The sequence below is a fragment of the Kitasatospora terrestris genome, from assembly GCF_039542905.1.
Lineage (GTDB): Bacteria > Actinomycetota > Actinomycetes > Streptomycetales > Streptomycetaceae > Kitasatospora > Kitasatospora terrestris.
Genome location: NZ_BAABIS010000001.1, coordinates 5,531,590 through 5,589,260, shown reverse-complemented (window position 1 = coordinate 5,589,260; position 57,671 = coordinate 5,531,590). Strand labels below are relative to the sequence as shown.

Sequence of the window (57,671 nt, the reverse complement as noted above, 5' to 3'; positions counted from 1 at the left end):
GCTCGGGTGCGGCGATCGGCCTGCTGGCCGGCGGCGTGCTGACCGAGTACCTGGACTGGCGTTGGGTGTTCTTCGTCAACGTCCCGATCGCGATCCTGATCGCCGTCGCGGCGCCGATGTACATCAACGAGTCGGAACGCCGGGAGGGCACCTTCGACCTGCCCGGGGCGCTCACTTCGACGCTCGGCCTGGTCAGCCTGGTGTACGGCTTCATCCACGCCGCCTCGGACGGCTGGAGCGACACCGTGACGCTGGTGGCCTTCGCCGCGGGCGCGCTGCTGCTGGCCGGCTTCGTGGTCATCGAGCAGCGCACCGCACAGCCGATCACCCCGCTCCACCTGTTCCGGGACCGGAACCGGACCGGCGGCCTGATCATGATGCTCTGCCTGGCCGCCGCGATGTTCGGCATCTTCTTCTACGTCACGCTGTTCGTGCAGCGGGTGCTGGGCTACAGCCCGCTGAAGGCCGGTGTCGCCTTCCTCCCGATCAGCGTCGCGATCATCATCGCCGCGCAGCTCGCCTCGGTCTTCCAGGCTCGGCTCGGCCCGAAGCCGTTCATGGCCGGCGGCGCGGTGCTGGTGACGGCGGGCCTCGCCTGGCTGACCCAGACCAGCGCCGACAGCAGCTACGTCGCCGGTGTCCTCGGCCCGACGGTGACCTTCGGCTTCGGCATGGGTCTGATCTTCGTGCCGGTGATGCTGATCGCGGTCGCCGGCGTGGCCGACAACGAGACCGGTGCGGCCTCCGGCCTGCTCAACTCGGTGCAGCAGATCGGCGGCTCGCTGGGCCTGTCGATCCTGACCACGGTGTTCGCCAATGCCGCAGTCTCCGAGGGCAAGTCCCAGGCCGCGGACTTCATGCAGAACGCACCGGCGGAGGCGAAGGCCCACTTCCAGCAGACCGGCCAGTTCCCGCCGGGCAGCACGTGGGCCAACGAGGTGCTGGCGTACGGCATCTCGCAGGCGTTCATCGTGGGCGTGGTCTTCGCGGCGGTCGCCCTGCTGGTGTCGATCTTCGTCATCAAGGCGAAGGCCGGCGACCTCCCGACCGGCAGCGGCGCGGGCGTCGCGCTCTGACGGTTCCGCAGCGCGGATGCGGGCGTGCCCCCCGGCACGCCCGCATCCGCGTCGGCCCGACCCCGGTCCCGCGACCCGGCCCCGGCCCCGCGGCTCAGTCGTCGAGGTTTCGGTAGGCCGAGTCGGAGAAGCCGATCCGGGCGCAGGCGGCGGAGCCGTTGCGGACCGGGTGCTCGCGCAGGATGTCCCGGGCGCGGGCTTCGGCGAGGCTGCTGCCGTACCAGGGGTTGGAATCGGCCTCCAGGTCCTGCTCGATCAGCTGCAGCGCGCAGTCCCGGTAGTCGCCGGGCAGCCGGTCCAACGCGGGGACGGCGTCGGCGGACAGGTCGCGCAGGTAGCCGATGTCGATCCGGTGGGACTGCTCGAAGCGGGCCACGTTCTGCTCGGCGACCAGCGCGTCGGGCCGGATCAGGCCGAAGACCGCAAGCGCCACCGCTCCGCTGAGCACCACCGCCCGGGGCAGCCAGCTGCGGCCGGCGAGCACACCGCCGACCAGGACCAGCAGGAAGACCGTGCCGAGCCAGATCTCCGTCGCGGCGACGGTGATCCGCTGCTCGCTGAGGCCGAAGGCGTCCAGGTAGAGCTTCATCCGGAGCAGGGCGGTGGCGACCACCACCAGGCTGAGCCCGCAGAGAAGGCCGAGCAGGATCTTGACCAGCCGGCGGTCGCCGGGGGTCGTGCGCGGCGCCCAGTAGGTGGCGAGCGCGATCACCCCGAGGGTGAGCACGGCCACCCAGAGCAGTTGCCAGAAGCCCTGCCGCGCGTACTCGGCGGGGGTCATCCCGGTGCGGCGCATGATCTCGCCGTAGCCGCCGACCAGTACCACCAGCTGGACCAGGACGAAGGCGCCGAACAGCAGGTTCATCACCACCAGCGGGATCGCCCACTCCAACCGTCCGCGTTCGCGGCCGGGTGCGGTCGCCAGCCGGTCCCAGCGGCGCGGGGCGGCGGCGGTGTGCGCCGCGCCGAGCGCCAGCAGGACGCCGATGACGAAGAAGACCGCGCGCAGCGGCAGGTCGCCGACGTCGAACGACGGGACCAGGCTCTCCAGGACGTCGGCCATGGTCGAGTCGGCGGCGGCGAAGAGCGAGCCGAAGACCACCAGCAGGACGATCGACGCCCCGACCGCCTTGACGATCGGCAGCACCTTGGCACGGGCCGGGTGACGGACCGTCCGGCCGGCCTTCAGCGCCCAGGCCACGCCGGGGACGATGTGCGCCGCCAGGCCGATCTGGCCGAGCAGGACACCTGGCCAGCGGCGGCCGCCGTGCAGGGTCAGCGAGGCGAGGGCGAGCGCGGCCACCACGGCGAGGAAGCTCTGCAGGCCGTCGTCGCTGACCGCCGGGATCGCCGTCAGGACGAGGGCCGAGACCGCGAAGGCCAGCGTCCACGGCCGGGCCCGCCGCCCGGTGGACAACGCGACGAGCACCGCGCCGACGGTCGCGGCGAGGGCGCACAGCAGCAGGTTGACGCCGAGTCCGTCGCCGAACAGCTGCGCGGCGAGCATGCCCGAGGCGAGCGCCGCGACCAGGACCCGGGGCGCGGGCGGCGCGGCCTCCCGGGCCCGGGTGAGCTTGGACCAGGCCGCCTCGACCGACACGTACGGGCGGTACATGTACGGATTGGGCGCCGGCCCGGGGCCCCGCCCCGGCACCTGCCCGGGCACAGCACCGGCCGGCGGCGGAACGGCTCCCCCACCCGGCACCGACCCCGGCACGGATCCCGACCCCGCGCCCGACCCTGCCCCCGCGCCCGGACCCGCCACCGACCCCGCCACCGCCGCGGCCGACGACCCCGGCGCACCCTGCGCATCCGACTCCGGCGCCGGACCGGCCTGCGGCGACGGCCCTTCAGGTACGGACGGACTCGTCATGAAACCCCCTCAGAACGTGGATCCCGTGACTCTAGAAGGATCACGCCATTTCTGAACAGGTTCAAAATGCCACCGGGGCGGCTTGGTCACAGACCTGTGACACAAGCCGCCCCGGCGTTGGTGGGACGAAGCGGACCTACCGGGTCAGTACGACCCGTACAGCGAGTAGACCAACGTGTCCTTCACCGCCGGACCGAAGACGGCCGGCCAGGTCCCGAACGGCACCCCGGTGTTGCTGTAGGCGCCCGAGGCGGCCGGGCCGGTGCTGAAGTTCATGTTGTTCACCGCGCTGCTGGTGCCGTTGGAGTTGTACACCAGCCAGTAGGTGGTGTTGGCGGCCAGCGTGTAGTCGACCGGCACGGTGTTCCAGGCGTTGCCGGTCAGCGTACCGCTCCCGGTCGAGACCAGCAGGTTGCCGGGCGAGCCGGAGACGTCGCTGTAGACCGCCAGCTGGAACTGGTTGTTGGGCGCGGCGCTGACCGAGCCGACGTGCACGGTGAGCGAGGTCAGCGGTACCGCGCTCGCCCCGGTGGTGATCTTCGATCCGTTGAGGTGGTTGGAGTCGGTGTCGTCGATCAGGGTGCCGATGGCCGTGTTGCCGATGGTCTTCGGCGGCGCGCCACCGGTGGTGAAGGAGACCGCGTAGGGCGCGGCCAGCGTGTTGCCCGCACCGTCCTTCACGCCCTGCGCCGTGGCGGTGTACCCGGTGGTCAGGGCGAGCGCGGCGCTCGGGGTGAAGACCGCGGTGCTGGTCGCCGCGTCGTAGGAGACGGCGCCCGCGACCGGCGTGCCGCCGCTGGTGGTCTTCAGGGTGACCGTGCTGCCGGAGACCGTCGCCGGGTCGAGCGGCTCGCTGAAGGAGAACCGGACGGTGGAGCCGATCGCCACGCCGGTCGCGCCGGCGGCCGGCGAGGTGCCGGTCACGGTGGGCGCGGTGGTGTCCTGCCCGTAGGTGGCGGTGTAGGAGCCGACCGCGCCGTCGAAGAAGGCGTACGCGGTGCCGTGGATGGTCTCGATCCGGTAGGTGACCGGCTGGCCGCCCTTGCTCAGGCCGGCGAGCGTGCCGGAGGCGGAGTTGACCGGGACCATCGCCCGCAGCCCGTTGGTGCCGCCGGTGATGTCGAAGGTCAGCGCGTTGCCGGCCCAGGCGAGCTTGGAGAAGGCGGAGCCGTTGCGCCCGTCCAGCCAGTTGAGCATCTGCCGGCCGGAGACCACCGGTACGCCCTTGGCCTTGGCCGCGGAGATGATCGCGTCCGAGGCGGAGGAGGCCGCGTAGTCGGTGTGGATGTTGGCGTTCAGCGCCGCGTAGTAGCCCTTCGCGCCGTAGGCGGCGTCCAGCAGGGTGTTGATCGTCGACGGGTAGGACTGGCCGGACTCGTCGGTCAGCTGGGTGGTCGCCTGGTACTCGTCGATGACGGTGCCGTCGGCGTCCGCGAACTTCATGATCTGGCCGGTGCCGTTGAAGTAGCCCGGACGGTCCTGCACGAAGTTGGACGGGTAGTAGTAGTAGTCGGCGTCCAGCCGGATCCCGTTGGCCAGCTTGGTCTTCGCCTGGGTCGCCCAGTCGTCCCACTCCACGCAGTGCGTGCGGCTGCTGGACGGCGCCGGCAGCGAACCGTACTTGGCCTTCCAGGCGGCCAGCTGGGTGGCGTAGACGTTCTGCAGGTCGGCCGCGGTGCCCCAGGGCTTGCAGCCGGTGGTGACGTGCACGCCGACCTCGAAGCCCTGGTCGGAGTACGCCTTCGCCTGGGTGTCGGTCATCGGGTCGTCGGTGTAGATGTACGAGGAGCCGCGCACGCACTCCCAGTTGGCCACGTTGCAGCCGGCCGGGGACTGCGCGATGTAGCCGTCCCAGCGGCCCGCGGTGCCGCCGATGCCGTGGTCGTCACCGGTCATGATGACCACCGCCTTGACGTCCCGGGGGAAGTACCAGAAGCGCGGCAGCGGCTTCTTGCCGGAGTCCATCAGGGTGATCAGGTTGGAGAGCAGCCGCTGCTGCTCGTCGGCGATCGGGATCAGCGCCTTGTCCAGGTTGTTCCAGTTCGGCTGGCCGTTGATGCCGAAGAACATCTCGGCCGCCTCGTAGCCGTCCGTGGAGTCGCGCTGCTGCCCGGCCCAGGCGATGTTGCCCTGCCGGGTCTGCACCACGGACCTGGCCAGGTCGAAGGTGAACGCGGCGGCCCGGCCGCTGCCCGCGGTGCGCAGGGTGACCGCCGGGTTGGCGGTGGCGGTGGACGCGTCCGCGTACAGCGAGGCGACCGCGGTGGCGCCGTTGAGGGTGTACCGGTCGGCGGTGCCGTGGAAGCCCATGGTGTCGGCGGTGAGGCCCGCACCCGGCGCGGCCGAGGTGTCGATCTTCAGGTACGCGTCGGCGAGCGTGCCGGTGGTGGCGGTCAGGCCGAGCAGCGGTGCGAGCTGCTTGTCCGGCCGCATCGCGATCAGCCGGCCGCCCCCGGTGGTCCAGTCGCCGAACATGGTGACCTGGGCCGGGGTCAGCGGCATCTCGCCGAGCAGCACCACGTCGTAGGAGGCCAGGGTCGAGGCGCTGACCTGGGAGAGGTCGCTGACCTTGTAGTAGTTCAGGCCCTCGGCCTTGAGGATCTCGGTGTAGTACCGGGTGTAGGGGTTGGCCGGGTCGGCCACCAGCAGGATCGGGCCCTCGCTGCCGGGGCCGCTGCCGGGCGGGGTGGAGCCGCCGGAGTCCGGGGTGTAGGTGGCGTAGATCGAGTAGTTGAGCGAGCCGGTGGAGACCGCGCCGAAGCTGCTCGGCCAGGTGCCGAAGGCGGTGCCGCTGGTGGAGTAGCCGCTGGTGCCGCCGGTGGCGTACTGCAGGTTGTTGACCGCGGAGCCGGTGCCGTTGGAGTTGTAGGCCAGCCAATACGGGGTGTTGGGCGTCAGGGTGGCGGTGAGGGCGACGGTGTTCCAGGCGTTGGCGGTCAGCGTGGCGCTGCCGCTGGCCGCCACCAGGGTGCCCGGCTTCCCGGCGCTGTCGCCGTAGATCGCCACCTGGTACTGGTTGTTGGGGGCCGCGCCGACCGCGCCCACGTGGACGCTGACGCTGGAGACGGTGCCTCCGTTCGCGCCGGTGACGTAGCGCGAGGCGTTCATGTAGTTGGAGTCGCCCGAGTCGGTGGCCGCGCCCACCGCGTTGTTGCCGAGTACCGCGGTCGCGGCGTGGGCGGGTGCCGCCACCAGCCCTGCCGCTGCCAGCAGGCCCACCAGCACGCCTGCGAGCCGTCTTCTTACACGCACGCCAACCCCCCAAGGTCGGATAACCAGTCCACCGGCAGAACTGCCGCTACCGGTCTACCGGCTGGCGCCCCGGACCGTCCCCCGAATCACCACATCCGTGACCCTCCCTTGACAGATGTGACCAGGCCTTGACTCAGCCCTTGACCGAGCCCGCCAACAGGCCGCGGACGAAGTAGCGCTGGAGGGCGAAGAAGACGGCGAGCGGGATGATCAGCGAGAGGAAGGCGCCGGCGGTGAGGAGCTCCCAGCGCTGGCCGGTGGAGCCGGCCATCTGGGCGAGCCGGGCGGTCATCGGGGCCACTTCGGGGGTGCCGCCGGCGAAGGTGAGGGCCACCAGCAGGTCGTTCCAGACCCAGAGGAACTGGAAGATGGCGAAGGAGGCGAGCGCGGGCGCGCACAGCGGCAGCACGATCGAACGGAAGATCTTGAAGTGCGAGGCGCCGTCGACGATGGCCGCCTCCATCAGGTCGCGCGGCAGCTGCGCGATGAAGTTGTGCAGCAGGAAGATCGCCAACGGCAGCGCGAACGCGGTGTGCGCCAGCCAGACCGGCGCGTACGTGCCGCGCAGGTCGAGCGCGGGCAGGATGGTGACCGAGCCGAGGTGGGCGCCGCCGGAGAACAGCTGGAGCAGCGGGATCAGCGCCATCTGCAGCGGCACCACCTGCAGCGCGAAGATCACGAAGAAGACCGCGTCGCTGCCCCTGAACCGCACCCAGGCGAGCGCGTACGCCGCCATCGCGGCGAGCACCAGCGGGAAGACGGTGGCCGGTACGGCGATCGCCACCGAGTTGACCAGGAAGGGCATCAGTCCGGCGCTGTTGCCGAAGCCGCCCTCGAAGAGCACCGCGTGGTAGTTCTCGAAGCCCAGGTTCGGGTGGACGAACACCTCCCACCAGCCGCTGCTCGCGACGTCCGCCTTGGGCCGCAGCGAGGTGACCAGCAGGCCGACGGTGGGGATGGTCCACAGCACGGTGACCGCGATCACCAGGACCGAGGCGAGCGGGCTGCTGAAGGCCTTCCGGACGGCGCCGGGCTGCGCGGTCGTGCGGGTCGTCGGCTGCTTCATCGGACCGTACGCTCCTTGCGCAGCTGGATGATGTTGTACGCCACCAGCGGCAGCACCGCCAGGAAGAGGATCACCGCGAGGGCGCTGCCACGGCCGGTGTTGTACTGCTCGAAGGACTGCGAGTACATCTCGTTGGCCAGCACCTGGGTGCCGAAGTTGCCGCCGGTCATGGTGCGGATGATGTCGAAGGCCTTGAGCGTGGTGATCATGACGGTGGTGAGCACCACCACGATCGTGGTGCGGATCATCGGCACGGTGACCGAGCGGAACAGCCGGATCCCGGTCGCGCCGTCGAGCCGGGCGGCCTCGGTGATCTCGTCCGGGATGGCCTTGATGGCCGCCGAGAGGACCACCATCGCGAAGCCGGTCTGCACCCAGACCATGACCACCATCAGCAGGAAGGTGTTGAGCGGCTGGGAGAGGATCCAGTTCGGCGGGTGCTCCCAGCCGAGGGCGATGACGACCCGGCTGAGCAGGCCGACCTGCGGCTGCGAGGGGTCACGGGCCTCGTAGACGAACTTCCAGATGATCGAGGCGCCGACCAGCGAGACCGCCATCGGCATGAAGATCAGCGACTTGTAGACCGCCTGGCCGCGCATCCGGTCGACCAGCAGGGCGAGCAGCAGGCCGAGGCCGGTGGCGGCGAGCGGGGCGATCAGCAGCCACAGCAGGGTGGTGAGCAGCACCTCCTGGATGTGGGAGGTGGTGAGGGCCCAGCCGAAGTTGGCGCCGCCGAGGAAGCGGGTGGAGTCGTCGTTGTAGAAGCTGAGGTAGACGGTGCGGACCAGCGGCACCACCAGGCCGATGCCGAGCAGCAGGACGGCCGGCCCGAGCATCACGGTGATCGCCAGCGGGCGGGTGAAGCGCCCGCCGGCCCGCCCCGCCGCGAAGAAGATCACCAGCAGGATGCCGACGAAGCCCGCGACGGCGCCGGCGCTGTTGCCGAACTTGATCGTTGCGTCCGTCCACGCCGAGTTGGCGAGCACGAGATCGGTGGGCATGCGAAGGGTCCTTCCTCAGGGCATGGGAGGGGCAGCGCGGGTGGGTGGACCCGCGCTGCCCGATGCCGGCCGCTCACGGCCGGGCCGCGGTTACTGCGGCCAGGCCGCGTCGATGTCGGCCGCCACCTTCGGGATGGCCTGTCCCTCGGCGAACCAGGCGGTCAGCGCCTTCCACTCGGCACCGGAGCCGACCGCGGCCGGCATCAGGTCGGAGCCGTCGAAGCGGAAGGTGGCCGCCGGGTCGGTGAGCGCCTCGGCCGAGAGCTTGTCGATCGGGTCGGTGTACAGGCTCTTGTCCACGCCCTGGTTGGCGGACACCCAGCCCTGGGAGGTCTTGACCCGGCTGCTCGCCCACTCGGAGCTGGAGAGGTAGTTCTGCACGGCCTGCACCTCGGGCCGGTCGGAGAAGGCCGCGAGGAACTCGCCGCCGCCCTCGACCGGGTTGGAGACCTGCGGGTTCACCGCCGGCAGGTGGAAGGCGAAGATGTCGCCGTCCGGGCCGATGTTCGTGCCCTTGGGCCACTGGGCGCGGTAGAACGAGGCCTGCTGGAGCATCGCGCACTTGCCGCTGAGGATCGGCGTGCCGGCGTCCTGGAAGGTGGTGGTGGCGATCGACTTCACGTCGCCGAAGCCGCCGTTCACCCAGGCCGGGTTCTGCATCCAGTCGGCCACCGTCTTCATCGCGGTGGTGATCTTCTCGTCGCTGAACTTGACCTTGTGGCTGACCCACTGGTCGTAGACGTCGCCGCCGTAGCTGCCGAGGACGACCTCCTCCAGCCAGTCGGTGGCCGGCCAGCCGGTCGCGGTGCCGGAGCCGATGCCGCCGCACCACGGCTTGGCGGAGCCCGCCTTGGCGATCTTGTCGCTGAGCGCCATCAGGTCGGCCCAGGTCTTGGGCACCTCGTAGCCGGCCGCCTTGAAGGCCTTCGGCGAGTACCAGACCAGCGACTTCATGTTGGCGCTCATCGGCGCCGCGTAGAAGGTGCCGTTGACCGAGCCGTAGGTCCGCCACACCGGCGACCACTTGTTCTCGTTCTCCGCGGTCTGCTGCGGGGGCTTGACGACCTTGCCGGTCTTCACCATCTGGGCGAGCAGGCCGGGCTGCGGGATGATCGCGAAGTCCGGGGCGTTGCCGCCGCCCACCCGGACCGGCAGCTGCGACTCGAAGTCGTTGGAGCCCTCGTAGGCGATCTTGATGCCCGTACAGGAACTGAACTCGGCCCAGGACTTCTCCAGCGAGTCCGACTCCGGGCTCAGGATGGAGGCGTACATGGTCACCTTGGTGCCGGAGTGGCCCGCGTACGCCTGGTACTTGGCGCAGTCACCCGTCAGCGCGGCCGCCGAGGACCCGCCTCCGCCCGATCCTGAACTGTTGGAACACGCGGCCGTCAACGCCAGTGCGAGTACGGCCGGAACCGCCAGCAGTCGGCGTCGTCCGGGGGTCACGGGGGTGGTCAATGCGGGTCCTCCTTGCCAGGGCACCTATATGCCAGCAGTAAGACGAACAACACACTGCGCTGTACCGGTGAGCATGGATCCGTCAGCCGCGAAGGCTGGCTTGAAGACGTTAACTCACCGGTTACCCCACGCCAAGGCATGCGTTAGACCTTCATCACGCGGCGCCCCAGTTGTGACCCGCCCGTGCTGTCGACACCGGTCACAGCCGTACCGGCAGCTCCTTCAGGCTGTTCACCACGGCCGACGGGTTGGCCCGCAGCTCCTCGTCCGGCACCGCGAGCGCCAGGTCGGGGAAGCGCTCGAACAGCGCGGGCAGCGCGACCGAGGCCTCCAGCCGGGCCAGCGGGGAGCCGGGGCAGACGTGCGGGCCGTGCCCGAAGGACAGGTGCCGCTGCGCGTCCCGGGTGATGTCGAAGACCTCGGCGGTGATGCCGTGCTGCACCGGGTCGCGGCCGATCGCGTTGTAGGAGATCAGCACCGCGTCGCCCTTGGGGATCACCACCCCGCCGGCCTTGATCTCCTCGGTGGCGAAGCGGAACAGGAAGTTGCTGGTCGGCGGCGTCCAGCGGAGCGACTCCTCGACCACCGCCGACCACTCCACCGCGCCCGAGCGGGCGAGCGCCAGCTGGTCGGGGTGGGTGAGCAGGGCCCGGACCGCGTTGGTGATCAGGTTGACGGTGGTCTCGTGGCCGGCCGCGATGATCACCCGCAGGGTGGCGGCGGCCTCGGTGTCGGTCAGCGCGCCGCCCTCGACGTCGGCGGTCAGCAGGGCGCTGGTCAGGTCGTCGCCGGGGGTGGCCCGGCGGGTGGCGACCAGGTCGGCGACGAAGGCGTTCAGCGCCGCGATGGTGGCCTGCACGTCGTGCCGGACGCTGGAGAAGAAGCGCTCGTAGAGCTCCCGGATGTAGGCGTGGTCGTGCTCCGGGACGCCGAGCAGCCAGCCGATCACCGACATCGGCAGCGGGAAGGCGAACGCGCTCTTCAGGTCGACCACCGGGCCGGCCGCGGCGACCGCGTCCAGCAGCCCGGCGGTGACCTCCTCGATCTTCGGGCGCATCAGCTCGACCCGGCGCGGGGTGAACGCCTGGGCCACGATCGCCCGCAGCCGCCGGTGCTCGGGGCCGTCGGTGGTGACCATCGACGGGCCGGGCACGGCCAGGCCGATCAGCGGCCAGTCCTTGGGGACCTCGCCGCGCTGGAAGGCCGCCCAGTGCTGGGCGCTCTTCACCAACCGGGCGTCGGTGAGCAGCTCGCGGGCCTCCGCGTGCCGGGTGACCGCCCAGCCGCGCACGCCCATCAGTTCCACCGGCACCACCGCGCCGGCGGCGCGCAGGGCGGCGCCCTCGGCGGCGTTGTCCCGCGCCAGCGGGTCCATCACGAACGGGACGGTCATCTCGGACTCTCCAGGTCTGTTCGGTCTGCTCAGTCGGCCACGTAGCCGGGGGTGAAGGCCACCGGCAGCGCCACCAGCGCCCGCACCCACGCCGAGGGCCGCCAGACCAACGCGCTGCCGGTGACCGCGAGGCGCAGGTCCGGCAGCCGGTCGAGCAGCACCTCGATCGCGGTGGTGGCGATCACCTCGGCGGCCTCGCGGGCCGGGTAGGGGCAGCCGTGCTCCCCGTAGGAGAAGCTCAGGTAGGCGCGGTTGCCCTCGGCCGGGCGCCCGTCCGGGCGGACGGTCGGGTCGGCGTTGGCCCCGGCGATGCCCAGCAGCACCATGTCGCCGGCGGCGATCTGCTGCCCGCCGAGCCGGGTGTCCCGGGTGGCCCAGCGGCCGGCGAAGATCTGGGTCGGGGTGTCCTCCCAGAGCGCCTCGCCGAGCGCCTGCCCGATCGAGCGGCGGCCGCCGGTCAGCGAGGCGGCGAACCGCTCGTCGGTGAGCATCAGCCGCAGCGCGTTGGCGATCCAGTACGCGCAGGGCTGGTGGCCGGCGATCAGCAGCACCCGCAGGTCCCGCATGACCTCCTCGTCGGTCAGCCCGGCGGAGTGCTCCAGCAGTCGGGAGGTGACGTCCGGGCCGGGGTCCTCGCGCTTGCGGTGGACCAGGCCGAGCATCACGTCCAGCAGCTGCTGGGCGCCGGCCTGGGCGTCCGCGCCGCCGTCCAGCATCGCGACCAGGCCCTTGATCAGGACCGGCGCCTCGTCCTCGTCCAGGCCGAACAGCCGGCACAGCACCAGCAGCGGCAGCCGGTGCGCGTACTCGGCGACCAGCTCCGCCTCGCCGCGGCCGGCGAACTCGTCGATCAGCCGGTCGGCGATCTCCTCGCTGAACTTCTTCAGCTCGTACGGGTCCACCCCGGCCAGCGCGTCGGTGACCGCGGCGGAGCGGCGCTGGTGGTCGGCGCCCTCCGCGTACAGGATCGACGGGACCGGCGCCATCATCGGCTTCAGCGGCCAGTCGGCGGGGATCTCGGGCCACTGGTTCCACCGGGTGGAGTCCCGGCCGAAGACCTTGGGCTGGCTGGTCACCAGCTGCAGCTCGCGGTAGCCGATCACCAGCCAGGCCGGGACGCCTCCGGCCAGCTCCACCGGGGCGACCGGGCCGTGCTCCTCGCGCAGCTCCCGGTAGACGCCGCCCGGGTCGGTCTGGAAGCGCGGGCCGTACAGCGGTGCGGCGCCGGCGTGCGCCGGGCAGCCCGGCGGCGGGGTGGTCGCGGGCTCGGTCACTCGGTCACCTCGGTCAACTCGGTCGGGGAATCGGCGGCGGCCAGGGCCAGGAACTGGATGTGCCGGACGAGTTCGATCAGCACCTGCTTGCTCGACCCGCGGTCCCGGGCGTCGCAGTCCACCAGCGGCACGTGCGCGGGCAGGTCGAGTGCGACCCGCACCTCCGCCAGGTCGTGCGACGGGCCGCCGAAGTTGTTGCGGGCCACCACGAACGGCAGGCCGTGCTGCTCCAGCCGGTCGATCGCGTACCAGGAGTCCTCCAGGCGGCGGGTGTCCACCAGCACCACCGCGCCCAGCGCTCCGCTGAACAGCCGGTCCCACAGGAACCAGAACCGCTCCTGGCCGGGCGCGCCGAACAGGTACAGCACCGAGCGCTCGTCCAGGGTGATCCGGCCGAAGTCGAAGGCGACCGTGGTCGAGCGCTTCTCCCGCACTCCGGTGAGGTCGTCCACGCCCTCGCCGGCCCGGGTCATCGTCTCCTCGGTGTTCAGCGGGCGGATCTCGCTCACCGAACCGACCAGGGTGGTCTTGCCCACGCCGAAGCCGCCGACCACGACGATCTTCAGGCCGTTGTCGGCGGTACGGCGCAGCGGGGCCCGGCCGCCGGGCAGCACGGCGGTGTCAGAGCCGTTGGAGTCCATGCAGTACCTGCTTCAGCGTGTCGAGATCGGGCAGCCGGGCCTTGGTGGGCGCGAACCGGGGATGACGGGCGGTGATCCGGCCGGCCTCCAGCAGGTCGCCCAGCAGGATCTTCACCACGCTGACCGGCAGGGCGAGTTCGGCCGCCACCTCGACCACGGCGGTCGGGGTGGCGCACAGCCGGAGGATCCGCACGTGCTCGGACTGCATGCCGGCCACCGGCTCCTGCTCGGTGACGATCAGCGTGACCAGGTCGAAGGCGTGCTCCGGCGGGCGGCTGCGCCCCCGGGTCACGGTGTACAGCCGGTCCGGGTCCTCGTCCCACCCCGGAAGCGGCCCCCCGGCGCGGGTCATGCTCCCGCCTCGCTTCGCTCGGCGGCCGCTGCCCGCGGGCGGCTCAGCACATGCGTTCGCTCGCTCCGCTCGCTCACCCCACGGCCTCCGTCTCCCGCGGCGGCGCGCTCAGGTACGCGCCGATCTGCTCGATCAGGCCCATCATGTTGTGGCCCACCACGCCCACGTCCGCGTCGTCGTCGGTGACCACCGCGAGGTGCGCGCCCTCGCCGGCCGCCACGATGCACAGGATGCCGCCGTGGAACTCGGTCATCGACTGCCGGACCCCGCCGGTGCCGTCGCCGAACTCGATCGACGCGCCGTGCGCCAGGCTCTGCATGCCGGAGGCGATGGCGGACAGCTGGTCGGCCTGGTCGGCGCCGAGGCCGGAGGTGTGGCAGAGCTTCAGCCCGTCCGCCGACAGCACCAGGGCGTGCCGGGCGCCGGGGGTGCCGGTCAGCAGGTTCTCCAGGAGCCAGTCGAGATCGCGGTCCGTGCTGGTGCTCATTCGGAATCGTCCTTCGGGGAAGCGTCTGTGGTGGTCGGCCCCTGCTGCAGGGCCTTGCGGAACGCGCCGAACCGGGCCGCCGAGGCCGCCGAGGGCAGCGTGTGGACCGGCTGCGCGGCGGGCGCGGGCGGAGCGGTGGTGGTGAGCGTGGACCCGCGGCGACGCTGCGGCAGGCCGTTCTCGGTGGTCGGGGCGGTCGAGTGGGCCGGTACCGGCGGGGCGGCCCCGGGGCGGCGCGGCTCCAGGGCGGGCCGGACGACCGGCACGGGCTCGGCCGCGGCGGCCTGGGCGGCCAGCGCCCGGGCCAGTGCCGGGGTGGGGTGGGTGACCAGCTGCTCGGGGATCAGCACCACCACGCCGGTACCGCCGCGGGCGGACGGGCGGAAGGAGATCGACAGGCCGTGCTTGCGGGCCAGCGAGCCGACCACCGCGAGGCCCAGCCGGGTGCCGGCGGAGAGGGCGGTGAGGTCCAGCGGACTGCCGGAGACGGCCTGCTCGGCGCGGCGCAGCCAGCTCTCGCTCAGGCCCAGGCCGCCGTCCTCGACGGTGATCACCAGGCCGGAGTGCACCTCTTCGACGTAGACGTGCACCTCGGCCGGCGGGGCGGAGAAGTTGGCGGCGTTGTCCAGCAGTTCGGCCAGCGCGTGCATCACGCCCTCGGCGGCGAAGCCGGCCACCGCGGCGGTGGAGGCGTTGTGCAGCCGGACGCGCTGGTACGCGCCGATCCGGCCGAGCGCGCCGCGCAGGATCGACTCCACGCCGATCGGCTTGGTCCAGCGGCGGCCCGAACGGGCGCCGGTGAGCACCGCGATCGAGTCGGCCATCCGACCGACCTGCGCGGTGGAGTGGTCCAGGCCGAGCAGGTCGCCGAGCATCTCCTCGCCGTGCCGGTGCTGCATGTCGCGCAGCTCGGCGTGCATCGCGGTGGCCAGCGCCTGCACCCGGCCGGCCGCGGTGGCGCACACCGCGAGGGCCGCGGCCCGCTGGCGCTCGCCGCGGCCGACCTCCTCGGCGACGGCGCGCAGCAGCGGGGCGTGCGGGTGGCGGCGGTAGGGGGCGAGCGCGGTGTCCACCGAGGAGCCGGACCGCAGCCGCTCCACCAGGGCCGGGACGATCTCGCCCTCCAGCCGTTCCAGTTCGACCCGACGCTCGGCCGCCTCCCGCGACTCGACGCGCAACTCGGCGACCTCGGCCAGGAGTTCGTCGGTCTCGGCGCGGGCCTCCTGCAGCTCGGCCCGGTCCCGTTCGGCCTCGGCCTGGGCGGAGGCCAGCGCGGCGCGCAGGGCCGCGGCCGCGTTGTGGGTGGCGCCCAGGTCGGCGTGGAGCGCGGCGGCCCGGGCCCGGAGCGCGGTCAGCTCGTGCTGCACCGCTCCGAGTTCGGCATCCGAACGGCGGGCCCGGTCCGCGGTCCGGGCGGCGGCGACCACCAGCATGCACCACAGCAGCGCGGCGACCACGGCGGTGGCGGCGACCGGCGGGCGGTGCGGGGCGTCGGTCGCGCCGATCGCGATGGCCGCGCCTCCGATCCCGAGCAGGATCCCCGCGGCCGACCAGAGTGCGGTGGCGCGGTCGGGACGCGTGCGATCTCTCATCACTCTGATCCTCGAAGCAGGGCGTCGGCGGCAGGGCGGTCGACTGCGCGCGAACGCCCGGCGTGCACGACGAGCACACTCCGGGCAATTGATCTGTTCACGCGGTCAGCAGATCATATCCATTCACCTCTTGGACTCAACCGGCGAGTTGACGGTCCGTCTCGCTCAGTGACGCTGCGCATCCCTACTTCTCCACGCCGGGTCCACCGGGCCTTCACGCGGCGGCCGCGGCCAGCGCCGACTCCACCTCCCGCTCGACGTCCGCCAGGTCGAGGCCGTGGTCGCGGATCACCCGCACCGCCAGGCCGTTCCCCTCCCGCAGCAGGCCGAGCAGCAGGTGGCCCACCTCGATCCGCCGGTCGCCCCGGCCGGTCGCCGCCCGGAGTGAGAGCACCATCACCTGCTTCGCCCGCGCGCCGAACCGCGGCCCGCCCCGTTTCGGGCGGCGCCCCCCACCGGTCGGCCCGTCCAGCGCCCCCGGCCCGAACCCCGCCTCCACCGCCTCCCGGACGGCCGCCAGGTCCACTCCGATCGCGGCCAGCGCGGCCCCGTCCACCTCGCCGGGCGGCCCGCCCAGCAGCCGGACCACCGCACGCCGCCCGCTCTCCGCGTCCAGCCCGGCCCGCACCAGCACCGCCGCCGCCGGATCCCCCGGCTGCGCCAGCACCCCGAGCAGCAGGTGCTCGGTGCCGATGTACTCGTGCCGCAGGCTCCGCGCCTCCGCCTCCGCGCCCGTGACCACCCGGCGGGCGCCGTCCGCGAACCGCTCGAACATCTCAGTCGCCTCCCTTCCCGAAGATCCGCGCGTACTTCTTGTGCACCGCCTGGCGGCTCACCCCCAGGCACACCGCGATCTCGTGCCACGACCAGCCCTGGCCGCGCGCGTTGCCGACCTGCAACTCCTCCAGCCGGTCCGCCAGATCGCGCAGCGCCCGGACGGCCCGCAACCCCACCGAGGGGTCGCCGCTGCCCGCGTCCGCGGCGAGCTGCTTCGTCTCGCTCATGGTGTCAACCTAGGTTGACACTTGCGGGATGTCAACCCAGGTTGACACCGGGAACACCGACGGCCCGCCGCCCCACCGGGACGACGGGCCGTCCGTGCCGTGCGCCGACTAGATGATTGATGCCAAGGGCTCGCTGGCACGCATGACATGAAGCGAGGGAGTCCAAAGGTCGGTTGTGACGCCTGACCTGGACTCCCTCGCGACCGCACTCTACGTGAAGACCGACGACCTGCTGAAGGAATCGCCGTACCTGGCGCCGTGGCGCCCCGCTGTCGGCATCGCACCCCGGCTCACGGACGCGGAACTGGTCACCCTCGCGGTGATGCAGGCACTCCTCGGCTTCACCTCCGAACGCCGCTGGATCCGCCACGCCTCGTCCCATCTGCGGCACCTGTTCCCCTACCTGCCCGGGCAGTCCGGCTACAACCGGCGGCTGCGCAAGGCCGCCGACCTGATCGCCCAGGTCAACCGCCTCCTCGCGACGGACACCTCCCTGTGGACCGACACCGTGTGGGTCGTCGACTCCACACCGGTGGAGTGCGGGCGCTCCCGCGAGACCGCAAAGCGCTCGGACCTGGCCGGATGGGCCGAGTACGGCTACTGCGCCAGCCACTCCCGGTACTTCTGGGGCCTGCGCCTGCACCTGGTGTGCACCCTGCAGGGCCTGCCCGTCGCCTTCACGCTCACCGGAGCGAAGGCCGACGAGCGGCAGACCCTGCTCGGCATGCTCCACACCGAACCCGGCCTCGTCGCCGCCCGCCCGGGCCAGACCCTCATCGCCGACCGGCACTACTACGGCCGCGCCTTCGAACACGAACTGGCTGAGTGGGGCGTCCACCTGCTGCGGCCGGCCCGCAGGGGCGAACCCCCGCGAGCCGGATCCGCCCTGTTCAAACCGCTCCGACAGGTCATCGAGTCCGTCAACCAGACCTTCAAGGCCCAACTCGACCTCGAACGCCACCAAGGCCGCACCCCGGGCGGTGTCATGGCCCGCGTCCTACAACGCATCCTCGCCCTGACCTGCGCGATCTGGCACAACGACCGCACCGGCCAGCCCGTCATGCGCTCGCTGACCGCCTATGACCACTAACCCTTCGCATCATTCATCTAGCCGACGTGCTCGGCCAGCGCCTCCAGCGTCCGCCGCCAGGAGTCCGCCGCCGCCTCCGGGTCGTACGCCTCCGGACGCTCGTCGTTGAAGAAACCGTGGCCCACGCCCTCGTACGTCACCTGCTCGTGCGCCGCACCCGCCGCCCGCAGGTTCCCGCCCACCCGGTGCCACTCGTCCAACGGCATCACGAAGTCGTCCGCGCCGAAGAACCCCAGCAGGAACCCGGTGTTGGCGGCGATCTCCGCCGCCCGCGCGGCCGGTGCCACCGGCTCCGCCAGCGGAATGCCGCCGTCCAGCAGCCACCCGCCGTAGAAACTCACCACCAGGTCGAAACGCAGCTCGGTGGCGCCCAGCACCGCGATGTGCCCGCCCAGGCTGAACCCCAGCAGCGCCGTACCGCCGCCGCCCGCGTACCCGGCCGCCACCCGCCGGGCCGCCGCCAGGTCCGCCAGCACCTCCTCCCGGCGCAGCCCCGTCATCAGCCGGCGCCCCTCGGCCCGCCCCTCGTCGTCGTACCCGAACCCCGCCCGGCGGGTGTCCCGCCAGTAGAAGTCCGGCGCCAGCACCGCGAAACCCTCGGCCGCCAGCCTGCCGCAGACGTCCTTCAGATGGTCCGTGACCCCGAAGAACTCCCCGGCCGCCACCACCGCCCCGCGCACCTCGCGCCCCTGCGGCAGCACCAGGTACCCCTCGGCGCCGTCACCCAGCGCCACCCAGCGCTCCGACACGTTCCCCGTCATCGACATCCCCCGACCCGATCGGACAGCAACCCGCCGAGCCTACGCCCGGGTCGACGGTGGCACGGCGGGAACCGACGATGGAGGGACGGGGGCGTCCGAGCGGCAGACAGCGGGAGGCACCGTGGCGCACACCTCAGCCACCGATGTTCTCGTCACCGGCGCGGGCCCGGTCGGCCTCAGCGCCGCGGCCGAACTGCGTCGGCGCGGCATCCGCTGCCGCCTGATCGACCGCCTCCCCGCCCGCCTCCCGTACGCCAAGGCGGTCGGGATCCAGCCCCGCACCATGGAGGTCTGGGACCGGATGGGCCTGGCCACCGCCGCCCTGGAAGCCGCCGTCCCGCTGCGCGGCCAGCTGCTCTACCTCAACGGCCGGGAGCAGGCCCGGATCGACCTCGCCCTGCCGCCCGAGGTCCCGTACGGCTTCTGCGCCATCCCCCAGTACGAGACCGAACGGCTCCTGGAGGAGCACCTCGCCGGCCTCGGCACGCACATCGAACGCAACACCGAGTTGCAGTCCTTCACCCAGGACCCGGACGGCGTCACCGCCCGCCTCACCACCCCCGGCGGCGGCACCGAGGAGCTCCGCGTCCGCTACCTGATCGGCTGCGACGGCGCCCACAGCACCGTCCGCAAGCAGCTCGGCCTCTCCTTCGAGGGCGGCGCCTTCCCCGACGAGTACATGCTCGCCGACGTCGAGACCGACTGGGACGTCCCGTCCGGCTACGCCGTCCGCTCCAGCCACCGCACCGAGGACGGCGCCACCGACGACCTGCTGGTCTGCGTGCCCCTCCCAGGCCGCGGTCGCTACCGGATGTCCATGCTCGTCCCGCCCGAGCTCTCCGCCCCCACCGACGGCGCCGCCGTCGCCCACGGCCTCGAAACCACCCGCCGCCCCGATCTGCACCACATCCAGGCCGTGGTCGACCGCCTCGCCCCCACCCCCGCCACCGTCTCCGACCTGCGCTGGTCCTCCGTCTTCCGGATCAGCCACCGCATCGTCGACCGCTACGCCGACCGCCGCGTCTTCATCGCCGGCGACGCCGCCCACATCCACCCGCCCACCGGCGGCCAAGGCATGAACACCGGCATCCAGGACGCCTGCAACATCGCCTGGAAGCTCGCCCTCGTCCTGCGCGGCGACGCCGGACCGGCCCTGCTCGCCGGCTACGACACCGAACGCCGCCCCATCGGCGAGGAGGTCGTCGGCCGCACCGTCCGCCACGCCGCCCACGGCATCCAGGCCGACCCCGACGACCCGCGGACCCAGATGCTGCGCGAGGCCCAGCTCCTCGTCACCTACCGCGACAGCCCCCTCCCCGGCCTCCAGCCCGGCGACCGCGCCCCCGACTGCCCCGGCCTCACCACCCCCGTCGCCACCTACCCCCTGCGCCTGCTCGACCTCCTCCGCCCCCACCCCGGACACGTCCTCGTCCGCTGGACCGACACCCCCGCCGGCCCGCCCCCCGCCGTCGGCCTCCCCGCCGTGACCGTCACCTCCCGCCCCGCCGCCCCCGGCACGTACCACGACTCCACCGGCGCCTTCGCCCGCCTCTACCGGCCCGAAGGCCCGACCGGCTTCCTCGTCCGCCCCGACACCCACCTCGCCGCCCGCTTCCCCCTCCCCGACACCGACGCCGCGCTGACCGCCTACTTCCGGTCGCTCTCCGGTGCCGCCTGACCGGGTTCCCCTCCCGGCCGCTCCGGTTCTCCGCACGCCTCGCCGATCTCGCGCGGGTCGCTCGCCGTGAGCCGTGAGCCGTTCCACGATCCATCCGGCCTGGTCGGCCACGTCCTCCCCCACGAACGGGACGACCACCTCGAAGCGGAGCGGAGCCCCACCGCCGTGCCGGGGTGAGGGCTCCGGGACGAGGAGGGACAGCCGGTGCAGGTCTCCGGTCACGGCCCGGTCCTCCCGGACGCGCGAAGGGGACCGGCCACCGGCCGGTCCCCTTCACTGGTTCGACTGCGGTACTGGCGGAGAGCACTTATTCCTGACGTGCGCTATTCCTCGGTATCCGGCTCTCGATCGGGGAACGCACGCAGCCTCAGCTCTGGCGCCCGGTGGTCGGCGAGCCACCGCATCCGGTTGTCATCCGCAGTGAACCCGGCGCGTGCCGTCTCGGTCCACTCTTCTCGGTCGAGGACTTCGAGGTACGTGTCTCGGAGCGCTTCCTGCTGAGTCGCCGTGCACCCCGCAGCATCGGGAGGCTCCGTGGTCAGGTGTTGAGTGAGCACCGCGATCGTGAAGTAGCGCTCGATCGTCGGGCTGAGCGAACCCACATGGCGAGCATGAGCTTCTAGAACCGCTCTCGAATGGGGGTAGTGAGCGAGGGTAAGCCCCATTCCCCCGCAGTCGCTCATCAGATGGAGCAGTCGACCGATGTGGTCGACCATCTCGCTGTCGGTACCAAGGTCTGCAAGCGCCTCATGGAGTCTGGCGACTGTGGCGACCTTGCCGGCGAAGTATCCGTTGAGGAAGTCGCCGTCGCAGGCCCTGCGAAGCAGCCATGGTCGGGCAGCCGGGTCGTCGAGTCTGCAGAGAGCTTCAACGACATAGACACGTCCCCAGCCGGTGACTCGCTCGGCAAGCCAGAGCAGGGCCTCCACTCCTCCTGGCCCACTCTCGAAAGCATGCGCCGCCAGTGGCCCGAAGCGGTTGGAGAGCAGTCCGATCGTTTGAATCAACGGGATGTCATCGGCTGTTCCCACAGCAGCGAGCAGGGCCAGTCCCACGGTGACCGAGCATCGGTCGGTGCCATGTCGCACCAGCCAGCGGCCCGTTTGGCGAACGCGCTCTCTGTCCGCCTGCTCGGCTGCAGCGGCGATGTGCTCGTTGGGGTGGATTGGGATGTAGACGTCGTGGAAGGCATCGGCCAACTCATCCGGAAGGGCAGAGGCCCGCGCGAAATGTGCATCGAGGATGAACGCCGCGTCCTTGCCGACCGAGTGCCGGTCCTCAGGTGTTCGCGGGCCTTTCCGGTGACGGTGCGACCCGTCGTCGGGGTACGGCTCCCCGTCGCGATGAAGCGGCTCCCCCGGAGCCAGCTGATGCAGCCGGAGGGCATGGTCGAACAGTGTTGTCGGTGATCCGGGCAGTCCTATCCCGGTCGTCTCGCTCATCGGCGGACGGGGGACTCGATTCTCTTGATCATGTCCCGGAGAATGCCATGACAGCGATCGCTGCGACAAGCCCCCGACGCGGCGGCACGCTGCATCAAACACAACAGCCAGGCGTCACGTGCGCCGAGGGCGGTGGAGCCTCAAGACCGACTCCACCGCCCTGACCAGGCAATCTATGCCTCAGCGGTGCCCAGAATCAGCTGCAGCCGCTGGTGGAGCCGCAGCCCTCGCAGAGGTAGCAGCTGCCGGCGCGGCGCATCTTGGTGCCGCAGGAGAAGCAGAGCGGCGCGTCCGCGTTCAGGCCGAACTGGATCTCGGCGAGCTCGGTCGAGTTGTGGGCCTTGGGGGGCTTCGGGGCCTCGACCACCGGGAGCGGCCTGGCGGCCGCCGGGGCGGCGGGAGCGGCCGGCTTGTCGGCGGCGCGCGGCGCGGACTGGGCGAGGCCCTCCACGTCGACGTCCTCCTCGACGGGCTCGTAGGAGCCGGTCTCCAGGTGCCGGGTCCGCTCCTCGACGGAGTGGATGCCGAGCGCGGAGCGGGTCTCGAACGGCAGGAAGTCGAGCGCCAGGCGGCGGAAGATGTAGTCGACGATCGACTGGGCCATCCGCACGTCCGGGTCGTCGGTCAGACCGGCCGGCTCGAAGCGCATGTTGGTGAACTTGGAGACGTACGTCTCCAGCGGCACGCCGTACTGCAGGCCGACCGAGACGGCGATGGAGAAGGCGTCCATCATGCCCGCGAGGGTCGAGCCCTGCTTGGACATCTTCAGGAAGACCTCGCCGAGGCCGTCGTCCGGGTAGGAGTTGGCGGTCATGTAGCCCTCGGCGCCACCGACCGTGAAGGAGGTGGTGATGCCCGGGCGGCCCTTGGGGAGGCGCTTGCGGGTCGGGCGGTACTCGACGACCTTCTCGACGGCCGGCGCGACCTCGACGGCCTTCTCCTCGACCGCCGGGGTCTTGGTCTTCGCCGAGAGCGGCTGGCCGACCTTGCAGTTGTCGCGGTAGATGGCGAGCGCCTTGACGCCGAGCTTCCACGCCTCGAAGTAGATCTCCTCGACGTCCTCGACGGTGGCGTTCTCCGGCATGTTGACGGTCTTGGAGATGGCGCCGGAGATCCACGGCTGGATCGCCGACATCATCCGCACGTGGCCCATCGGCGAGATGGAGCGCTCGCCCATCGCGCAGTCGAACACCTCGTAGTGCTCGGCCTTCAGACCGGGCGCGTCGATCACGTTGCCGTGCTCGCCGATGTGGGTGACGATCGCCTCGATCTGCTCGTCCTGGTAGCCGAGGCGGCCGAGGGCGCGCGGCACGGTGCCGTTGACGATCTGCATGGAGCCGCCGCCGACGAGCTTCTTGAACTTGACGAGCGCCAGGTCCGGCTCGACGCCGGTGGTGTCGCAGTCCATCATCAGGCCGATGGTGCCGGTCGGGGCGAGCACGGAGGCCTGGGCGTTGCGGAAACCGTTCTGCGCGCCGAGGCGGAGCACGTCGCTCCAGGTCTCGGTGGCGGCGGCCCACACCGGGGCGTCCAGCTCGTCGACCGCGACGGCGGCGGCGTTGGCGTCAGCGTGCTGCCGCATGACCCGCTGGTGCGGGGCGGCGTTGCGGGCGTAGCCGTCGTACGGGCCGACGACGCCGGCGAGCTCGGCGCCGCGGCGGTAGGCGGTGCCGGTCATCAGCGAGGTGATGGCACCGGCCAGGGCGCGGCCGCCCTCGGAGTCGTACGCGTGGCCGGTGGCCATCAGCAGGGCGCCGAGGTTGGCGTAGCCGATGCCGAGCTGGCGGTAGGCGCGGGTGGTCTCGCCGATCTTCTCGGTCGGGAAGTCGGCGAAGCAGATGGAGATGTCCATCGCGGTGATGACCAGCTCGACGACCTTGGCGAAGGTGCCGGCGTCGAAGGAGTCGTCGTCGCGCAGGAACTTCATCAGGTTGAGCGAGGCGAGGTTGCAGCTGGAGTTGTCCAGGTGCATGTACTCGGAGCAGGGGTTGGACGCGTTGATGCGGCCGGACTCCGGGCAGGTGTGCCAGTGGTTGATGGTCGAGTCGTACTGGATGCCGGGGTCGGCGCAGGCCCAGGCGGCCTCGGCCATCTTGCGGAAGAGCTTCTTGGCGTCGACGGTCTCGATGACCTCGCCGGTCATCCGGGCGCGCAGGCCGAACTCGGTGCCGTTCTCGACCGCGGTCATGAACTCGTCGTTGACGCGGACGGAGTTGTTGGCGTTCTGGTACTGGACGGAGGTGATGTCGTCCCCGCCGAGGTCCATGTCGAAGCCCGCGTCGCGCAGGGCGCGGATCTTCTCCTCCTCCTTCACCTTGGTCTCGATGAAGGCCTCGACGTCCGGGTGGTCGACGTCCAGGACGACCATCTTGGCCGCGCGGCGGGTGGCGCCGCCGGACTTGATGGTGCCGGCCGACGCGTCGGCGCCGCGCATGAAGGAGACCGGGCCGGAGGCGTTGCCGCCGGAGGAGAGCAGTTCCTTGGAGGAGCGGATCCGGGAGAGGTTGAGGCCGGCGCCGGAGCCGCCCTTGAAGATCATGCCCTCTTCCTTGTACCAGTCGAGGATCGACTCCATGGAGTCGTCGACGGCCAGGATGAAGCAGGCGGAGACCTGCTGGGGCTGCTTGGTGCCGACGTTGAACCAGACCGGCGAGTTGAAGCTGAACACCTGGTGGAGGAGGGCGTGGGTCAGCTCGTGCTCGAAGATCTCGGCGTCGTCCGCGGTGGCGAAGTAGCCGTGCTTCTCGCCGGCGGCGCGGTAGGTGAGCACCACGCGGTCGATGATCTGCTTCAGGCTCCACTCGCGCTGCGGGGTGCCGACCGCGCCGCGGAAGTACTTCGAGGTGACGATGTTGACCGCGTTGACCGACCAGAAGTCCGGGAACTCGACCCCGCGCTGCTCGAAGTTGATCGAGCCGTCGCGCCAGTTGGTCATGACGACGTCGCGCCGCTCCCAGGTGACCGCGTCGTACGGGTGGACGCCGGGGGTGGTGTAGATGCGCTCCAGCCGCAGGCCGCCCTTGGGCGCCTTGCCGGCGCCCTTGACGGTCTTGTCCGACTTCGAGCTGCGTGCGGAACCGCTCGTCGTCTCAGTCACTGCGTTCTCCTCCTCATGGGCAAACGCCCGAAGCGCCCTGAAAAGTCCGGGCACCGGCTGGTTCTCCTACGGGCGTGCGGGCAGCCGAGAGCCAGGCCGCCGTGCACGGTGTGTTACGGGTGGGCGCGCGCCGTGAAGATCAGCGCGCGGCGGCGGGGATCGGCACCGGGGTGCCCTCCTCCGCGGCGAGGGGCTGCCCGGCGCGGAGTTCCGCGATGGCAGCCTCGAAGTCCTCGAGGTTGTCGAAGGCCCGGTAGACGGACGCGAACCTCAGGTACGCGACGACGTCCAGCTCCTTCAGGGGGCCGAGTATGGCCAGACCGACATCGTGGGTCGACAGTTCGGCGCTGCCGCTGGCGCGGACGCACTCCTCGACCCGCTGACCGAGCTGCGCGAGCGCGTCCTCGGTGACCGGGCGGCCCTGGCAGGCCTTGCGGACACCGGAGATCACCTTTTCGCGGCTGAACGGCTCGGTGACGCCGCTGCGCTTGATCACCATCAGGGTGGCGGTCTCCACCGTGGTGAAGCGTCGGCTGCAGTCGGGGCACTGGCGACGGCGCCGGATCGAGCTTCCGTCGTCGCTCGCGCGACTGTCGACGACCCGGCTGTCCGGGTGCCGGCAGAAGGGGCAGTGCACCTGGGACTCCCTCCCTGCGGCAAGACATCGGACTCGGAACACTCTACCGGACCACAACCTGTAGCCCCGACCGAGGACAGTAGCCACAAGATCTGGTGAGCGACACCCGACGCGCCGGATCGGGTCGAAATTCTCCGAGGGCGCCGAATAGACTGTCCGAGTCGAACATTAGAGCGATGTACACCCGAGACCTTGATCGCGGCGAGCAAACTCGAATAAATTCACTCGAACGTGTGTTTGGCGCAACCTTTCGAAAGGAGGCCCGTTGAGTTGGCAGGGAGAAACAGCACCTGTCGAATCGAGGGCCGCCATGACCGCGATCAACGTCGAAGCCAAAACCGCCATCCCGGTGCAGGAGCGTTCCGCGCGCACCACTGACCAGGAGAGCATGGACCAGACCATGAGCCGAAGCCAGCCGATCGACGACGTCGACCTCGGCGTGTCCACCCCCGTCGTCCGTGCCCTCCCCGGCCGCCCCCCGGGCATCCGCACCGACGAGGCCGGCCTGACGGAGCGCCAGCGCCGGGTCATCGAGGTCATCAGGGACTCCGTCCAGCGGCGCGGCTACCCGCCGTCCATGCGCGAGATCGGCCAGGCCGTCGGGCTCTCCTCCACCTCCTCGGTGGCGCACCAGCTGATGGCGCTGGAGCGCAAGGGCTTCCTGCGGCGCGACCCGCACCGGCCGCGCGCGTACGAGGTCCGCGGCGTCGAGGTCGCCCGGCCGAACACCGCCGAGACCGCCGGCCGCCCCTCCACCTCGTACGTGCCGCTGGTCGGCCGGATCGCCGCCGGTGGGCCGATCCTCGCCGAGCAGACCGTCGAGGACGTCTTCCCGCTCCCCCGTCAGCTGGTCGGCGAGGGCGAGCTGTTCGCGCTCACCGTCAAGGGCGACTCGATGATCGAGGCCGCCATCTGTGACGGAGACTGGGTGACGGTCCGCCGCCAGCCCGTCGCGGAGAACGGCGACATCGTCGCGGCGATGATCGACGGCGAGGCGACCGTCAAGCGCCTCAAGCGCGAGGACGGCAAGATCTGGCTGATGCCGCACAACCCGGCGTACGAGCCCATTCCGGGCGACAACGCGACCATCCTCGGCAAGGTCGTCGCCGTCCTGCGCCGGCTCTGAGACGGAAGACAGGGGCGCGCAGTTCCTCGCGCCCCTGCCCGTCCCTATCGGGGCTTCACGGGCGGCGCGCTCGCGTCGATCGCCGCCAGCGACCGCCGGACCTGGTTGCGGTCCGTCGTGTACCAGAAGTTGGGCATCGACGACCGGAAGAACCCGCCGTACCGCTTGGTCTCCACCCGCGGGTCGAGCACCGCGACCACCCCGCGGTCGTCCGCCGCGCGGACGAGCCGCCCCGCGCCCTGGGCCATCAGCAGCGCGGCGTGCGTCGCGGCGACGGCCATGAAGCCGTTGCCGCCCCGCTGTTCGACGTCCTTCTGGCGGGCGCTCATCAGCGGGTCGTCCGGCCGCGGGAACGGGATCCGGTCCATCACCACCAGCTGGCACGCGGAGCCGGGCACGTCGACGCCCTGCCACAGCGAGAGCGTGCCGAACAGGCAGGTGCTCGCGTCGAAGGCGAACTCGCGGATCAGCTCGCCGAGGGTGTCCTCGCCCTGGAGCAGGATCCGGTTGTCCAGCCGCTCCCTGAGCGCCTCCGCAGCGGCCTGCGCGCCCCGCATGGAGGAGAACAGCCCGAGCGTCCGCCCGCCCGCCGCGCCGATCAGTTCGGTCAGCTCGTCGAGCATGTCCGGCCGTTCGGGGTCGCGGCCGGGGTCGGCGAGGTGCTTGGCGACGTACAGGATGCCCTGCTTGGGGTAGCTGAACGGGGAGCCGACGTCGATGCCGCGCCAGTACGGCGGCGCGTCCTCGCCGACCTCCACCTCGGGCTCGGCCGGACTCCGCACATCGGGCAGCCGGCTCTCGCCGGGCAGGCCGAGCGAGGCGGCGACGCCGTTGAAGTCGCCGCCGAGCTTGAGGGTGGCGGAGGTGAGGACGACCGACCGCTCCTTGTAGAGGTTCTCCCGGAGCAGGCCGGAGACGCTGAGCGGGGCGACCCGCAGCGAGGCGGTGCCCATCCCGAAGCGGTCGCTGCGCTCGACCCAGATGACGTCCCACTCGGACTCGGAGAGCAGCCGGTCGGCGGTCTCGTGCAGGGTCTCCGCGGAGGCCATGGCCTGCTTGCGGACGGCGTCCTCGTCGGTGAGGCCCTTGTCCCGGGTCTCGCCGAGCGAGGTGATCACCTGCCGGCTGGCGTCCCGGATGCCGGCGACCGCGTACGCCAGGTACTCGGGGAGCTCCTCCAGCCGCCCCGCCTGCGCCGTCTCCATCAGGCCGTGGAAGTTCTCGGCGGCGGCCTGCAGCGCGTCGACGGACTTCTCGTTGGCGAGCTTGGCGGCACGCCGCACCGCCCGGTTGACGGCGTTGACGGTGAGTTCGGCGGTGGCGGCGCCGGTGACCCGGTTCACCAGCTCGTGCGCCTCGTCGATGATCAGCAGGCCGTGCTCGGGGAGCACCGGGGCGCCCTCGATGGCGTCGATCGCCAGCATCGCGTGGTTGGTGACCACCACGTCGGCGAGCTTGGCCTTCTCACGGGCCTTCTCGGCGAAGCACTCCTGGCCGTACGCGCAGCGCGACGCGCCGAGGCACTCCTTGGAGGTGACGGCGAGCTGGGCCCAGGCCTTGTCGGAGACGCCGGGCGAGAGGTCGTCGCGGTCGCCGGTCTCGGTCTCGTCGGCCCAGTCGCGCAGCCGCAGCACGTCCTGGCCGAGCTTGCCGGTGGGGCCGCCCATCACCTCGACCGGGTCGAACAGGCCCTCGCCCTCGTCGCTCGGGGTGCCCTCGTTGGCCCGGTGCAGGCACAGGTAGTTGGAGCGGCCCTTGAGCATGGCGTAGAGCGGCCGGCGGCGCAGCACGGGGTGCAGGGCGTCGACGGTGCGCGGCAGGTCGCGCTCGACGAGCTGGCGCTGCAGGGCGAGGGTCGCGGTGGCGACCACCACGCGGTCGCCGTGGGCGAGGGCGGGCACCAGGTAGGCGAGTGACTTGCCGGTGCCGGTGCCGGCCTGGACGAGGAGGTGCTCGTCGTTGTCGACGGCGGCGGCGACCGCCTCGGCCATGGTGATCTGGCCGGGTCGCTCCACGCCGCCGACGGCGGTGACGGCGGCGTGCAGCAGCTCTGGGATGCGCGAGGCGGGTACGGCGGCGGGTGCGTCGTCGTCCGGCGGCGGGGATGCGGAGTCGTTCGTCATGGCACTCCCACCCTACGGCGCGGGGGTGACAATCCCGTGCCGCTGGGTGGGCAGCTCGGCGTGCGGGTGCAGCGGGTTGTCGACCGAGCCGTGCACGGCGGCGTGCGGGCGGTGCGGGCGGTCGCGGTAGCCGTCGAGGAGCAGCCGGTTGCGGTTGAGGCAGAGCCGCTCGATCCGGGGGGGCGAGCAGGTCGAAGAGCTCGAAGCGCTCGGCGAGCTCGGGGAAGCGCAGCTGGTGGGCGAGGACCTCCTCGCGGACCAGCTCCCAGAACTCCGCCTCCGGGACGTCCAGCTGGGCCTCGACCAGCGGCGCGAGGTAGCGGTAGACGCCGATGAACAGCCCGGAGTGGATGAACTGGCAGAGGAAGTCCGGGCCTTCGCGCAGCAGTACGGCGTCGACCTCGGCCGGCAGGTCGGCGAGTTCGGGCAGCGGCTGGTCGCTGATGTTGACGTCGTCGACGAAGTCCTTGACGGCCAGCCGCACCGGGACGTCCCGGTCGTCGAACAGCACGATGGCGTTCTCGCCGTGCGGGGAGAAGACGGTGCCGTAGCGGTACAGGAAGTGCAGCAGCGGCGGCAGCATCGCGGAGAACAGCCGCTTCAGCCACGCCCGGGGCGCCAGGCCGGAGCGGGCGACCAGTTCGGTGACCAGGGCCCGGCCGTCGGAGCCGGTCTGCAGCAGGGCGGCGAGGGTCCGGCCGCGCTCGCCGGGTTCGAGGTGGGCGCCGAGCGGTTCGCGCCAGATCGCGCCGAGCAGTTCCTTGTACTGGTAGGGCGCCTCGGGCAGGTCGCGGTAGATCGGGTGGTCGACGGTGACCGAGGCGATCTCGCCGAGCAGCACGACCCGGCACTCGTCGCGCAGGAAGGCGTCGCGGTCGCGCAGGCCGTGGATCCAGGCGGTGACGGCGGGCGCGGCGAGCGTGCGTTCGACCGGGAGGCCGCGCCAGACCAGGGTGTTGAGGATGGACAGCGGCAGCTTCACGGTGCACCGGTCGGGCCGGGAGAGGTTGAAGAAGCTGCGGATGGACTGCTGGGGCAGCCGCAGGTCGCCGTCGCTGGGCAGCGGGACGATCTCGCCGCTGGCGATCCAGGGGGCGAACAGGCCGACCACGGTCTCGTCCCACTGCCAGGGGTGGACGGGCAGCAGCAGGTAGTCCTCGCCGAGCTGGTCGCGGAAGGCGGGTTCCAGCTCGCGCTCGTACAGGCCGGGGTCGCCGCGGAACTCGGCGAGCCGGCGGTGCACGGCCAGCCAGGGCAGCCGCTGCGGGACGCGGGCCTCGGGGGCCCAGGCGGCCCAGTCGCGGGCGGAGAAGCCGAGCCGGCCCTTGTTGGGGACGATCCACGGGTGGCCGGTCTGCCGGCCCTCCAGGGCGACGTGGTCGAGGTCGGCGAGTTCCGCGGCGGTCAGCGCGGTGGCGTCGTGGTGGGCGTCGGCGATCAGGGTGGCGGTCAGCTCGCGGACCAGGTGGCCGACGGTGTCGCCGCCGAGGCCGAGCGGCTGCGCGGCGTGCTGCGGGAAGCGCAGCGGGTCCGCGTCCCCGTCCAGCGACCCGGGGTCGACCCGCCAGCTGCCGTACGCGCCGCGGTCGGCCCGGAACCGGTAGGCGGCGCCGGGGAGTTCGACCAGCCAGCCGTCCCCGTCCGGGACCGGTTCGATCAGCTCCTCGTAGGCGAACTCGCCGAGCATCTTGGCGAGCAGCGCCCGCCGTGCCCGGCCCCAGTGCTCCGCGGTCAGCTGGGCGGGCAGGTGGAGCGCGGGTTCAGCGGGGTGCTGCTGCGGCACGGACGTGGCCTTCCTGGGGTCTGGGGAGCACCGGCGGAACGGACGCGGGCGGGGCGAAGGTGGTCCAGGCGGTGCGGAGGGGCAGCGGGTGGAGCGGCTTGCCGGCGACGGCGTTGAGGATCACGGCGGCGCGGTGGGCGCCCAGGCCGAGGTCCGGGGTGCCGACACCGTGAGTGTGCAGCTCGGCGTTCTGCACGTACAGACCGCCGGTGACGCCGGGCCGCAGGGCGACCCGGTGGTCCAGGTCGACCCGGTAGCGGCCGTGCTCGTCCCAGTCGACCAGGTCGGCGACCGGGTCGAGCAGGGCCGGGCGGACGGCCCGGTAGCCGGTGGCGAGGACGACGGCGTCGGTGCGCACCAGGTGCCGCCGCCCGGAGTCGACGTGCCGGCAGTGCAGTTCGAGGCCGCCGCACGGTCCGGCGGCGGCCTCGGTGACGGCGGTGCCGGGCAGGATCTCGACCGGGTCGGCGTCGAGCGGGCGGCCGACGGTCCGTTCGTACAGGTGGTCGTGGATCTCGGCGAGGGTCTCGGCGCTGGCGGCCTTGTGCAGCTGCCACTGGGCGGGGACCAGGGCGTCCCGGGTGTCGGCGGGCAGGCCGTGGAAGTACCGGGTGTAGTCGGGGGTGAACTGCTCCAGGCCGAGCTTGGAGTACTCCATCGGGGCGAGCGCCCGGGTGCGGGTGAGCCAGCGCAGCCGGGTGCCGTCGCCGGCGCGCAGCCGCAGCAGGTCGAGGAAGACCTCGGCGCCGGACTGTCCGGACCCGACCACGGTGATGTCCCGGGCACCGGCCAGGGTGTCGCGGCGGTGCAGGTACTCGGCGGAGTGCCAGACGGCGGGGTGGGCGCGCAGCGGGGCGAAGGCCTCGGGGTGGACGGGTTCGGTGCCGACGCCGAGCACCACGTTGCGGGCCCGGTGCTCCTCGGCCGCCGGGCCGCCGGTCACCACCCGGAACAGCTCCTCCTCGGCGTCCCAGTGCAGCGCGGCCACCGGTCGGCCGAAGCGGCAGTTGGGCAGCCGGTCGGCGGCCCAGCGGCAGTAGTGCTCGTACTCGCGGCGGGGCAGCTGGAAGCGCTCGGCGAAGTAGAACGGGAGCAGCCGTTCCTGGTGGCGCAGGTAGTTGAGGAAGGACCACGGGTTGGTCGGGTCGACCAGCGAGACCAGGTCGGCGAGGAAGGGCACCTGCATCCGGGCGCCGTCCACCAGCATGCCGGGGTGCCAGCGGAACTCCGGTCTGGCGTCGAGGAAGAGGGCGTCGACGCCGTCGGCGCGGTCGGCGAGGGCGGCCAGGGACAGGTTGAAAGGGCCGATGCCGACGCCGATCAGGTCGTACGGTTCGGGCTGCGGGAGATCCATCTCGTCCTAGGACTCGTGCGGTGCGCGCGGCCGGACCATCAGGGCGGCGCGTTTGGCGGGCAGGTCGAGCTCGGCGGTCCGGGTGAACCCGGCGTTGCGGAAGGCCCGTAGCGAGGGTGTGTTGCGCAGATCCGGTTCGGCGACCACCCGGGTGCATTCGGGGCGCTGGTCGAGGACCAGGCCGGCCAGCGCGCCGAGCAGCAGGCTGCCCAGGCCCCGGCCGCGGGCGGTGGGCGGGCCGAGCAGCAGGTGGACGCCGATGTCGTGCGGGCGGGCCGGGTAGTGCGCGGCGAGCGGGTCGAGGTCGGCCCGGTAGAGCTCGAAGTAGCCGGTGGGGACGCCGTCGAGCAGGCCCAGGTACGGGATGCTGCGGCCGTCGCTGTCGAGTTGGGCGCGCAGGTGGCGCTCGGTGGTCCCGGGCGGCCCGGCCAGCTCCCACCAGGCGTCCACGGCGGGGTCGTTCATCCAGCCGGTGAGCAGGTCGAGGTCGCCGGGCAGGGTGACCGGGCGGAGCCGGAACTCCCCGGCGGCGGTGGGGACGGTCACCGCCGCGCCGCCGGGGGTCACGCCCCGGCCACCGGGTTGTCGAGGGCCACGTAGACCGACTGCGTCTCCACCGGGCCGACCAGTTCGTCCAGGCCGTGCAGCCGGGTGAGCAGGTTGGCCTTGCAGCGCAGGGTGGGTGCCTGCAGCAGGTGGGCGGGCAGCGTGGAGCCGGTGGCGGCGGCCCGGGGGCCGGCCAGGAACCGGCGCAGCGCGGCGAGCAGCAGTTGCTCGTCGGCGAGCCGCTGCGAGCCGAAGGCGCCGATCAGGCCGAGGACGTGGTTGATGCCGAGGTAGTAGGCGAAGCGCTCGTCGGCGACCGTGTCGGGCACGAAGGTGTCGCTGTGCGCGCCGAGGGCGGGCAGCTGCTGCCGGAGCCGGTCGGCGGCGGACTCCCGGAAGTAGTAGCCCTGGTTGTCGCGGTAGCGGCCGCCGACCGGCCAGCCCTCGGCGTCCAGCACGACCAGGCTGTTCTGCTGGTGGGCCTCCAGCGCGATGCCGGCCCGGCCGTCCAGCCAGAGGATGGGCAGCACGACGGCGTCCAGGTAGCGCAGGAACCATTCGGTGGCGACGGTGGCGACCGGTCGGCCGGTGCGGGCGGCGAGCTCGCCGAGCACGTCGGACAGCTGCGAGGTGAGCCGGCCGATCGGCTGCTCGGCGACCAGCCCGGCGACGCACAGCGCCCGGTCGGCGGGGCCGAAGGGCTGCTGGCGGAGCACGGTGTCCAGTCCCCCGGGTTCGCCGAGGGCCGGGTGGTCGACGCCGATCCAGGCCGGGTCGCGGACGATGTCGAAGCCGGGGTGGGCGGCCTTCCAGCGGGCGCCGAGGCCGGCCTCCAGCAGCCGGTGCACCTCGACGCCGCGGTGGAGCTCCTTGCGCAGGTTCTCCCGGCGGGAGTTGGTGATCCGCAGGGCGAGCGAGAGCTTGAGCATCCACGGGGTGCCGGGGCGGCTGACGGTGCGCACCGAGCTGGTGGGGTGCCAGGGCTCGCCGTGCTGGCCGAGGTCGTGCAGCAGGCCGCTGTCGAGGAGTTCGGCGACGGCGGGGCGCAGCGCGAGTTCGCGGGCCTGCCAGGGGTGCAGCGGGAGGGCGGCGGTGCCGGGCGGCAGCGGGCGGCCGTACAGCTCGGCGGTGAGCTCCTCGGCGGGGCGGCCGGTGGCGGAGTCGGCGGCGAGCAGCGTGCGGTCGACGGCGTACCAGTGCAGCCGGAAGCTGCCGTGCAGTTCCGGGGAGTACGCGGCGGACTGGGCGGGGCCGAGGCCGTCGCGGCTCTTCGGGGTGGGGTGCAGCGGGTGGCCGAGCAGCAGGGCCTGCTCGGCGCGCAGGAAGGGGCTCGGCGGGGTGGCGGACAGGGCGCGCCGGTGGCCGAGGATCTCCGCGGTGCGGCCGACCGAGTCGGCGACCCTGGCGGTCAGGTCGGCGATCTGGCCGGGGTCGGGGTCGTCGGTGGCGGCGCCGGCGATCAGCGCGGCGACGGTGACGGCGTCCACCGGCCGGCCGTGCTGCAGGGCGGCGGTGGTGACGGTGGCCGGGCCGAAGCGGTGCCAGCCGCAGGCGGACCAGTGCAGCACCGGGGCGGTGATCTCGGCGGCGCCGCCGAGCACGGCCACCCGCAGCCGGTCGCCGTCCGGGCGGGCGCCGGTCTCCCGGGCCCAGCAGCGCAGCAGGCTCTCGGTGGCGGCGTGTTCGGCTGCGGCGGCCGGATCGGGGTGCAGCAGCGGGTCGGTGGGGTGTTCGGCGCCCGACCGGGCCAGGGCGGCCGGAGGCACTCCGGTGAGAGTGGTGACCAAAGCCCCTCCTCGGGCCGTGCGATCGTCTGGAGGTAAGGGCTACCTATCCACTGCGGGTGATCACAAGATCAGCTCACTCTTTGTGGTGAAAGACGGTGGATCACTCACCCGGTCGAGTGAAGGGTGCGACCCTGACGGACCGTCGCGGTCACGGTTCGGTGACCGGACGTCAACAGCGCGGAAGCCGGGTGGGGTCGGCACCGGCCCGGATGGGAGACTTCCCCGGGGATTTTCGAACAGCAGGGGGGACGATGGCGACGTTCGGGCGAAGAGCGCGCTGCGCCGCGCTCGCCGCGGCGGTGCTGCTCGGTGCTGCGGCGTGCACGTCGGGGGGCGGTGACTCCCGGCCGAGCTGGGAGGCGCTGCGCGGCTGGCACTTCCAGGACTGGGACGACTGGGCGAAGCGGCACACCTTCTCCAATCCGGTGGCGCAGGACTTCTGGAACGCCGACACGCTCGACCGGGCGGAGCCGCGGCAGCCCGAGCCGGCCCCGCCGCAGCCCTCGCCGTCGCCCACCGCCGAGCCGGCCCCGGTGGTGCGGGCGCTGCCCGCCGAGCGGCCGTACACGCGCTTCCCGGCCGCCGGGAAGATCTTCATGACCGCGCCCAAGGGCGGGGTCGGCCAGTGCTCGGCCACCGTGGTCGCCGACCCCGCGCACCCGGGCAAGTCCGACCTGGTGTGGACGGCCGCGCACTGCGTCCACGAGGGCAGGGGCGGTGACTGGTACCAGAACCTGATCTTCGTGCCGGCCTACAACAGCTCGGGCGCCGCCAGCGGCGGCCACAAGGCGGGCCTCGACGAGACCGCGCCGTACGGCCAGTGGTGGGCCGACAAGGTGATCACCTCGCCGCTGTGGACCACCGAGGGCACCCGGGCCGGCGACGCCGCCAACCAGTACGACTTCGCCGTGATCCGGGTCCGCGACCCGAAGGGCGGCGGGAAGTCGCTGGAGGAGACCATCGGCACGGCCGTGCCGGTCTGGTTCGACGCGCCGCGCGAGCAGCTCGCCGTCTCGGTCTGGGGCTACCCCTCGGTGGCGCCGTTCGACGGCAAGGAGCTGGAGCACTGCGAGGGCGGCCGCCCGGGCAGCCGGTCCTTCGACGCGGCCCGTCCGGCGATGCTGACCATCGGCTGCACCATGACCGCCGGGGCGAGCGGCGGCGGCTGGTTCGCCACCATGCCGGACGGCAGGCAGGCACTGGTCAGCAACACCTCGATCGGCACCGCCGCGCGCACCACCCTGAACGGCCCGTACCTGGAGACCGTCGCCCGGCAGGCCCTCGACTACCTCGCCAAGAAGTGAACAACCGACCTACCACGGGGAATTCGACCATGCGTACCCTGAACAACCGGTCCCGCGCGGCCGCGGCCGCCGCGGTGCTCACCGTGCTGAGCCTGACCGCGACCGCCTGCAACGACGACGACCCGAAGCCGAACGCGGCCCCGCCGGCCGCGTCGTCCGCGTCGTCCGGCGCCGCCAAGCCCGGCATCGACCTCAAGGACCTCCAGGCGCAGATCGCCAAGATGCAGGACTGGTCGGCCGACGACTGGGAGAAGTTCGCCTCCCAGCACGGCTTCAGCCCGGAGACCTTCAAGTCCGTCAAGGACTACTGGGACCTCGGCAAGCTGCAGACCGCCCAGGGCGTCAAGCCCAAGGAGGCCAACGCCGCCCAGGCGAAGACCCCGACCCGGGCCGAGGTGCGGTTCCCGGCGGCGATCCCAGCCAAGCCGGAGAAGCACCCGTACAGCCCGGGCACCGCGGTGGTCGGCAAGATCTTCATGCAGGTCTCGGAGAAGCAGTGGTCGGAGTGCTCCGGCACGGTGGTCGCCGACCCGAAGCACCCGGGCAAGTCCAACCTGGTGTGGACGGCCGCGCACTGCGTCCACGAGGGCAAGGGCGGCGACTTCTTCAAGAAGATCAGCTTCGTGCCCTCGTACAACCGGACCGGCGCCGCCAGCGGCGGCAAGAAGGCCACCTTCGAGCAGGTCGCGCCGTACGGCATGTTCGCCGCCGACGCGATCCGGGTGACGCCGACCTGGACCACCGAGGGCGGCGAGACCGGCGGCCCGGCCAGCCAGTACGACTTCGCGCTGCTGCACGTCCACAACGAGGACGGCGGCGGCAAGTCGCTGGAGGAGACCGTCGGCGGCGCCGTGCCGGTCTGGTTCAACGCCCAGCCCGACACCGTGCCCTCGCTCGCCGCCTACGGCTACCCGGCGGACGCCCCGTTCGACGGCGCGGAGCTGGAGCACTGCGACTCGGCCGTGAAGGCGACCGTGTACGCCTACGACCTGAGCCGCCCGCCGATGCAGTCGATCGGCTGCACCATGACCGGCGGTTCCAGCGGCGGCGGCTGGTTCACCCAGCGCGGCGGCAAGCCCGCGCTGATCGGCAACACCTCGGTCGGCAACTCGACCTCCACCATGCTGGCCTCGCCGACTCTCACCGACACGGCCCGCAAGATGTACGAGGCGTTCGCCGACAAGCTCCCCAAGTGACACGCGGAAGGGCCCGGCCCCCCTCGCGCGAGGGGGGCCGGGCCCTTCCGGGTCGCGGCGGCTCAGCCGGTCGCGACCACCGTGTAGCGCTCCAGCTCGGCGGCCAGTTCCGCGGCCACCTTGGCGTGCAGCAGGGTGCCCTCGGCGGTGTGCTCGGTGGAGAGCAGCTCGCCCTCCTTGTGCACCCGGTTGACCAGGTCGCCGCGGGTGTACGGCACCAGGACGTGCAGCTCGATCGCGGGGCGCGGCAGCTCGTCGTCGATGAGCTTCAGCAGCTCGTCGATGCCCGTGCCGCTGCGGGCCGACACCACGATGGCGTGCGGCTCGCGGCGCAGCAGGCGCTGCAGCACGTGCGGGTCCGCGGCGTCCGCCTTGTTGATCACCACGATCTCGGGCACGTTCTGTGCCTCGACCGAGACGATCACCTCGCGGACCGCGGCGAGCTGGGTCTCCGGCTCGGGGTGCGAGCCGTCCACCACGTGCAGGATCAGGTCGGCGTCGGCGACCTCCTCCATGGTCGAGCGGAACGCCTCGACCAGGTGGTGCGGCAGGTGCCGGACGAACCCGACCGTGTCGGCCAGGGTGTAGACCCGGCCGCTGGGGGTCTGGGCCCGCCGGACCGTCGGGTCCAGGGTGGCGAACAGGGCGTTCTCCACCAGGACGCCGGCGCCGGTGAGCCGGTTGAGCAGGGAGGACTTGCCGGCGTTGGTGTACCCGGCGATGGCCACGGACGGCACCTGGTGGCGCTTGCGCTCCTGGCGCTTGGTGTCGCGGCCCTTCTTCATCTCGGCGATCTCCTTGCGGAGCTTCGCCATCTTCTCGCGGATCCGACGACGGTCGGTCTCGATCTTGGTCTCACCGGGGCCACGGGTGGCCATGCCGCCGCCGGACGAGCCGGAGCCACCACCACCCATCTGCCGGGACAGCGACTGACCCCAGCCTCGCAGGCGCGGCAGCATGTACTGCATCTGCGCGAGCGAGACCTGCGCCTTGCCCTCCCGGGACTTGGCGTGCTGGGCGAAGATGTCCAGGATCAGGGCCGTCCGGTCGACGACCTTGACCTTGACGACGTCCTCCAGCTGGATCAGCTGGCCGGGGGTGAGCTCACCGTCGCAGACGACGGTGTCGGCGCCGGTGGAGGCCACGATGTCGCGCAGCTCCTTGGCCTTGCCGGACCCGATGTAGGTCGCGGCGTCGGGCTTGTCGCGGCGCTGGATCACACCGTCCAGCACCTCGGAACCCGCGGTCTCGGCGAGTGCGGCCAGCTCCGCCATGGAGTTCTCGGCCTCCTCGAGCGTCCCGTCGGTCCACACGCCGACGAGCACCACGCGCTCCAGACGGAGCTGGCGGTACTCGACCTCGGTGACGTCCTGGAGCTCGGTGGAGAGGCCGACGACGCGGCGCAGGGCCGCACGCTCGGACCGGTCGTACTGCTCGCCGTCGTAGTTCTGGTCGAGGTCCTCGTCGATCGCCGCGAGGTCCTCGTCCATCAGGGCTTCCGCCTTGAGGTCGGCGAGTCGGCGCGCGGACTCGCTCGGCTGGGTGCGGCTGTCGAACGTGGAGGTCATCTCATCCTTAGATTGATCGGCTACTGCTCTCCGAAAACGCGGCGGAACGCCCGTGAATTCCCCACGATGGTCCCACGCCCTCCGTGGACGCGTCATCCCCATTTGTCGCGGTGTCCCCGGGCGGCTGCTCCCCCGGCCGGTACACGTCGTACACCCCGGACACCCGCAGTACCGCCCGCATCACCGCGGGCAGCGCCTCGGCGGCGGGCAGCTCCACGGTGTACGAGTGGCGCACCCGCAGCTGGCGGGGCGGCTCCACCTCCGCCGAGAAGATCGACACGCCCTCGCCGGAGATCGCCGCGGTCAGGTCGGCCAGCAGCCGGGGCCGGTTCAGCGCCTCCGCGACCAGGGTCGCCCGGAAGCCCTCGGCCGGGCCCGCGCCGGGGATCCACGCCACCTCCACCGGGCCCCGGCCGGCCGCCAGCATCTCCCGGCCGGCCGCGCAGTCGCTGCGGTGCACCGCCACCGCGCCGCCGCGGATCGCGAAGCCGGTCACCGCGTCCGGCGGCACCGGGGTGCAGCAGCGGGCGAGCCGCACCGCCGCGCCCGGCCGGCCGACCACCTCCACCGGCAGCGTGCCGCGCCCGGCCGGCGGCGGGGCGGCCGGAGCCGGCTGCCCGCCGGACGGCCCGGTGGCCACCGCCGGGGCACCCGCCGGGTGCGCGGCCAGCCACCGCTCGATCGCCAGCCGGGCACCGGGCGTGCGCGCGTACTCCAGCCACTCCGGGGCCGGACCGGTCGGCTCGCCGGTCGACTCGGTGAGCACCGCCAGCATGTCGCCGTCCTTGAGCGAGGTGGACAGCGCGACCAGCCGGCCGTTCACCCGGGCCCCGATGCAGCGGTGGCCGGTCTCCTCGCCGAGCAGGTACGCGGCGTCCACGCAGCTCGCCCCGGCGGGCAGCTGCAGCGTCCCGCCGTCCTCGGTCACCGCGGTGATCTCGCGGTCGTCCGAGAGGTCGGCGGTCAGCGCCGACCAGAACGCGTCCGGGTCCGGGGTCTCCTGCTGCCACTCCAGGAAGCGGCTCAGCCAACCGGGCCGGGCCGGGTCGGTGCGGTCCTCGGGATCGGCCTCGGGCGCGGCCGCGTGCTGGTGCGGGTCGCCCAGCGCGACCACCCCGGTCTCCGCCACCCGGTGCATCCGCCGGGTGCGCACCAGCACCTCCACCACCTCGCCGCCGGGCAGCGCGACCGCCGTGTGCAGTGACTGGTACAGGTTGAACTTGGGCGCCGCCACGAAGTCCTTGAACTCCCCCGGCAGCGGCGTCCAGCAGGTGTGCAGCTCGCCGAGGACCGCGTAGCAGTCCGCGTTCTCCTCCACCACCACCAGCAGCCGGCCGAAGTCCGCCGGCAGCAGGCCCTGCGCCGTCCCGTCCTCGCGGAGCGCCGCCGCGCGCTTCAGCAGCACCCGGTGCAGCGACACGCGGTGCCGCGGCCGCACGGTCACCTCCGCCGCCACGCCCGCCTCGGCCAGCTGCCGCCCCAGCTCGACGGCGAACGGGCGCAGCAGCTCGTCCGGCGCCGCCTCGTGCGCGGCGGCGACCGCGCCGGTGCGGGCGTACTCCTCGGGGTGCAGGGTGGCGAAGACGATGTCCTCCAGCTCCGCCTTCACCACCTGGATGCCCAGGCGCTCCGCCAGCGGGATCAGCACGTCCCGGGTGACCTTGGCGATCCGGACCTGGCTGGCGGGCTTCATGTGACGGATCGTCCGCATGTTGTGCAGCCGGTCCGCCAGCTTGATCACCATGACCCGGACGTCGTCGCCGGTGGCCACCAGCATCTTGCGGAAGGTCTCCGGCTCCGCCGCCGCGCCGAAGTCCACCTTCTCCAGCTTGGTCACGCCGTCGACCAGGTACGCCACCTCGGGGCCGAAGTCCTCGGCGACCTGAGCGAGCGTCACGTCGGTGTCCTCCACGGTGTCGTGGAGGAGCGAGGCGACCAGGGTGGTGGAGTCGGCGCCCAGCTGCGCGAGGATCATCGTCACCGCGAGCGGGTGGGTGATGAACGGCTCGCCGCTCTTGCGCATCTGCCCGCGGTGGCTCTCCTGGGCCAGCCGGTAGGCGCGGCTGAGCAGCGCGAGGTCGGCCTGGGGATGGTGCTGCCGGTGCGCCTGCACGATCGGCTCGATCGCGTCCGGCACCGGCGCCCGGCCGGTGGCCAGCAGCGCCGCCCGGCCCGCCCGGCCCAACGCCGCCCGGCTGAACCGGCCGACCTGCGGCCTCGACGACAGACCCACGCTCAACTCGGGGCGAACGGTCATCTGCACCTCCGGCAGTGAACACCGGAGCGCCTCCCGACCCGGTGGTCCATGCTACCGAGCGCACCACGCCCCGCGACCGCGCGATCGCCTCACGTGTCACCCGAACGAGAACGCCGTCCGAGGTTTGCCCTCCCGACCGGGACTCAGACGATGGTGCCCTCGGCGACGATCACCGCAGGTCCGGTCATCTCCACCCGGCCGTCCGGGAACTCCTCCAGCACGATCCGGCCGCCCGGCACGTCGACCGTGTACGACACCGCCTCGCCCGTCACCGCTGGGTCGATCCCGTCCCGGCGGGCCGTCGCGACCGCGACCGCGCAGGTGCCGGTGCCGCACGAGCGGGTCTCGCCCGAGCCGCGCTCGTGCACCCGCATCGCGACGTGCCGCGGCCCGCGGTCCACCACGAACTCCACGTTGACGCCCTCGGGGTACGCCCCGGCCGGGCTGACCGCGGGCGCGTCGAAGAGGTCGCCCGCGTGCGCGAGGTCGGCGACGAACGCGACCGCGTGCGGGTTGCCCATGTTCACGTTGGTGGCCGGCCAGCGGCGCCCGCCGACCGCGACCTCGATCCCGTCCGGGCCCGGCAGCTTCGCCACGCCCATGTCCACGGTGACCTCGCCCGGCGTGCCGTCCGCCGCGTCCTCGGCGATCCGCACCTTCCGGACCCCGGCCCGGGTGGCCACCGCGAACGCGCCCGGCTTCGCCAGGCCCGCGTGCACCAGGTACCGGGCGAACACCCGCACGCCGTTGCCGCACATCTCGGCGATCGAGCCGTCGGAGTTGCGGTAGTCCATGAACCACTCGGCCGCCTCGGCCATCGCGACGGCCGTGGGGTCCGCCGCCGCGCGCACCACCCGCAGCACCCCGTCGCCGCCGATCCCGGCCCGCCGGTCGCACAGCGCGGCGACCTGCGCGGCGCCCAGCTCCAGCCGCCCGTCGGGGTCGGGCAGGATGACGAAGTCGTTCTCGGTGCCGTGGCCCTTGAGGAAGGGCAGTCCGCTCAGCTCGCTCACACCGCCGATAGTACTGTCGCGCGGCACGCCGGCCCCGGGAGCGTCTCAGCCCCGGAGCTGCACGACCCGCCACAGCGCCAGCGCCACCGCGACGCACGCCACCAGGGTGTAGACCACGATCGCCCGCCAGCCGGCCCGCTCGCCGCTGCCCCGCCGCGGCACGCCCGGCCACTTGTACCCGGCCCGCCGCACGACCATCGCGCCCCAGCCGACCGAGGCGGCCGTCATCAGCAGGCCGAGCATGCCGATCATCGCGGAGGCGGCGTCGCTGCCGAAGGCCAGCGGGAAGGCGAACATCAGCGAGCCGAAGGTGCCGGTGACCGCGAACGGCAGGATCTGCCACCAGCGCAGCCGGCGACGCGGACGGATGTCCCGCTCGTGCACCACGCCGGGGGCGGCCAGGTCGTCGATGACGGGCAGCGCCACCGCGTACGAGGTGGTGGGGACGATGAGCTCGGGCAGGGTCTCCGAGCCGTCGGCCAGGCCGGTCAGCTCATCGGTTTCGGGGCCGGTACCCGTTGACACACGGCCTCCCCTGACGGCTCGACACGAGCGCTTCGGCTCGCGGGCGGTGAGGCCGACCCCGCGTGACCGGCCCCTGGTGGTACCGATGATGGCATGTCCAGGCAGTCGGACAGCCGTCCCCGGGGGTGGTCGGGTGATCCGATGCCAGGACGTGATCCGCCTGTAACCCTCGGTTCCCCGTGCACCTGCGGCTTCCCGTGCAGCTGCCCGGGCGCCGTGGCCGGAAGCCGCCCCCGGGCGCCGCCTCAGCCCGCGGCGACCAGTTCCAGCGAGCGTTCCAGCAGCTCGACCGGGTCGGCGCCCTCCGGACGGGCCAGCCAGTGGATCCGGTCGTCCCGGCGGAACCAGGACTCCTGCCGCCGGGCGAACCGCCGGGTCGCCCGCACCGTCTCCTCGCGCGCCTCGTCCTCGGTGCACTCCCCGGCGAAGTGCGCCAGCACCTGCTGGTAGCCGAGCGCCCGGCTCGCCGTCCTCCCCTCCCGCAGGCCCAGCTTCTCCAACTCCCGGACCTCGTCCAGCAGGCCCGCCTCCCACATCCGGTCGACCCGCAGCCCGATCCGCGCGTCCAGCTCCGGCCGGGGCACCTGGACGCCGATCTGCACCGCCTCGTACACCGCCGTCCGGCTCGGCAGGTTCGCGGTGAACGGCAGGCCGGTGATCTCCATGACCTCCAGCGCCCGGACGATCCGCCGCCCGTTGCTGGGCAGGATCGCCTCCGCCGCCGCCGGGTCGGATCCGGCCAACCGCCGGTGCAGCGCGCCCGGGCCGACCTGCTCCAGCTCCGCCTCCAGCCGCGCCCGGACCGCCGGGTCCGTCCCCGGGAACTCCATCTCGTCGATCGCCGCCCGCACGTACAGGCCCGAACCGCCCACCAGCACCGGCGTGCGGCCTGCCAGCAGCAGCCGGTCGATCTCCGCCCGGGCCAGCCGCTGGTACTCGGCGACGCTGGCCGCCTCGGTGACGTCCCAGATGTCCAGCAGGTGGTGCGGGATCCCGCCGCGCTCGTCCGGGGTGAGCTTCGCCGTACCGATGTCCATGCCGCGGTAGAGCTGCATCGAGTCGGTGTTGATCACCTCGCCGCCGAGGGTCCGGGCGATGGCCACCGCCAGGTCCGACTTGCCGGCGGCGGTGGCGCCGACCACGGAGACGACACGGGGCTGGGGGGCGGGGGAGCTGCTCACGCGTCCAAGTCTCGCAAAACCCGCGCACTACCCGTGTCGGGGAGTCCGACCGGGGGGAGGATCTGATTGCCTACGTGTAGGAATGTCCGATTCTTGAGAGGAGGAGGGGCGTCATGAGCAGCCTGATGGACAACCTCAAGGGCAAGGCCGGCGAGCTGAAGGGCAAGGCCGGCGAGCTGAAGGGCAAGGCCAGCGAACTGGCCGGCAAGCACAACGAGAAGATCGACACCATGGTCGAGAAGACCGGCGCGGCGGTCGACAAGGTCACCAAGCACAAGTACAGCGAGAAGATCGAGAGCGGCACCAGCAAGGCCAAGCACGCGGTCGACGACTTCGCTTCCAAGCCGAAGGACGAGCCCCCGGCGAGCTGACCTCCGGCCGGCCGTCAGCGCCAGGACGCGACGAAGTAGCCGACACCGTAGGGCGCCGCCTCGTACCGCAGCTCACCGCCGAGACCGGCGCCCTCCGCCGCACCCGCCAGCACCTGCCACGGAGCCCGGCCGTCCACCTGCAGCTCGGCGGCGAGCACCGGGTCCAGCGCGGCCAGTGCCTTGGTGTCCGCCGCCGCCAGCGCCGCCGCGACCGCGGCGTCCCAGCCCTCCGCCCGCTCGTCCAGGTAGCCCGGCGCCTTCACCGAACGCCGCGCGCTGCCGTCGCCCAGCACCAGCAGCGCCACCCGGTCCGCCAGCTCCGCCAGGCCCTCGCCCAGGCCCAGCAGCCGCTCCGGCGCGGTGTCCGCGGGCACCGCCACCGCGTGCGTCGGCAGCTGCGCGCCCGCCTGCTCCAGCAGCCACGCCCCCACCGTCAGCGACGGCGACAGCTCCGGCCCGTCCACCCCGCCCGACGGCAGCCGCACCGCCCGCTTCACCCCGTACCGGTGGAACGACCCGACCCCGCCCTCGGTCCACACCCCGGCCTTCGCCCCGGTCCCCACCACGACCAGCAGCTCCGCCCCCAGCAGCTCCCCCACCGCCGCCAGGCACGCCTCCCGCAGCCCGTCCACCTCGGACGCGGCCCCGGCCGCGACCTCCGGCACGAGCAAGGGCGGACAAGGACACACGGCAGCACCAATGAGCATGCCGATCACCCTATAGCGCGCCCCGGCAGGGGCGCGTGGGGTCACCTCCCGGCCGGAGGCCGGGGGAGAACTGCGCGACCGGCCCGCCCCGAACGCGGAAGCCGCCCGCGCGGCGGTCCCGCTGCGCAGGCGGCTCCGAGGCCCGCGGGTCAGCAGCAGCCGTCCGCCGCGGGCGGCAGCGGCGCGGGCGCGCCGATCTTCGGCAGCCCGAGCATGACGCCCGCCGGCTTCGCCCCCTCCGGCGCGGCCTGCCGCTTCTCCCACGCGTCGCCGGCCCGCGTCCGCCGGACGTCGAGCACCGGCCCCTCCGCGAGCAGGTGGTGCGGCGCCGCGTAGGTGATCTCGACGGTCACCATGTCGCCGGGCCGTACGCCGCCCTCGGGCCGACTGCTGTGCTCGTCGTTCACCCCTCGCAAGCTCCGGGTGAAATGCACGAGCCGGTTGTCGGGCGCCCGCCCGGACAGCCGGTCGGTCCGGTCGTCCTTCTTGCCCTCGCCCTCGGCGACGAGGATCTCCAGCTTCCGGCCGACCTGCTTCTTGTTCTCCTCCCAGGAGATCTCCTCCTGCAGGGCCACCAGCCGCTCGTAGCGCTCCTGGACCACGGCCTTGGGGATCTGGTTCTCCATCTCCGCCGCCGGCGTCCCGGGGCGCTTGGAGTACTGGAAGGTGAAGGCGTTGGCGAACCGCGCCTCCCGCACCACGTGCAGGGTCTGCTCGAAGTCCTCGTCGGTCTCGCCGGGGAAGCCGACGATGATGTCGGTCGAGATGGCGGCGTCGGGCATCGCGGCCCGCACCTTCTCGATGATCCCGAGGAACCGCTCCTGCCGGTAGGAGCGCCGCATCGCGCGCAGCACGGTGTCGGAGCCGGACTGCAGCGGCATGTGCAGCTGGTGCATCACGTTCGGCGTCTCGGCCATCGCGGCGATGACGTCGTCGGTGAAGTCCTTGGGGTGCGGCGAGGTGAAGCGGACCCGCTCCAGCCCCTCGATCTCCCCGCAGGCCCGCAGCAGCTTGGAGAAGGCCTGGCGGTCGCCCAGGTCGGACCCGTACGCGTTGACGTTCTGGCCGAGCAGGGTCACCTCGACCACGCCCTCGGCGACCAGCGCCTCGACCTCGGCGAGGATGTCGCCGGGCCGGCGGTCCTCCTCCTTGCCGCGCAGCGCCGGAACGATGCAGAAGGTGCAGGTGTTGTTGCAGCCGACCGAGATGGCGACCCAGGCCGCGTACGCGGACTCGCGCCGGGTGGGCAGCGTGGAGGGGAAGGTCTCCAGCGACTCCAGGATCTCGACCTGGGCCTTCTTCTCGACGGCGGCCCGCTCCAGCAGGGCGGGCAGGTGGCCGATGTTGTGGGTGCCGAAGACGACGTCGACCCACGGCGCCTTGCGCACGATGGTGTCGCGGTCCTTCTGCGCGAGGCAGCCGCCGACGGCGATCTGCATGCCCCGGTGGGCCTGCTTGGCCGGGGCGAGCCGGCCGAGGTTGCCGTACAGCTTGTTGTCGGCGTTCTCGCGGACGGCGCAGGTGTTGAAGACCACCAGGTCGGGCTCGCCGTCCTGCTCGGCCTTGGCGTAGCCCGCCTCCTCCAGCAGCCCGGACAGGCGCTCGGAGTCGTGGACGTTCATCTGGCAGCCGTACGTGACGACCTTGTAAGTTCGCAAGCTCTCCTCCATACCCACGACAGCAAGGGTAAGGGCACCGGGTCGGGCCTCCCGCCGAGCGGCCGGGCCTGGCACTATCCCTCGTATGGCCGACACCACGACTGAGACCCGCCTGAGCTCCGCTCTGCGGACGGCCGCGCGCAGCCGGCTGTGCCGGGCGGCGGCGGTGCTGCTGCTGGTGGTGGGGGGCACGGCGGGCTGGTGGCTCTCCTCGGACCGGGGCGCGGCCTACCCGCGCGGCCAAGTGGGCTTCGCGACGGGGGTGCCGGGCGGGGTGTACGACCGCTACGGGCAGCTGCTGCGCGGCCAGGTGGCGCGGGTGATGCCGGGGGTGCAGCTGAAGCTGGACAACTCGCAGGGCTCGCTGGACAACCTGGAGCGGGTGACCACCGGGCAGGACGACTTCGCGATCGCCACGGCCGACGCGGTGGCGAGCTTCAACGGCACGGGGAAGCCGCAGCTGCGGGCGATGGCCCGGCTGTACGACGACTACCTGCAGCTGGTGGTCCCGGCGGACTCGCCGGTGAAGCGCACCGCGGACCTGCGCGGCAAGCGGGTCGGCGTGGGGCAGGCGAAGTCCGGGGTGAACCTGGTGACCCGGCGGCTGCTGGGCGCGGCCGGTCTGGACCCGGACAAGGACGTGCGGCCGGCGCCGCTGGGCATCGGCGACTCGGCCGAACAGCTGAGCCAGGGGAAGCTGGACGCCTTCTTCTGGTCCGGCGGCCTGCCGACGGCGGCGCTGACCAACCTCTCGGACAGGATGCGGATCCGGATCGTGCCGCTGGGCGAGCTGGCCGAGTCGCTGCACCTGATCGAGGGCGGCGGGGTGGACGCGTACCGGGCGGCGACCATCCCGGCGGACGCGTACCCGCACTCGGAGCCGGCGGGCACCGCGGTGGCCACCGTGGCGGTGCCGAACCTGCTGGTCACCCGGGCGGACGTGGACCCGGCGCTGGTGCAGGGCATCACCCGGGCGGTGATCGACAGCCGGGACAACATCGGCAACCAGGTGCACGCCGCCCAGCTGGTGGACCTGCGCACCGCGGTCTACACCGATCCGCTCCCGCTGCACGAGGGCGCCCGCCGCTACTACATCTCGATCAAGCCCTGAGACGGTCTTCCGGGGTCAGCGCTTGTCGCGCTTGCGCGGCACGGTCAGCGTGACCACGAGGCCGGTGGGCTCGGCGGGCGCGAAGGAGAGCGAGCCGCCGCCGGCCAGCAGCAGGGTGCGGGCGATGGAGAGGCCGAGGCCCGAGCCGTCCACGTTCTGGTGGCGGGAGGAGCGCCAGAAGCGGTCGCCGATCCGGCCCAGCTCCTCCTCGGTGAGGCCGGGGCCCGCGTCGACGACGGCGACGGCGACCTCGCGCTTGCCGAGCTCGACGGCGACCCGCACCTCGGAGCCGGAGGGGGTGAACTTCAGCGCGTTGTCGATCACCGCGTCCAGTGCGCTGCCGAAGCCGATCGGGTCGACCCAGCCGTGCGCGAGCGGGGGCCCGTCCCAGACCAGGTCGACGCCGCGCTGGACGGCCAGCGGCCGCCAGGCGTCGATCCGGGCGAGGACCAGTGCGGCGAGGTCGACCGGTTCGGGTTCGGGGCGGGCGTGCTCGGCGGTGGCGAGGCCGAGCAGGTCGTCCAGCACCCGGGCGAGCCGGGAGCCCTCCTCGCGGACCGCCCCGAGCTCCTCCTCGTGGCCCTCGGGCAGCTCCAGGCCGAGCAGCTCGACCCGCAGCAGCAGCGCGGCGAGCGGGTTGCGGAGCTGGTGGGAGGCGTCGGCGACGAAGGCCCGCTGCTGGTCCATGGCGAGCACCACGTGGTCGGCCATGTCGTTGAAGGAGCTGGCCAGGCGGCGCAGCTCGGGCGGTCCGCCGCTGGGCGCGACCCGGGCGTTCATCCGGCCGGTGGCGATGTCGTGGGTGGCGCGGTCCAGGGTGCGGACCGGGCGCAGCACCCAGCCGGTGAGCCGGACGGCCAGCAGGACGGCGACGATCATGGCGAGCGCCTCGCCCGCGCCGATCACCATCCAGCGGTGCAGGATCCGGGCGCGCAGCGGCCCGGTGGGCGACTCGGTGAGGATCACCGCGACCACGTCGCCGTCGCGGACCACGGGCAGCGCGACGGTCAGGGTGCGGTCGTCGGTCCACGGCCAGACCTGCGGCGAGTTGTGGCTGCGGCGGCCGTCCAGCGCCTCCTGGAAGGCCTGGGCGCCGATCCCGGCCTCGGGCAGCCGCCAGTCGGCGGGGGCGACGGCCACGGCGCTGCCGTCGCGGCGGAAGACGCCGATCCGGGCCCCGTACAGCTCGTGGTAGCGGGTGGCCTCGACGCCGAGCATGTGCAGCCGGCTGGTGTCGCCGGTGGCGGGCTGCGGGTCGCCCTTCATGGCGGAGGTGGCCCGGCCCTGGGTGGGCAGGTCCTGGGCGAAGCGGGCGGCGTCGTCGATCCGGTCGACGACCACCCGGCCCTGCTCGACGGAGGCGATCAGGTACGCCAGCGGCACGCCCAGGGCCGCCAGGACGGCCGCCATCAGGGCGAGCAGGATGCCGAGCAGGCGGTTGCGCACAGCGGGTCAGCGCCCCGCTTCGCCGCTGCCGGCCGGGTCGCCGAGCGGTGCCGGGTCGCCGGGCTCGTCCGGGATCAGCCGGTAGCCCACGCCGCGGACCGCCTCGACCAGCCCGGGCAGGCCGAGCTTGGTGCGCAGCGAGCCGATGTGCACCTCCAGCGTCCGGCCGTTGCCCTCCCAGCCGCTGCGCCAGACCTCGCTGAAGATCTGCTCGCGCCGGTAGACCACGCCGGGGCTCTGCGCGAGCAGCGCCAGCAGGTCGAACTCCTTGCGGGTGAGCGGCACGTCGCGGCCCTCGACGCTGACCCGGCGGCGCTCGCGGTCGATCACCACGCCGCGGGACTCCAGCGGGCCGACGGACCGCTCGGCGGCGGCCTCGGCGGGCGGGCCGGAGCCGCGCCGGGCGACGGCGTGGATCCGGGCGAGCAGCTCGCCCATGTCGTACGGCTTGACCACGTAGTCGTCGGCGCCGAGGTTGAGGCCGTGGATCCGGGAGCGGATGTCGGCCCGCGCGGTGACCATGATCACCGGTACGCCGCTGCCGGCCCGGATCCGGCTGCACACCTCGAAGCCGTCGCGGTCGGGCAGCCCGAGGTCGAGCAGCACCACCCGGAACGGCTCGTTGCCGTCCGGGACGAGGGCGTCCAGCGCCTCGTGGCCGCTGCGGGCGTGCCGGACCTGGAAGCCGTGCCGGCCCAGCACCGCGACCAGCGCGGCGGCGACGCGGTCGTCGTCCTCGACGAGAAGCAGGCGCATCCGCGCTCCTTTCCTGGTTCCGGCTCTCGGTGTTCTCCAGCCATTGTCATGGCTCGCTCCGGAAAGACTCCAGGGCATCCTGGCATCCACTCCCATCGGAGCCTCCCGGGTCAATGTCCGTCGACCGTCCCCGGCGGACCGTTACTGACCCGATATGCAACCCGGCGGTCACCTGGCGTAGCCGATTCGTGATCCTCAAGTTCCCCTCAGATCGGCTGACGGAGCATCGCCAGGTTGTCTATGGTCGCCCCACCGGGGGCTGCGGGCTCCGCCGGCTCCGGCCCCCGGCACCAATCGAACCGTCAGTGGCACTGCGGCCCAAGGGAGTTCACCCTGGGATCGGATACGAGGGAGCAAGGCGCGATGACCGAGAAGACCGTCTCCGACGCCGCCCCGCTGGTGGCGCTGAGCGGGGTGAACAAGCACTTCGGCGCGCTGCACGTGCTGCAGGACGTCGATCTGGAGATCGCCCGCGGCGAGGTCGTGGTCCTGATCGGGCCGTCCGGCTCCGGCAAGTCCACCCTGTGCCGGACGATCAACCGGCTGGAGACGATCGACTCCGGCACCATCACCATCGACGGCCGCCCGCTGCCCGCCGAGGGCAAGGAGCTGGCCCGGCTGCGCGCCGAGGTCGGCATGGTGTTCCAGAGCTTCAACCTGTTCGCCCACAAGACCGTGCTGGAGAACGTGGTCCTCGCCCAGGTCAAGGTGCGCAAGGTGGCCAAGGCCGAGGCCGAGGCGACCGCCCGCGAGCTGCTGGAGCGGGTGGGCGTCGGCGCCCAGGCGGACAAGTACCCGGCCCAGCTCTCCGGCGGCCAGCAGCAGCGCGTGGCGATCGCCCGGGCGCTGGCCATGAAGCCCAAGGTGATGCTGTTCGACGAGCCCACCTCCGCCCTCGACCCCGAGATGGTCAACGAGGTGCTCGAGGTGATGCGCTCGCTCGCCGCCGAGGGCATGACGATGGTCGTGGTGACCCACGAGATGGGCTTCGCCCGCTCCGCCGCCAACCGCGTGCTCTTCATGGCGGACGGCCGGATCGTCGAGGAGAACACCCCGGACGCCTTCTTCACCGCGCCGCGGACCGACCGCGCCAAGGACTTCCTTTCGAAGATCCTGCACCACTGAGCGCCCCGGTGATCTAGCGTCAGCTTCGAACACCCGACTGAACCATGACAATTTCCGAGGAGATCACGCCCTCATGAAGGCTCGTCGTACCGTCGCCGCCGCCCTGTCCGTGCTGGCCCTGACCGCTGTCGCCGCCTGCGGCAAGGACGGCTCCCCGTCCGCCTCCGGCGACTCCGCGGCCCCGAAGGCCCCGGGCTACACCGTGAAGTCCGACGTCAAGCTGGACGCCTCGCCGGTGTGGGCCGCCGCGAAGAAGAAGGGCAAGATCACCATCGGTGCCAAGGCCGACCAGCCCTTCCTCGGCTTCGAGGACGTCACCACCAACACCCGCAACGGCTTCGACATCGAGATCGCCCGGATGATCGCCGCCGACCTGGGCTTCTCCGCGGACCAGATCGACTTCAAGACCGTGGTCTCCGCCAACCGCGAGACCTCGCTCGCGGGTGGCCAGATCGACCTCTACGTCGGCACCTACTCGATCAACGACAACCGCAAGAAGACCGTCTCCTTCGCCGGCCCGTACTACATCGCCGGCCAGGACCTGCTGGTGAACAAGGACAACACCGACATCACCGGCCCGGACTCGCTCAAGGGCAAGCAGGTCTGCACGGTCACCGGCTCCACCTCGATCACCAAGGTCGAGCCGCTCGGCGCCAAGGTCACCGCGTACGAGAACTACTCGCTCTGCGTCGACAAGCTCCTGACCAAGGAGGTCGACGCGGTCACCACCGACGACGCCATCCTCAAGGGCTACGCCGCCAAGAACGCCGGCAAGCTCAAGGTCGTGGGCCAGACCTTCTCCACCGAGAAGTACGGCGTCGGCCTCAAGCTCGATGACAAGGCGCTGCGCGACGCCGTCAACGACGCCCTCAAGGCGCACGAGGACAACGGCGACTGGAAGAAGGCGTACGACGCCACCCTGGGCCTGTCCGGCTCCGCCGCTCCGGCCGTCCCGCCGCTCGAGCGCTACTGATCACCTTTCCTGACGATCCCTTAGTACGAGAGGAGGGCCGCCGGCGTGGGCATACTGTTCGAGGACGGCAATTTCTCGACCTTCTACCACGGCTTCCTGCAGACGATCGCACTCAGCGCGCTCAGCGCTCTGTTCGCCCTGCTGCTGGGTGGCGCGCTGGCGGCCTTCCGGGTCTCCCCGGTGCCGGTGCTGCGGGTCTTCGGCACCACCTGGGTGACGATCTTCCGCAACACCCCGCTGACCCTGCTGATGCTGACGGCGGTGTTCGCACTCCCCCGCCTCGACATCCACTTCTCCACCTTCACCTTCGCGGTGATCGCGCTGTCCGTCTACACCAGCGCCTTCGTCTGCGAGGTGCTGCGCGCGGGCATCAACACCGTCCCGCTCGGGCAGGCCGAGGCCGCCCGCAGCCTGGGCATGGGCTTCGGCCAGACGCTCGGCCTGGTCGTCCTGCCCCAGGCGGGCCGGACGGTGCTGCCCCCGCTGAGCTCGGTCTTCATCGCCCTGCCCCGCAACTCCGCCGTCGCCGGCGCCTTCAGCAACGCGGAGCTGTTCAGCGTGCAGAAGGTGTTCGACGAGAAGGGCTACCCGATCTTCATGACGTTCTTCTGGATCGCGCTGGCCTACCTGGCGATCAGTTTCACAATCAGCGGCGCCTTCCGCGTCCTGGAGAAGCAGCTGGCGGTGGCCCGATGAGCAGCACCCAGACCGCCACCGTCCTCTACGACACCCCCGGCCCCAGGGCCCGGACCCGCTACGCCGCCTTCGGCGTGCTCGGCGGCCTCGGCATCGCCGGCCTGCTCTGGTGGATCTACAGCGCGCTGGACAGGACCGGCCAGTTCGACCCCGCCCTGTGGGACGTCTTCCAGTACACCGCCGTCCAGCAGCGGATCGTCGACGGCATGCTCGCCACGCTGCGGGCGTTCGGCCTGGCCGCGCTGTTCTCGCTGGCGCTCGGCGCCCTGCTGGCCGCCGGCCGGCTCTCCGACCACCGCTGGCTGAGCGCCCCCACCACCGCGGTGGTGGAGTTCTTCCGCGCGATGCCGCTGCTGATCATGATCTTCGCGCTGTACCAGGCGGTCTTCGCCGCGCAGCCGTTCTGGGGCCTGGTCATCGGCCTGACCCTGTACAACGGCTCGGTGCAGGCCGAGATCATCCGCACCGGCATCCTCGCCCTGCCGCGCGGCCAGGGGGAGGCGGCGTACGCGCTCGGCATGCGCAAGAGCCAGGTGATGCTGCTGATCCTGGTCCCGCAGGCGGTCCGCTCGATGCTGCCGGCGATGATCGGCCAGCTGGTCGTCACCCTCAAGGACACCTCGCTCGGCTACATCATCACCTACCCCGAGCTGCTCTACGCAGGCAAGCTGATCGCCTCCAACTCGCCCGGGTACCCGTACATCCCGATGATCCTGGTGATCACCCCGATCTACATCGGCATGTGCCTGGCCCTCACCGCCCTGGCCAAGTGGCTGGAGGCGCGTGGCCGCCGCGGCGCGAACCGGCGCACACCGGACGCTGCTTGACGGACACCCAGGTGATCTGTTGCATTGCTCTTCGTGACACCACCTGGGACCCCCCTCTCCGCCCCGGCTGCCCCCGCTGAGCGCCCGGAGGAGCCGACGTGGACCCGGTGATCGTGGTCGGGGCCGGGCCGGTCGGCCTCGCCCTGGCCCTCGCGCTGGCCCGCAACGACGTTCCCAGCATCGTCCTCGACGAGGGCACCGGGGTCTGCTCGGAGGGCCCGCGCAGCGTCGTCCTCGGCGAGGAGTCCACCGCCTTCCTGACCCGGATCGGCTACCCGCGCGCCGCCTCCGACGCCGCCCGCTGGGGGTCCCTCTCCATCTGGCGCCGCCGTTCCGAGGTGCTGCGCATCCCGCTGGACGACCACCCGGTCCTCCACCTCGCCCAGCACCGCCTCCAGCGCGGCCTGCGGGACGCCGTCACCGCCACCCCGCTGATCCAGCTCAGCCCGCTCAGCCGGGTGGTCGAACTGGAGCAGGACCGGGACGGCGTCTCCGTCCGCACCACCTCCGCCCAGGACGGCCGCGACACCTGGTGGCGCGGCAGCCACCTGGTCGGCTGTGACGGCGCCCGCTCCACCGTCCGCAGGCTGCTCAAGATCCGCTTCCCGGGCCGGCCCGCGGTCGACCGGCACGCGGTCGCCACCGTCCGGGTCGACCTGCCGTTCCCCGGCGAGGCCCGGCTGCACCGCGAACCCCCGTGGCGCGGCGACCGCGAAGCCTCCGCCCGGCCCCTGCCCGACGGGCTGTGGCGGCTCGACTGGCGGCTGCCCCCCGGCCGCCCCGCCCCCACCGAACCCGTCGACCCGCACGCCACCTGGCCCGGCATCGTCACCGGCGACACCCTGCTCACCCGGGTCAAGTCCACCCTCACCGCCTGGTGCGGCGAACTCCCCGCCTACGATCTGCTCGCCGCCGCCGACCACACCGCCCAGCAGCGGCTCGCCGCCCGCTTCCGGTCCGGCCGGTGCTTCCTCGCCGGCGACGCCGCCCACCTGCACGGCGCCCTCGGCATGCAGAACCTCGCCGACGGCCTGCGCGACGCCGACAACCTCGCCTGGCGGCTCGCCCTCGCCTGGCACCTCCACGCCGGCGGCCCCGAACCGGGCGGCTCGCTGCTCGACGGCTACGAGACCGAACGCCGCGCCGCCGTCGGCGCCCGGCTGCGCGCCGTCGACCAGACCATGCCGCTGCTCCGCCCGCTGCGCGGCTGGCAGCAGACTCGGCGCTCACTGCTCACCGGCTCCTTCCGCAAGCACGCCCCGCTGCTCGCCGACGGCCAGCTCGGCACCGGGCGCTTCGGCGGCGCCCCCGCCTACCCGGCCGCGCCCTCCGGCGTGCCCGGCCGCGTCCCGCCGCAGCGCGGCGGCGCCGGCCGCGCCACCGCCCTCACCGAGAACCTGCCCGCCACCGCCCCCGGCGTGCTCGTCCCCGACCTGCCCGTGGTCACCACCGACGGCGCCGCCGACCACTTGCGGGCACGCCTGGGCAGCGGCTTCCTGCTGCTCCTGGTCGCGCCCGGCACCTCGGTCTGGTCGTCCGAACACTGGCTCGGCACCGGCCTGATGCCCCGGCTCGCCGAGGTCGCCGCCGCCCTCCCGGTCCCCGTCGAGGTCCTGGTGACCGACGCCTATCCCGGCGCCGAACCGCACACCGTCCTGCTGATCCGCCCGGACGGCCACCTCATCGGCACCACCCAGGGCCTCAAGGCGGACTCGCTGCACGACCTGACCGCGCCGCTGACCGTGGAGGCCGGCGCGGTCCGCCAGGGGCACGCCCTGCGCGAGCAGCCCCCGACCGACGCGGAACCCCCCGCCCGCCGGTAGCGACGAGCGCCCTACCGGGCGAACTCGGTGGCCCGGCTCTCCCGCACCACGGTGATCCGGATCTGCCCCGGGTAGGTCAGCTCCTCCCGGACCTGCTTGGCGACCTCCCGGGCGATCACCTGCGCCCGCACGTCGTCCACGACGTCCGGCTGCACCATCACCCGCACCTCCCGCCCGGCCTGCATCGCGAACACCTTCGACACCCCGTCGTGGGACCGGGCGATCTCCTCCAGGCGCTCCAGCCGCCGCACGTACGCCTCGACCGACTCCCGCCGGGCTCCGGGCCGGCCGCCCGAGCAGGCGTCGGCGGCCTGGGTCAGCACCGCCTCCAGGGTCCGCGGCTCGACCTCGCCGTGGTGCGCCTCGATCGCGTGCACCACCTCGTCCGACTCGCCGTGCCGTCGCGCGAACTCCGCCCCGATCGCCGCGTGCCCGCCCGGCACCCGGTGGCTGAGCGCCTTGCCGATGTCGTGCAGCAGCGCGGCCCGCTTCACCAGCTCCGGATCGACGCCCAGTTCGGCCGCCATCATCCCGGCGATGTGCGCGGACTCCACCAGGTGCCCGAGCACGTTCTGCCCGTACGAGCTCCGGTAGCGCAGCGTGCCGAGCGTCCGCACCAGCTCCGGGGCGCTCTCCCCGGTCGCCGCGCCGATCGCCAGCAGCGCGTCCTCACCGGCGCGCACGCAGAGCCGCTCGACCTCCTCGCTGCTGCGCCCGTGCGCCTCCTCGATCCGCAGCGGATGGATCCGCCCGTCGGCGACCAGGGCCTCCAGGGTCAGCCGGGCAGCCTCCCGCCGGACCGGGTCGAAGCAGGACAGCTGCACCAGCCCCGGGGTGTCGTCGACGATCAGGTTGACCCCGGTCACCGCCTCGAAGGCGCGGATGTTCCGGCCCTCCTTGCCGATGATCCGGCCCTTCATCTCCTCGTTCGGCAGCGGGAACGAGGTCACCACGGTGTCCGCGGTCTGCTCCGAGGCCAGCCGCTGGATCGACGAGGCGATGATCTCCCGGGCCCGCTGCTCGCCGTCGGCCTTGGCCTGCCGCTCGATCTCGCGGACGGAGACCGCCGCCTCCCGCCGGGCCGCCGACTGCTCGGCCCGGACCAGTTCGGCCCGGGCCTGGTCGGCCGTCAGCCCGGCCGTGCGCTCCAGCGAGCGGCGGCGCTCGGCGGCCAGCTCACCGAGTTCGGTGCGCAGGCGCTCGGTCTCGGCGGTCCGGGCGGCGAGCTCGTCCTCCTGGCTGTGCAGGCGGTGCAGCTCGGCCATCAGCCGCTCCTCGCGGCGGTCCAGCTCGGCCCGGCGCTGGCGGACCATCAGCCAGGCCGCGGCCATCACCAGACCGAGCGCCCCGACCAGGACCAGGGCGGCGAGCAGCATCGGCGAGCCCGACCCGGTACCTGCGGCGATGCCCATCACGGCCCACTCCCCGTCCCCTGCGACCGATCCAGCGCAGGCGTGGCCGAAGCGCGATCGAAAGTGATCCCCTTGCCAGCGAGGCTAGGCGCAGGTCACGAAACGGTCAAGATGTGATCCGGAGTTGACCTGCACGATCTGACTCCGCATCACCACGGTCCGTCAGGTCCGTCGCCGCCCTCGGCCTCGATCGTCTCCCGGACCACCCGGAAGGCCAGGCCCTCGGAGTAGCCGCGCCGGGCCAGCATCCCGACCAGCCGGCGGATCCGGGTGTCCCGCTCCAGGCCGCGGGTGGTGCGCAGCTTGCGCTCGACCAGGGCCCGCGCGGCGTCCGTCTCGTCCTCCGGCTCGACCTGCGCGACGGCCTGCTCGACCAGGTCGCCGGCGACGCCCTTGGTCCGCAGCTCCTGCGCCAGCGCCCGCCGGGACAGACCCCGGTTGGTGTGCCGGAACTCCACCCACGCCGCGGCGAACGCCGCGTCGTCGATCAGCCCGACCTCCTCGAAGCGGGCCAGCACGCCCTCGGCGACCTCGTCGGGGATCTCGCGCTTGCGCAGCGCGTCCGCGAGCTGCCGCCGGGTCTTCGCGGCGCCGGTCAGCAGCCGCAGGCAGATGTCCCGGGCCCGGGCCTCCGGGTCGACCGGCTCCTCGGCCTTCCTCTCCCGCTCCTGGTCCCGCTCCCCCGTCTCGGCCCGGCGCCGCTTCCGCGCGGGCCGCCGGGGCTCGCCGTCGTCGTCCGGCCGCTCCGGCCGTCCGGTCGGCTCCGGCCGTTCCTCGGCGACCGCGGTGCGTCGGCGCCGCCGCCCACCGGCCAGGTCGGAGGCCCGGAGCAGGCCGGGCACCTCCGCGATCCCCGGCCCCCCGGCCGCTCCGCGGTCCGGGTCCGGCCCGCGGCCGACCTCCGGTCCCGGCTCGGGTTCCGGCTCCGCACAGGCCGCGAACCAGTCCGGCGGGCCCTCGTCCGCGGGATCGCCAAAGCCACCGGGCCCCCCTCGGGAGCCCGGTGGCCGATCGGCGGGATCTGCGTACCGCAAGGGATCAGGCCTTGGCAGCGGCCGCTGCCTTCTTCGCCGCGGCGGTCTTGGCCGGAGCCGGGACCTCGGCGGCCGGAGCGGCCTCGCCGCCCTCGGTCTCGACCTTGGGGCCGATGCCGAGCTTGCCCTTGATCTTGGCCTCGATCTCGTCGGCGAGCTGCGGGTTGTCCCGCAGGAAGTTGCGGGCGTTCTCCTTGCCCTGGCCGAGCTGGTCGCCCTCGTAGGTGTACCAGGCGCCGGACTTGCGGATGAACCCGTGCTCCACGCCCATGTCGATCAGGCCGCCCTCGCGGCTGATGCCCACGCCGTAGAGGATGTCGAACTCGGCCTGCTTGAACGGCGCGGCCACCTTGTTCTTGACCACCTTGACGCGGGTGCGGTTGCCGACCGCCTCGGTGCCGTCCTTCAGCGTCTCGATGCGGCGGATGTCCAGGCGCACCGAGGCGTAGAACTTCAGCGCGCGGCCACCGGTCGTGGTCTCCGGCGAGCCGAACATCACGCCGATCTTCTCGCGCAGCTGGTTGATGAAGATCGCGGTGGTGTTGGACTGGTTCAGCGCACCGGCGATCTTGCGCAGGGCCTGGCTCATCAGACGCGCCTGCAGACCGACGTGCGAGTCGCCCATCTCGCCCTCGATCTCGGCGCGCGGGACGAGCGCCGCCACCGAGTCGATGATCACCAGGTCGATCGCGCCGGAGCGGATCAGCATGTCGGTGATCTCCAGCGCCTGCTCGCCGGTGTCCGGCTGGCTGACCAGCAGGGCGTCGGTGTCGACGCCGAGCTTCTTGGCGTACT

The 57,671-nt window shown here is 72.5% G+C and carries 45 protein-coding genes and 2 pseudogenes (2 of these 47 only partly in view); 13 read left to right on the top strand and 34 right to left on the bottom strand.

The features are described 5' to 3' along the window. Positions 1–1,076 carry the 3' portion of an MFS transporter gene (locus tag ABEB06_RS25725; RefSeq protein ID WP_425559699.1) on the top strand. 472 nt of this gene lie to the left of the window's left edge, so 1,076 of the gene's 1,548 nt are visible here — the last part of the coding sequence; its start codon lies beyond the left edge, outside the window; its stop codon occupies positions 1,074–1,076. A 94-nt stretch (positions 1,077–1,170) separates the two neighbouring features. Here ABEB06_RS25725 and ABEB06_RS25720 read toward each other — a convergent pair whose 3' ends face one another. The 13 genes from ABEB06_RS25720 to ABEB06_RS25660 all read right to left on the bottom strand — a co-directional run bounded on the left by ABEB06_RS25720 (position 1,171) and on the right by ABEB06_RS25660 (position 16,469). Beyond that, complete coding sequence (locus ABEB06_RS25720; RefSeq protein ID WP_345699252.1) at positions 1,171–2,691, bottom strand: DUF4153 domain-containing protein; 1,521 nt, start codon at positions 2,689–2,691, stop codon at positions 1,171–1,173. A gap of 402 nt (positions 2,692–3,093) precedes the next feature. After that, the gene (locus ABEB06_RS25715; RefSeq protein ID WP_345699251.1) at positions 3,094–6,201 is read right to left on the bottom strand and encodes an Ig-like domain-containing protein; all 3,108 of its coding nucleotides are present in this window, start codon (positions 6,199–6,201) and stop codon (positions 3,094–3,096) included. Positions 6,202–6,334: 133 nt separating this feature from the next. Continuing rightward, positions 6,335–7,267: a carbohydrate ABC transporter permease gene (locus ABEB06_RS25710; protein WP_345699250.1), complete on the bottom strand. Its 933-nt coding sequence runs from the start codon at positions 7,265–7,267 to the stop codon at positions 6,335–6,337. Next, entirely contained in the window at positions 7,264–8,268 is a 1,005-nt protein-coding gene (locus ABEB06_RS25705; RefSeq protein ID WP_345699249.1) for a carbohydrate ABC transporter permease, read from the bottom strand. The genes ABEB06_RS25710 and ABEB06_RS25705 overlap by 4 nt, the downstream gene beginning before the upstream one ends. A 90-nt stretch (positions 8,269–8,358) precedes the next feature. Next, complete coding sequence (locus ABEB06_RS25700) at positions 8,359–9,726, bottom strand: ABC transporter substrate-binding protein (protein ID WP_345699248.1); 1,368 nt, start codon at positions 9,724–9,726, stop codon at positions 8,359–8,361. 199 nt (positions 9,727–9,925) lie between these two features. Beyond that, positions 9,926–11,119 carry a cytochrome P450 family protein gene (locus ABEB06_RS25695; RefSeq protein ID WP_345699247.1) on the bottom strand — a complete coding sequence of 398 codons (1,194 nt, stop codon included), beginning with the start codon at positions 11,117–11,119 and terminating at the stop codon, positions 9,926–9,928. Positions 11,120–11,148: 29 nt separating this feature from the next. Further along, positions 11,149–12,393 carry a cytochrome P450 gene (locus ABEB06_RS25690; RefSeq protein ID WP_345699246.1) on the bottom strand — a complete coding sequence of 415 codons (1,245 nt, stop codon included), beginning with the start codon at positions 12,391–12,393 and terminating at the stop codon, positions 11,149–11,151. Next, positions 12,390–13,034, bottom strand: a complete 645-nt coding sequence (locus tag ABEB06_RS25685) for a GTP-binding protein (RefSeq protein WP_345699245.1) — start codon at positions 13,032–13,034, stop codon at positions 12,390–12,392. Before ABEB06_RS25685 ends, ABEB06_RS25690 begins: the two co-directional genes overlap by 4 nt. After that, a complete protein-coding gene (locus tag ABEB06_RS25680) occupies positions 13,015–13,386 on the bottom strand; it encodes a DUF742 domain-containing protein (protein ID WP_345699244.1) in 372 nt (123 codons plus the stop codon). The genes ABEB06_RS25685 and ABEB06_RS25680 overlap by 20 nt, the downstream gene beginning before the upstream one ends. A 73-nt stretch (positions 13,387–13,459) precedes the next feature. Further along, positions 13,460–13,873: a roadblock/LC7 domain-containing protein gene (locus ABEB06_RS25675; protein ID WP_345699243.1), complete on the bottom strand. Its 414-nt coding sequence runs from the start codon at positions 13,871–13,873 to the stop codon at positions 13,460–13,462. Next, a complete protein-coding gene (locus ABEB06_RS25670) occupies positions 13,870–15,465 on the bottom strand; it encodes a sensor histidine kinase (protein ID WP_425559698.1) in 1,596 nt (531 codons plus the stop codon). Before ABEB06_RS25670 ends, ABEB06_RS25675 begins: the two co-directional genes overlap by 4 nt. 214 nt (positions 15,466–15,679) lie before the next feature. Further along, positions 15,680–16,240: a Clp protease N-terminal domain-containing protein gene (locus ABEB06_RS25665; RefSeq protein ID WP_345699242.1), complete on the bottom strand. Its 561-nt coding sequence runs from the start codon at positions 16,238–16,240 to the stop codon at positions 15,680–15,682. Position 16,241: 1 nt separating this feature from the next. Continuing rightward, positions 16,242–16,469, bottom strand: a complete 228-nt coding sequence (locus ABEB06_RS25660) for an RNA polymerase subunit sigma-70 (protein ID WP_345699241.1) — start codon at positions 16,467–16,469, stop codon at positions 16,242–16,244. Between the two features lie 175 nt (positions 16,470–16,644). Here ABEB06_RS25660 and ABEB06_RS25655 point away from each other — a divergent pair, with 175 nt between their 5' ends. After that, the gene (locus ABEB06_RS25655) at positions 16,645–17,559 is read left to right on the top strand and encodes an IS982 family transposase (protein ID WP_345699240.1); all 915 of its coding nucleotides are present in this window, start codon (positions 16,645–16,647) and stop codon (positions 17,557–17,559) included. 17 nt (positions 17,560–17,576) lie between these two features. Here the strand turns inward: ABEB06_RS25655 and ABEB06_RS25650 are convergent, their stop codons facing one another. Continuing rightward, positions 17,577–18,320 (bottom strand): dienelactone hydrolase family protein, encoded by a 744-nt coding sequence (locus tag ABEB06_RS25650; RefSeq protein ID WP_345699239.1) that lies wholly within the window; start codon positions 18,318–18,320, stop codon positions 17,577–17,579. Between the two features lie 121 nt (positions 18,321–18,441). Between ABEB06_RS25650 and ABEB06_RS25645 the strand changes: the two genes are divergently transcribed. After that, complete coding sequence (locus tag ABEB06_RS25645) at positions 18,442–19,998, top strand: FAD-dependent monooxygenase (RefSeq protein WP_345699238.1); 1,557 nt, start codon at positions 18,442–18,444, stop codon at positions 19,996–19,998. Positions 19,999–20,321: 323 nt separating this feature from the next. On the opposite strand, the gene ABEB06_RS25640 is transcribed toward ABEB06_RS25645, so the two are convergent. The 3 genes from ABEB06_RS25640 to nrdR form a co-directional block, all read right to left on the bottom strand. Next, entirely contained in the window at positions 20,322–21,440 is a 1,119-nt protein-coding gene (locus ABEB06_RS25640; RefSeq protein ID WP_345699237.1) for a hypothetical protein, read from the bottom strand. Positions 21,441–21,636: 196 nt separating this feature from the next. After that, the gene (locus ABEB06_RS25635) at positions 21,637–24,537 is read right to left on the bottom strand and encodes a vitamin B12-dependent ribonucleotide reductase (RefSeq protein WP_345699236.1); all 2,901 of its coding nucleotides are present in this window, start codon (positions 24,535–24,537) and stop codon (positions 21,637–21,639) included. 139 nt (positions 24,538–24,676) lie between these two features. Next, a complete protein-coding gene (gene nrdR / locus ABEB06_RS25630) occupies positions 24,677–25,174 on the bottom strand; it encodes a transcriptional regulator NrdR (RefSeq protein ID WP_345699235.1) in 498 nt (165 codons plus the stop codon). Positions 25,175–25,631: 457 nt separating this feature from the next. On the opposite strand from nrdR, the pseudogene lexA reads away from it, so the two are divergent. Then, positions 25,632–26,300, top strand: a pseudogene (gene lexA / locus ABEB06_RS25625) (transcriptional repressor LexA); the annotation flags it as partial. Between the two features lie 44 nt (positions 26,301–26,344). Here lexA and ABEB06_RS25620 read toward each other — a convergent pair. From ABEB06_RS25620 to ABEB06_RS25600, 5 genes and pseudogenes are all read right to left on the bottom strand, one after another. Next, complete coding sequence (locus tag ABEB06_RS25620; protein ID WP_345699233.1) at positions 26,345–28,423, bottom strand: ATP-dependent DNA helicase; 2,079 nt, start codon at positions 28,421–28,423, stop codon at positions 26,345–26,347. 12 nt (positions 28,424–28,435) lie between these two features. Beyond that, positions 28,436–30,206 (bottom strand): annotated as a pseudogene (locus ABEB06_RS25615) (IucA/IucC family protein). Further along, positions 30,184–31,560 (bottom strand): lysine N(6)-hydroxylase/L-ornithine N(5)-oxygenase family protein, encoded by a 1,377-nt coding sequence (locus ABEB06_RS25610; protein ID WP_345699232.1) that lies wholly within the window; start codon positions 31,558–31,560, stop codon positions 30,184–30,186. The pseudogene ABEB06_RS25615 and the gene ABEB06_RS25610 overlap by 23 nt, the downstream one beginning before the upstream one ends. Positions 31,561–31,566: 6 nt before the next feature. Next, the gene (locus ABEB06_RS25605) at positions 31,567–32,232 is read right to left on the bottom strand and encodes a GNAT family N-acetyltransferase (RefSeq protein ID WP_345701987.1); all 666 of its coding nucleotides are present in this window, start codon (positions 32,230–32,232) and stop codon (positions 31,567–31,569) included. Next, positions 32,124–33,893 carry an IucA/IucC family protein gene (locus ABEB06_RS25600; RefSeq protein ID WP_345699231.1) on the bottom strand — a complete coding sequence of 590 codons (1,770 nt, stop codon included), beginning with the start codon at positions 33,891–33,893 and terminating at the stop codon, positions 32,124–32,126. Before ABEB06_RS25600 ends, ABEB06_RS25605 begins: the two co-directional genes overlap by 109 nt. 251 nt (positions 33,894–34,144) lie before the next feature. Here ABEB06_RS25600 and ABEB06_RS25595 point away from each other — a divergent pair, with 251 nt between their 5' ends. Further along, a complete protein-coding gene (locus ABEB06_RS25595) occupies positions 34,145–35,197 on the top strand; it encodes a trypsin-like serine peptidase (RefSeq protein ID WP_345699230.1) in 1,053 nt (350 codons plus the stop codon). Between the two features lie 29 nt (positions 35,198–35,226). Then, positions 35,227–36,393, top strand: coding sequence for a trypsin-like serine peptidase (locus ABEB06_RS25590; protein WP_345699229.1), 1,167 nt, complete (start codon positions 35,227–35,229; stop codon positions 36,391–36,393). A 62-nt stretch (positions 36,394–36,455) separates the two neighbouring features. Here ABEB06_RS25590 and hflX read toward each other — a convergent pair whose 3' ends face one another. The 5 genes from hflX to miaA form a co-directional block, all read right to left on the bottom strand. After that, positions 36,456–37,961 carry a GTPase HflX gene (hflX, locus tag ABEB06_RS25585; protein ID WP_345699228.1) on the bottom strand — a complete coding sequence of 502 codons (1,506 nt, stop codon included), beginning with the start codon at positions 37,959–37,961 and terminating at the stop codon, positions 36,456–36,458. A gap of 7 nt (positions 37,962–37,968) precedes the next feature. Continuing rightward, entirely contained in the window at positions 37,969–40,218 is a 2,250-nt protein-coding gene (locus ABEB06_RS25580; protein WP_345699227.1) for a RelA/SpoT family protein, read from the bottom strand. 143 nt (positions 40,219–40,361) lie between these two features. Further along, positions 40,362–41,231, bottom strand: coding sequence for a diaminopimelate epimerase (dapF, locus tag ABEB06_RS25575; protein ID WP_345699226.1), 870 nt, complete (start codon positions 41,229–41,231; stop codon positions 40,362–40,364). Positions 41,232–41,276: 45 nt separating this feature from the next. Next, positions 41,277–41,756, bottom strand: a complete 480-nt coding sequence (locus ABEB06_RS25570; RefSeq protein ID WP_345699225.1) for a DUF1129 domain-containing protein — start codon at positions 41,754–41,756, stop codon at positions 41,277–41,279. A gap of 245 nt (positions 41,757–42,001) precedes the next feature. Further along, positions 42,002–42,937, bottom strand: coding sequence for a tRNA (adenosine(37)-N6)-dimethylallyltransferase MiaA (miaA, locus tag ABEB06_RS25565; RefSeq protein ID WP_345699224.1), 936 nt, complete (start codon positions 42,935–42,937; stop codon positions 42,002–42,004). Between the two features lie 113 nt (positions 42,938–43,050). Between miaA and ABEB06_RS25560 the strand changes: the two genes are divergently transcribed. Next, on the top strand, positions 43,051–43,308 hold the full coding sequence (locus ABEB06_RS25560; RefSeq protein WP_345699223.1) for an antitoxin: 258 nt from the start codon (positions 43,051–43,053) through the stop codon (positions 43,306–43,308). A gap of 14 nt (positions 43,309–43,322) precedes the next feature. On the opposite strand, the gene ABEB06_RS25555 is transcribed toward ABEB06_RS25560, so the two are convergent. Together ABEB06_RS25555 and miaB are read right to left on the bottom strand one after the other, a co-directional pair. After that, positions 43,323–44,015 (bottom strand): class III extradiol ring-cleavage dioxygenase family protein, encoded by a 693-nt coding sequence (locus tag ABEB06_RS25555; protein WP_345699222.1) that lies wholly within the window; start codon positions 44,013–44,015, stop codon positions 43,323–43,325. A gap of 149 nt (positions 44,016–44,164) precedes the next feature. Then, positions 44,165–45,685, bottom strand: a complete 1,521-nt coding sequence (gene miaB / locus ABEB06_RS25550; protein ID WP_345701986.1) for a tRNA (N6-isopentenyl adenosine(37)-C2)-methylthiotransferase MiaB — start codon at positions 45,683–45,685, stop codon at positions 44,165–44,167. Positions 45,686–45,758: 73 nt separating this feature from the next. On the opposite strand from miaB, the gene ABEB06_RS25545 reads away from it, so the two are divergent. Beyond that, complete coding sequence (locus ABEB06_RS25545) at positions 45,759–46,784, top strand: TAXI family TRAP transporter solute-binding subunit (RefSeq protein WP_345699221.1); 1,026 nt, start codon at positions 45,759–45,761, stop codon at positions 46,782–46,784. A 15-nt stretch (positions 46,785–46,799) separates the two neighbouring features. Here the strand turns inward: ABEB06_RS25545 and ABEB06_RS25540 are convergent, their stop codons facing one another. Next, positions 46,800–48,230: a sensor histidine kinase gene (locus tag ABEB06_RS25540; protein ID WP_345699220.1), complete on the bottom strand. Its 1,431-nt coding sequence runs from the start codon at positions 48,228–48,230 to the stop codon at positions 46,800–46,802. Between the two features lie 6 nt (positions 48,231–48,236). After that, positions 48,237–48,986: a response regulator transcription factor gene (locus tag ABEB06_RS25535; protein WP_345699219.1), complete on the bottom strand. Its 750-nt coding sequence runs from the start codon at positions 48,984–48,986 to the stop codon at positions 48,237–48,239. A 363-nt stretch (positions 48,987–49,349) separates the two neighbouring features. Here ABEB06_RS25535 and ABEB06_RS25530 point away from each other — a divergent pair, with 363 nt between their 5' ends. From ABEB06_RS25530 to ABEB06_RS25510, 5 genes are all read left to right on the top strand, one after another. Next, entirely contained in the window at positions 49,350–50,111 is a 762-nt protein-coding gene (locus ABEB06_RS25530) for an amino acid ABC transporter ATP-binding protein (RefSeq protein ID WP_425559697.1), read from the top strand. Positions 50,112–50,184: 73 nt separating this feature from the next. Next, positions 50,185–51,084 (top strand): glutamate ABC transporter substrate-binding protein, encoded by a 900-nt coding sequence (locus ABEB06_RS25525; protein WP_345699218.1) that lies wholly within the window; start codon positions 50,185–50,187, stop codon positions 51,082–51,084. A gap of 45 nt (positions 51,085–51,129) precedes the next feature. Then, entirely contained in the window at positions 51,130–51,780 is a 651-nt protein-coding gene (locus ABEB06_RS25520) for an amino acid ABC transporter permease (RefSeq protein WP_345699217.1), read from the top strand. Next, a complete protein-coding gene (locus ABEB06_RS25515) occupies positions 51,777–52,607 on the top strand; it encodes an amino acid ABC transporter permease (RefSeq protein ID WP_345699216.1) in 831 nt (276 codons plus the stop codon). The genes ABEB06_RS25520 and ABEB06_RS25515 overlap by 4 nt, the downstream gene beginning before the upstream one ends. 98 nt (positions 52,608–52,705) lie before the next feature. Further along, a complete protein-coding gene (locus tag ABEB06_RS25510) occupies positions 52,706–54,430 on the top strand; it encodes an FAD-dependent monooxygenase (protein ID WP_345699215.1) in 1,725 nt (574 codons plus the stop codon). Between the two features lie 11 nt (positions 54,431–54,441). On the opposite strand, the gene rny is transcribed toward ABEB06_RS25510, so the two are convergent. The 3 genes from rny to recA all read right to left on the bottom strand — a co-directional run. After that, positions 54,442–55,842: a ribonuclease Y gene (gene rny, locus ABEB06_RS25505; RefSeq protein WP_345699214.1), complete on the bottom strand. Its 1,401-nt coding sequence runs from the start codon at positions 55,840–55,842 to the stop codon at positions 54,442–54,444. Positions 55,843–55,991: 149 nt separating this feature from the next. After that, positions 55,992–56,684 carry a regulatory protein RecX gene (locus tag ABEB06_RS25500; protein ID WP_425559696.1) on the bottom strand — a complete coding sequence of 231 codons (693 nt, stop codon included), beginning with the start codon at positions 56,682–56,684 and terminating at the stop codon, positions 55,992–55,994. Positions 56,685–56,880: 196 nt separating this feature from the next. Continuing rightward, on the bottom strand, positions 56,881–57,671 hold the 3' portion of the coding sequence (gene recA, locus ABEB06_RS25495; protein ID WP_345699213.1) for a recombinase RecA. The gene runs 304 nt beyond the window's last position; only the last 791 of its 1,095 coding nucleotides appear in the window; the start codon falls outside the window, past its right edge; the stop codon is at positions 56,881–56,883.

What these genes read in the sequence shown, in the direction of transcription:
- ABEB06_RS25515 (WP_345699216.1), top strand. Translation starts at nt 51,777, where the DNA reads ATGAGCAGCACCCAGACCGCCACCGTCCTCTACGACACCCCCGGCCCC.
- ABEB06_RS25720 (WP_345699252.1), bottom strand. Translation starts at nt 2,691, where the DNA reads ATGTACCGCCCGTACGTGTCGGTCGAGGCGGCCTGGTCCAAGCTCACC.
- ABEB06_RS25650 (WP_345699239.1), bottom strand. Translation starts at nt 18,320, where the DNA reads ATGACGGGGAACGTGTCGGAGCGCTGGGTGGCGCTGGGTGACGGCGCC.
- ABEB06_RS25525 (WP_345699218.1), top strand. Translation starts at nt 50,185, where the DNA reads ATGAAGGCTCGTCGTACCGTCGCCGCCGCCCTGTCCGTGCTGGCCCTG.
- ABEB06_RS25535 (WP_345699219.1), bottom strand. Translation starts at nt 48,986, where the DNA reads ATGCGCCTGCTTCTCGTCGAGGACGACGACCGCGTCGCCGCCGCGCTG.
- ABEB06_RS25555 (WP_345699222.1), bottom strand. Translation starts at nt 44,015, where the DNA reads ATGCTCATTGGTGCTGCCGTGTGTCCTTGTCCGCCCTTGCTCGTGCCG.
- ABEB06_RS25695 (WP_345699247.1), bottom strand. Translation starts at nt 11,119, where the DNA reads ATGACCGTCCCGTTCGTGATGGACCCGCTGGCGCGGGACAACGCCGCC.
- miaB (WP_345701986.1), bottom strand. Translation starts at nt 45,685, where the DNA reads ATGGAGGAGAGCTTGCGAACTTACAAGGTCGTCACGTACGGCTGCCAG.
- ABEB06_RS25560 (WP_345699223.1), top strand. Translation starts at nt 43,051, where the DNA reads ATGAGCAGCCTGATGGACAACCTCAAGGGCAAGGCCGGCGAGCTGAAG.
- rny (WP_345699214.1), bottom strand. Translation starts at nt 55,842, where the DNA reads ATGGGCATCGCCGCAGGTACCGGGTCGGGCTCGCCGATGCTGCTCGCC.
- ABEB06_RS25660 (WP_345699241.1), bottom strand. Translation starts at nt 16,469, where the DNA reads ATGAGCGAGACGAAGCAGCTCGCCGCGGACGCGGGCAGCGGCGACCCC.
- ABEB06_RS25680 (WP_345699244.1), bottom strand. Translation starts at nt 13,386, where the DNA reads ATGACCCGCGCCGGGGGGCCGCTTCCGGGGTGGGACGAGGACCCGGAC.
- ABEB06_RS25710 (WP_345699250.1), bottom strand. Translation starts at nt 7,267, where the DNA reads ATGAAGCAGCCGACGACCCGCACGACCGCGCAGCCCGGCGCCGTCCGG.
- ABEB06_RS25670 (WP_425559698.1), bottom strand. Translation starts at nt 15,465, where the DNA reads ATGAGAGATCGCACGCGTCCCGACCGCGCCACCGCACTCTGGTCGGCC.
- ABEB06_RS25610 (WP_345699232.1), bottom strand. Translation starts at nt 31,560, where the DNA reads ATGGATCTCCCGCAGCCCGAACCGTACGACCTGATCGGCGTCGGCATC.
- hflX (WP_345699228.1), bottom strand. Translation starts at nt 37,961, where the DNA reads ATGACCTCCACGTTCGACAGCCGCACCCAGCCGAGCGAGTCCGCGCGC.
- ABEB06_RS25595 (WP_345699230.1), top strand. Translation starts at nt 34,145, where the DNA reads ATGGCGACGTTCGGGCGAAGAGCGCGCTGCGCCGCGCTCGCCGCGGCG.
- ABEB06_RS25530 (WP_425559697.1), top strand. Translation starts at nt 49,350, where the DNA reads ATGACCGAGAAGACCGTCTCCGACGCCGCCCCGCTGGTGGCGCTGAGC.
- ABEB06_RS25545 (WP_345699221.1), top strand. Translation starts at nt 45,759, where the DNA reads ATGGCCGACACCACGACTGAGACCCGCCTGAGCTCCGCTCTGCGGACG.
- ABEB06_RS25620 (WP_345699233.1), bottom strand. Translation starts at nt 28,423, where the DNA reads ATGACGAACGACTCCGCATCCCCGCCGCCGGACGACGACGCACCCGCC.
- ABEB06_RS25685 (WP_345699245.1), bottom strand. Translation starts at nt 13,034, where the DNA reads ATGGACTCCAACGGCTCTGACACCGCCGTGCTGCCCGGCGGCCGGGCC.
- ABEB06_RS25675 (WP_345699243.1), bottom strand. Translation starts at nt 13,873, where the DNA reads ATGAGCACCAGCACGGACCGCGATCTCGACTGGCTCCTGGAGAACCTG.
- ABEB06_RS25590 (WP_345699229.1), top strand. Translation starts at nt 35,227, where the DNA reads ATGCGTACCCTGAACAACCGGTCCCGCGCGGCCGCGGCCGCCGCGGTG.
- ABEB06_RS25665 (WP_345699242.1), bottom strand. Translation starts at nt 16,240, where the DNA reads ATGTTCGAGCGGTTCGCGGACGGCGCCCGCCGGGTGGTCACGGGCGCG.
- ABEB06_RS25640 (WP_345699237.1), bottom strand. Translation starts at nt 21,440, where the DNA reads ATGAGCGAGACGACCGGGATAGGACTGCCCGGATCACCGACAACACTG.
- ABEB06_RS25580 (WP_345699227.1), bottom strand. Translation starts at nt 40,218, where the DNA reads ATGACCGTTCGCCCCGAGTTGAGCGTGGGTCTGTCGTCGAGGCCGCAG.
- ABEB06_RS25705 (WP_345699249.1), bottom strand. Translation starts at nt 8,268, where the DNA reads ATGCCCACCGATCTCGTGCTCGCCAACTCGGCGTGGACGGACGCAACG.